Below are 56,519 nucleotides of genomic sequence, written 5' to 3'. Positions count from 1 at the left end.
CATGGCCACCCAGGAGATGCTGTTGAACTCCGGCGGCTCGTTATCCTTGCCCAGGCGAATGTGCCCGAACTTACTGAACGCAATGAACAGAATGAACCCGACAAACACCGTGCCGGCGAGGACGTACAGCCAGCCCCAGTCACCTACGACATAGCTCAACGCCGTCGAGGCGAAGGCGGCGAAGCTATCGCCACCAAATACGCCCCACAGCACTACAGCCAGGATGAGGGCTGCCGCACAGCCCGTGACTACCCAGTCGATGGACTGTTCCTGATCAGCCTCAGTCGGTGCTACTTCTTCTCTTGATACAGTCATTCCTCAATATTGGGGGGTGTTGTGGGGGCTTTTCAACCGCACCGGTTCCCCAACCACGCCTGGACGGCGCCTTTAGCCCCGGCTTCGATCTCCGCTAAACCCCTATTCACCTGCCCTTATCCCCACACAGGCCACCCGCCTCTCAGCCCAGCTAAAAACTTTTAAAAACCCTAGTTTTCCTCGCGTCCGCGCAGCACAGCTTCATAAAGCTCACGTTTGCTCACACCCTTGGCCTTTGCCACGTCCCCAGCCGCCGCCTTCAGACGCTCCCCCTCCGCCACTTTCTGCTCCACCAACTCGACCAACGATTCCACGTCCGGCTCCGCCTGCTCGTCCGCGGCATCCACCACCACGCAGATCTCCCCCTTCACACCGCTCTCCGCCCACTCGGCCAGCTCGCGTAGTCCGCCGACCTTCACCTCTTCGAAGGTTTTCGTCAGCTCACGGCACACCGCCGCCTGTCGGTGATCCCCCAGCTCTTCGGCTGCCGCTTGCAGAGTCTTGGCCAGCCTGTGCGGGGATTCAAAGAAGCAGACGGCGTAGGGGGCGTCACTAAAGGAACCAAAAAACGAACGCCGAGCGCCGTCCTTGCGTGGTGCGAAGCCCAGGAACGCGAAGTGCCCCACCCCCAGGCCGGACAGTGCCAGAGCGGTCGGCACCGCAGAAGGCCCCGGCAGGCATGTCACCGGCACTCCAGCACGACGGGCAGCGACGACCAGCGGGAACCCGGGATCGGAAACGGAGGGCATGCCGGCGTCTGTCACCACTAGCACGCGTCGGCCCTGCTCTGCCTGCTCGACGAAGAACTCCGCCCGCTCGGCCTCATTGTGGTCGAAGTTGGAGTAGATTCGACCGGAAATCTCCACTCCCAGCGTGTCCGCGAGCGCCCGGGTGCGGCGAGTGTCTTCTGCGGCCACGATGTCTGCGCTGGCCAGAGCGTCGATCAGCCGCACCGAAGCATCCAGCGGATTGCCCAGCGGCGTGGCCGCCAAGATGATTCCCCCCTGCGGCAGAGGTCGATTCTCGGCGGCGCGGGCAAGTAGCGCAGCGACTGCGTCTGCGGGGAGATTCTTGGCTTCTACGGGTTCACTCATACCCGCCAGTATGCCCGCCAGTGCGCCCGATTGTCCGGAGCTTCTACTACAGTTGGCTTTCGTGCCGACCACACCGACTCCCCCGCTAGCGGACAGCCATGAAGTGTCCGCGGACCAGCGCGACACGACCGACGTGACCCGTCGCGTGCCTACCGCTGCGTCCGGCCGGCGCACGTTCGCCTTCACCCGGTGGAAGGGGATCCTGATTGTCCTCGGCCTCTTTGGCACGCTCAGCCGCCTGCTCATGCTGCAGCGCCCCACCGACGCGGGCACCCCGGTGTTCGACGAAAAGCACTATGTGCCGCAGGCCTGGCAGATTCTGCAGAGCTGGTCGAACCCACTAATCGGCGGCATTGAGGACAATCCAGGCTACGGTCTGGTCGTCCACCCGCCCCTGGGCAAGCAACTCGAGGCGCTGGGCATGGCGGTGTTTGGCTATACGCCATGGGGTTGGCGAATCATGTCCGCCCTGCTGGCTGTGGTGACGATCCTGCTTATTGCCACGATTGCGCGCCGAGTGTCAAAGTCCGACCTCATCGGCTTGTTCGCCGGCATTATTGCCCTGTGCGACGGGATCCTATTCGTCACGGGGCGCTCGGCCATGTTGGACCACTTCCAAGTATTCCTGGTGTGCCTGGCGACTTATTTCGCGGTGCGAGATGCCGAGCAGATGGAGGCTCGCTTCCAGCGCGTCTGGGCCACTGGACGCATCCACGATTTCGCCCTCGGCCCGCGCATGGGCTATCGCTGGTGGCGCTTCGCCGCGGGCGTGGCGCTGGGCTTGTCCCTCTCGGTGAAGTGGAATGGCCTGTACTACATGGCCTTTTTCGGGGTGACGATTGTTGCGGTTGATTATTTTCGACGCCGCCGTTTCGGCGTGCGCCGTCCCCTTTTAGGAACCACGTTCTTCGACGCTCTGCCTTCCTTCTTCTCCGTGGTGATTGTCCCCGCGATCCTGTACCTGGTCAGCTGGCGGGCGTGGTTCGCCTCCGAAACTGGCGTGTTCCGCCACGCCGTGGAGTCCGAGCAGTACACCAACACCACCGGGGATTGGTTCTGGTCCTTCCTGCCAGATACTCTTCAGAACTTCATCTACTATCACGTGTCCGTCATGCGCTTTCACACGGAGCTGACGAACTCTAATGGCCACCACCACAACTGGGAGTCCAAGCCGTGGTCCTGGCTGGTCTCCAGCCGTTCGCTGATGTACTACAACCCATCCAGCGACGAGGGCATCCACAAGGTGATCCTGCTGGTTGGTACGCCCGTCATCTGGTGGTTCTGCGTCCCCGCCATGCTGTGGGGGCTATGGTGCCTGATCGTGCACAAAGATCGCCGCTGGGTGGTGCCCGTCATCGGCTTCGCCGCTGGCTTCCTGCCTTGGCTAGTCAACCTGGATCGCCAGATGTATCTGTTCTACGCGGCTAATTTGGCTCCGTTCCTGGCGATTGCGCTGGCCATGGCTCTGGGGCAACTGCTGCGCTGGCAGCGCCCGGACGTTGCCGCCCAGCCGCACTCCTCCCCCAAAGCCTTTGTGAAAGCTCGCCCTGGCCAGCTGCTGGTAGTAATCTACCTGATGCTGGTGGTCTGGAACTTCCTTTATTTCCTGCCGATCTACACGGCGACTCCGCTGTCCGATTTCGCCTTCGACATGCGGATGTGGCTGCCTTCCTGGCGCTAAACTCCCGGCGCTAGTCCCAGTCCCGCGGGCGCGGCTGACCAAGCTCAAAGGTGGAGTTACGTCGGGCATCGCTGGGGCTGAAGTGCACCGGCTGGGCCATCAGCGCGCGGAAAGACTGCTGCAACGGCATGAACACGTTTTGCCTACCGGCCCACACCACGACCAGAGCCACGACCGCTGCAAGATGCACCAGCAGAAGCCATAGGGTAGTCAGGCTGCCTTCTTCCCCGACCATGCTCAGCACGATCTCCCGGGTTGCGAACCCTAATCCGAAACCCCATAGCCCCAGATAGATAGGCAAAACCGCCGAGGCCGCCTTCGGGCGCCAAGCCGCCCACAGAAGGCCACCGGCCAGTGCAAAGCGCATCGTTGCCGCGTCGGAGACCAGGCGGAGTTGGGACGAGTCGGAGTCCTCCCCAAGGGGCGAGCCAAACAACATCGACAGACCCCACACAACATAGACCAGCGCCACGATTACAAGGGCGGAGCGCCCAAAGAGCAAAGGCAGCTGACGGCGGCGCAGACCCCCGCTGAACTGTGGGTTGTGATCGGCCTGCTCAAGAACCTGCGCGAGGAGCGCAGCCTTCTGCTCGTCGCCCGGCTCCGTCGCAGGCTCACCTTCGGTCGGGGTGGCGGAGACGTTCATCCGGCGGCCCAGCGCGGTGACGGTGGAATACCAGCGCTGGCAGTCTTCACAGGCGACCAGGTGCGCATCGACCAGATCGTCGGGCAGCTCTGCAGTTTCGCCGTCGAGCCGGGCGGACATCGAGGTCCTGACCGCTTGACAGTCCATGCTCTTAATCCCGCCTCTTACGTGCTTGACTTAACTTCAGCCGAAGCGCGACAGTGCCCTATCCAGGCTCGCGCGTCCCGCGCCGAAAACAACAATCATCATAAGCGAGACGACCAGGAGCATCACAAACTCCATGCCCCCATCGGCGACGAAGAAACCGTTAGACCAGTGCACGAAGTACAACACCAGTGCGCTGTAAATGGCGAATAGTCCGGCGACTGCCGTGGTCAGCAAACCAACGATGAGCATTGCGCCGCCGAGCATCTCGAAGCTGGCGGCCGCCCAGGCGCTGACTTTCGGCTGCGGAATGTGCAGACGGTCGAAGGTGGCGATGGTGCCGGTTACTCCGCTCATGCCGTCGATAAAGACCTTCTTCCAGCCGTGGGCAATGAAGATCACGCCGGTGACAAGGCGCAGTAGCAGCAAACCCGCGTCACGCGCTGCAGGGTGGTTCAGCATGCGGAAGGTTTACCCCTAGACCGCGCGGATGCCGGAGCGCGGATCGATGTATTCCTCGTCCGAGCCGGAAGCGGATGGTCCGTTTGTGTCTGTACCCCCACCCGGAAGGTCGAAGAAGTCGCTGCCGTCGGCATACTCCAGGTTGCTGAAGGCCGGGTCGTCTTCGTCGGTCTCCAGGATCACGGCGCCCGGGCGGATCAGGCGATCCGGCACGCCCAGCTCGTCATCCTCCGTGTTGCGAACACCCAGGCGGGCGCGGCGCATACGCACCAGCCGGCGGTGGCGCAGCTCGCGCTCCTCGATGGCCTGGCGGCGGAGCATCACCAGGTAGAAAGCAGTGAAGGCAACCATGGCCACGAAGGTCAGCCACACGCCGCTGCCCAGAGCCAGGCTGGCGCCGAAGGTCAGGGCGCACAGTGCCAGCAGCACCAGCAGCACCTTCTTGCGGCGGTTCTGGCGCTCGCGGGCCAGGCGCGCGGAGGCCACTGGGTCGTACACGCCGCGGCCGCGACGGGCGGCCAGGTACTTCAGATCGGCCTCGCTCAGCTCGTCGGACTCCTCGAGGATGTCCAGGCTCTTGTCCGCCGGAGGTGCGTCGATGTGGTCTACCAAATCTGGTGACGCCTTCACATCCCCACCGCGCACGTACTCAGTCGGGACTGCGGCGTATGCGGCTTGGCGGGCGCTTTGCTTTTCGTTCTGCTCTGCGCGCTCCGTGGATTCCTCGGAATCAGAAGACTCAGAAGACTCAGTGGCCTCAGCACTCATCTCCGCCTTCTTGATCGGGGAGAACTCGCCGGTATCCATCTCATCCTGAGCGGTGTAGCGCACTGCACTGCTCGTCGATGCTGCTGCCACGACCTTCTCGGAGCCCTCATCGGCTGCGTCAGCGTCGTCAGTGGTCGCGGCCGCCTGCTCGGTCGCTTCAGTGGACGTTGCCTCAGAGATCTTCGCCTCGGCGTCTGCCGCTTCGGCGTCCACTACCTCGCCGTCTACCACCTCAGCGTCCTCGCTCCGCTCGCTGCCCTTCGTGGTCATCAGCGCCCGCAGTCCACGCGGCTTATCCGACGTCGCGCCGGCTGTGGAATCTTCGTCTTCTAGCAGGACATACTCCGGCTCTGCGTCGACCAGCTCCAGCTCCTCGTCATCGGAGGACATGTAGAGCCCTTCGGCCGGCTTGAGCTTGCGTTTCGCCTTCAGCGTGCTGCCTCCTCGGTGCAACACGCGGGTTTCGCTCAGCGCCTGGGCAGTCCGTCGCACGGGTTTCTGGTTGCGCAGCAGAAGCGGCGCGAGCAGCACCAACCAGACGGCGGCAATGAGCAAAAGGGAGCCGGACACGTGTATCAGTTCTCCTCGAAGTTTGGGAAGTTTATGCGGGCAGCGTGAGTGGTCAAGTGCTTGCCACGCTACCCGCGCAACCCCTATCTATGCGCTCGCCACGCCGAGGCTAGTTTCGGTTCACAGCCAGCCCCAAGATTCCGCGGTTTACCAGCCTGCGCACCACCCCGTCCGGCGCCGTTTCTTCCTGCGTTTGCCCCACCAGTAGATGGTCCCGCCATTCGCCATTGATATGCAGGTTTCGCTGTAGCTGCCCTTCGATACGGAAGCCAGTTTTCTCTAGCACTTTTCTGGACGCCACGTTCTCCGGCATGACCGTAGCCTCTATCCTATGCAGCCCCACTACCTGCATCCCCAAGTCCACACCCAGCGCTACCGCCGCAGTAGCCACGCCGCGGCCTTGGAACCGCGAGTGAACCCAGTACCCGATCCAGGCACTGGAGACTGTTCCGTATTGGATATTGCCTAGCGTCAGTTGGCCCGCGAACTTCCCATCGATGTCGATGACCATCGGCACCAACAGGCGGTCGGCGGACAGGACCTGCAAGTTGTGGAAGGTCTGCCGCCAGGCCTGCGGGCTGTGCGCTGCAGCCCAGTCTCCCGGCACCGTCGGTTCGAAGGGTTGCAGTAGCTTCTGGTCTTCGATCCGCGCGGCGCTCCACTGCGCCCCGTCGGTGGCGCGCACGGGACGCAAACTTACCGGCAAGGCGGCCGCGGAGGCGTCATTAAGTTTTCCGTACATATGCCCACGGCTCAGAACGGTCCGGGTGTGCTCTTCGGGCACCGCAGCAGGGGCGAAGGCGGCGCGCAGTCGGTGAAGCACGAGCGGGCTAATCCTTGTTGTTGAGGAACAACACGTCCACTTCCTGCCCCGGCGCCACGTCCGTCACGTCCGACGGGACCACGATCAGGCAGTTGGCCTGTCCGTGGCTGCCCAGCAGGTGAGTCGGCTCGCCACCATTCACCGCTCCGAGGGGATCCACCAGGAACTCGCGGGTCTCCCGGTCGCGCATCAACTGGCCGCGGATAAAGCCTCGGCGGCCAGGAGCCGAGGCGATGCCGGCGATCGTGCGGGCAGGAACCACACGGCGGGTGGCCTGACGGCGGCCACGGATCAGCTGCACCAGCGGGCGCACCATGACTTCAAAGGACACAAGGGCGGCAGAGGGGTTGGCGGGAAGTAGGAAGGTCGGTACTTTGTCCTGCCCCAGCGTGCCAAAGCCCATGACTGAACCCGGGTGCATGGCGATGCGCTGGATGTCCATCTCCCCCATCTCGGAGAGGATTTCCCGCAGCTCGTCGCTGGCCGCGCCACCCACCGCGCCGGAGATCACCACGACCTCGGAGCGCAACAGCTGGCTTTCCAGCACTTCGCGCATCTTGCGTGGCTCGCCGCTGAGGATGCCCACGCGGTGCACGTCCGCGCCGGCCTCGCGGGCGGCAGCGGCCAGGGCGTAGGAGTTCACGTCGTACACCTGCCCCACCGCCGGATCGCGGTCGATGTCTAGCAATTCGCGGCCGAAAGACAGCACAGACAGGCGCGGGCGCGGATAAACCAGAACCTTGGAACGCCCCACGGCAGCCAGCAGACCCACCTGAGCTGCGCCAATAACGGCGCCTTCTTCCACAACCACGTCGCCGGGCTGCACGTCGGAGCCCTTCCGGTGCACAAACTCGCCGGAGGCGATGGCCTCCAGTGGGCGGATCTTGCGGCCTTCTTTTTCCACCCAGTCCAGCGGGAGTACTGAATCCGCCAAGGTGGGCAGCGGTGCGCCCATTTCCACCCGCACTGCCTGGCGCGGCTGCAAACGAATCGGGCGCAGGGAGCCGGCGGTTACGTCGCCGACGATCGGCAGGGTTTCCTTCACACCGCCGGTGTTCTCCGCGGCCGCGGCATCCTCCGGACCTCGGTCGGGGTCACCGCCCCGGGTGGCCGCCAGAGCTTGGCGGATATCCACGCTGCGTACGGCATAGCCATCGATGGCGGCCTGGTCGAATCCGGGCAACGGTTCGGCGCCCTCGACCCTTTCGGCGCAGCGCAGCCCCAGGGTCTCGGTGATGGCGATGCGCACTGGCTCGGGGGTCACCGCCGCAGAGGTGATGATTGCCAGTTGTTCTTCGACCGATCGCATGTTTGTTGCCCCTAGTTTTCCTGGTTCAGGCGCTCCCGCAGCCAGGTCTTCAGGCTGGGGCCATATGTCTCATTCTGAAGCGCGAAATCGACACAAGCTCGAATGTACCCACCCGGGTTGCCTAGGTCATGGCGCAGGCCGTGGTGGACGATGATGTGCACAGGGTGGCCCTCGGTAATCATCAGCTCAATGGCGTCGGTGATCTGGATTTCCCCGCCCTTGCCCGGCTTCGTGTGGCGCAGAGCATCGAATACCTGTCGATCCAGCAGGTAGCGCCCGGTGGCCACAAAATTGGACGGAGCATCTTCGACGGCCGGCTTTTCCACCATGCCCTTCACGATCTTCACGTCGGCGTGGTCCGCCTCGTCGATCTCGAAGACTCCGTAGTTGCTTGTCTCCTCGCGTGGCACTTCGAAGGCACACAATACGGATCCACCGTACTGCTTGCGCACGGCCAGCATCTTCTCCATCACGCCCATCGGCAACACCAGGTCATCTGGCAGCATGACGGCAAAGCAATCCTCGTCGTCATCCAGCGCATCTTCGGCCAGACCGATGGCGTGCCCCAGTCCGAGTGGCTTTTCTTGCTCGACAGCCACTACGTCGATCAGCCCATCGGTGGCGCGCACCTTGTTCAGCTGGTCGGTCTTGTTGCGCTGCTCTAGCGTGCGCTCCAGTTCTTCGTCGGTATCAAAGTGGCCGAGCACCCCGCCTTTTTTCGGAGCCGTCACGATCGCCATGCGGTTCGCTCCCGCATCGGCGGCTTCCTTTGCAATCAGTTCGATCCCGGGAGTGTCCACGACGGGCAGCAGTTCCTTGGGAACGGTTTTGGTGGCGGGCAGAAAGCGGGTTCCAAGCCCGGCAGCCGGAACCACGACGGTACGCAGTGCGGCTTGCTCGGACGTGGAGATCGTAGGGCTAGAAGTCATGCCGGAATAGTAGCGCTTTAAGCTCCGGGTTTCGTGCTCTACACACCACTTAACGAGAGTTTTCTTCTGCAGTATGCTTTTAGGCGATGACCACCCCCGCTGACTTGAAGAAGCGAGCCCGCTCCCGAGTGCGAGCTGCCCGCGCCGGCCGCGTCGACGAGCGTTCTTTACGCGACCGAAGCATTCAGACTCACCTATTGGACGCTCTCGCAGAACTCCCCAGCACGCCTTCCACCATCGGCGCCTATGTCCCCCTCTCCAATGAGCCGGGTGGTGCTGATCTTCCTGATGTCCTGGCGCGTACCGGAGCGCGGGTGGTGCTCCCTCGCGTTGTTCGTGGTGACGCCCCTAGTCTTGAATGGATCGAATATCAGCCGGACAACCCAAACCTCGTCGCGGGCACGTGGGGAATCCTCGAACCGGTGGGGGAACCATTAATTGAGTCGAATAGTTCGGATAGTAATGCAACTCACACTTTCCCAGCGTGCGCAGATGTAATAGTGACACCTGCACTATCGATTGATTATCATGGGACACGGCTCGGACAGGGCGGTGGCTTCTATGATCGAACTCTTGCCAATCGCCCATCGCATGTGAAGGTATGGGCAGTGGTAGACCACGAAGAATTCACCCGCGAGGTTCCCTGCCAAGACCACGATCTGGTCGTAGACGCTGTGATCAACGATCTCGGATACTTCCCCATTCTTTAGTCGCTTTGCAAAGTCTGCGCTAGGTCGCGGACAAGAAAGGTCTTTTGCACAATGCTTGAAGGTTTTAAGAAGTTCATCATGCGCGGCAACGTCATGGAACTTGCCGTAGCCGTCATCATCGGCGGTGCCTTCACCGCCATCGTCACCGCTTTCACCAGCGGCATCGTCGAGCCCCTCCTGGCCGCAGTGGGTGGCTCCCCCGAGTTCGGCCTGGGCTTCCACCTCCGCGAGGGTAACGACGCTACGTTCGTTGACATCGGAGCTGTCCTGACCGCCGCCGTCAACTTCCTGATCATCGCTGCCGTCATCTACTTCATCATGATCATGCCGATGAACAAGCTGGCTGAGATGAACGCTCGCCGCAAGGGCATCGAGCCAGAAGAGGCCGCAGCTACTGAGACCGAGCTGCTGGCCGAGATCCGCGACCTGCTGATGGAGCAGCGTGGCGGCGAGGCAGAACCGACCGGCAAGCACGCAGAAAACTAACGTGCCCCAGCCCCGCTAGCCCCAGTGCGGCGGGCGCTGTTCCTCTAGGAAGCGGCGCTCCTGCTCTGCGGAAGGGCGATCGTCACCCCACTCATCCCGTGAAGGGCTTGAGTGGGGTTTTGTTTTGTCGGAGACGATGGCGTCAATAAAAGAAGAACCCGAACCCCCAGCCTGGCCGGCTTTGCCTACCTTGCCGTAGAACCGGCGACGGCGGCGGTCCGGCTGGCCCTTACGCGGGTGGCCGGCACTCATGCTAAGCCCGGTTATTCATATCGCCGACAACGTGACGAACCAGAGGTCCAAGAGTGGCCATGCCATCACGGATCGCACCACGGGACCCGGCAATGTTGACCACCACAGTCGAACCGGAGATACCGGCTACGCCGCGAGACAGGCCCGCGTCCAGGGAATTAGCCGCCAAGCCGGAGGCGCGCAGGGCTTCAGCGATGCCCGGGACCTTGCGATCCAGCTCAGCGCGAGTAGCCTCTGGGGTTTTATCGCGCGGGCCGGTGCCAGTGCCACCGATCGTGACTACGAGATCGGCACCACCGACCACAGCGGTCTGGATCACTTTGCGGATTGCGGACTTGCGGGACTCGACGTTGAGCACGGCATCGACGAGGAAGCCTTCCTCTGCCAGCAGCTCTGCAACCAGTTCACCGTTCTTGGCCTTTTCCTCCGGGAAGTCGGTGACCAGCACAACCATGGCGTGCAGTGGCGGCTCGTTGCTGAGCTGTTCGCGGCTACGCTCCTGGGCATCCAGAGAGTGGAACAGTGCGTCGTCCGGCTCCGGGATTTCCTCTGCCAGACGGTCCACCTGCGCGTGATCGACGGAGCTCATGGCCATAACTTCGCTGATGTCCGCGTTGATGTCCGCAGACCCTTCTTTAGCCTTCCGAGCTGGCACGGCGTTCCTCCTGAATCGATAAAAGGATGTATCTAATAAAATATCCCGTTCACCCTCGGCTGTACAGGCGAACGGGATAGGGATTTACTCGGCGGTGGTGAGCGTCAGCTCGACCTCACGTTCCTCGCCTTCGGGGCCATCCTTGACCTTTAGCTTGACCTTGTCGCCTACAGCGTGTGAACGGATGGCTGCGATCAGCCCCACGCCCGAATCGACGCGTCGATCATCCACGTGAGTAACAAGATCGCCTCTCTTCAGCCCTGCCTTGTCCGCGGGGCTGTCCTTGTTCACATCCGCGATAACTGCGCCATTCTCGTTAGAGCGTGTATCGACCTTCGCACCGATGATCGGGTGCTCGGCCTTGCCGTTATCGATCAGCTGCTTGGAAATGCGCTCTGCCTGGTTGATCGGGATGGCAAAGCCCAGGCCGATGGAACCGGCCACTTCCCTACCACCGGTCGAGGCGATGACGGAGGGAATGCCGACGAGCTTGCCCTCCATGTCCACCAAGGCACCACCGGAGTTACCGGGATTAATGGAGGCGTCAGTCTGGATTGCATCGATGAGGGAGGCCTCTCCGCCGTCCTCGCCAGAAGCCTGGACGGGGCGGTTTTTCGCTGAAACAATGCCGGTAGTGACCGTGGCTGACAGCCCCAGGGGGGAACCGATCGCCATCACGTCCTCGCCGACATTCACCATGTCCGAGTCTCCAAACTCGATGGGTTGCAGGTCCGTGACGTTCTTTGCCTTGATAACTGCAATATCCGTGGGCTTATCGGCGGCAACCAGATCTGCCTCGAGGGTACGGCCGTCGTTGAGAGTAACTTCCATCTTCGCGCGACCGTCCTCGGCACCCGCGACGACGTGGTTGTTCGTGAGGATCAAGCCGTCGGAGGAAATAATTGAGCCAGAGCCTTCTTCCCCGCCCCGAGATGTCATAACTCGGATTGAAACCACAGAGGGCAGGACCTTGTTGGCAATGTCGGTCGTGCTGCCCGGCTTTACCGGGTTGGAAGCCTTCCTATCCTGCGAGGCCTTGCCAGAATTGTTGGAGTTGTCGAAGGAAGATGTGGCGTTGTTGCTGGCCTGGTTGCCGTTGATCGAGTCCATGCCCACATATGTGACGGCGGAAGCAACAACAGCGCCCGCCAGTAGCAGCGCCGCAACGGCCGGGGTGGACCAGCGCTTCTTTTCCTGCGGCTGGCTGCTCAGCTGAGGCTGGTACGGGTCCGTGAAAGGCTCCTGTCCCGACCCCGGCGGCGGGGTCAGCCCCTGCGGCGGCTCTGGGTGCTGTGGACTTAGTTGCTGCGGGAATGGCTGTGAGCTCGGAGGTGTCGCCTGCTGTGCCGGCGGTGCAGGTTGCTGAGGCTGCACCGCCGGGCCTACCTGTGTAACCGGCTCCTGCGTCTGCCGCTGCTGAGCGTCCCAGGGCATGTGGTCTCGGCGAACTCCACCCAGCGGCTCGCCGCCCCCTCGCACCGGCTTCTGGCCACGGTTAGAAAAGTCCGGTTCGCCGGGCATCCGCTGACCGTCCCCCGAGTTGTTCTCACCCATATTGTGTTCCCTTTCGTCCATAGCGACCAGTATGTCCGTTATGTATGTAATTCAGCACTACGAATGCTGTAGTTTTTCTGCCAGTTTAAGGAAAATTTTTAGAGAAAAGTTCCCGAGCCCCGCCTGGATCCAGCTAACTCGGCTCCCCCCGGCAGCACCGCGCGCATCAGGGCGCCGCCGTCGTCCGACTCGTCGGCCACGATCACTCCGTGGTGCCTCTCGATGACCTGCTTGACGATCGCCAACCCCAGGCCGGAGCCAGGCATTGAACGCGCCTGGATCGAACGGTAGAAGCGGTCGAAGACATTCTCACGGTCCTCCTTTGGAATGCCAGGGCCGGAATCCGCCACTCGGATCTCCACTTCCTGGTGTGCTGGAACGTCGGTATCGAAGCCTGCGGCGTCACCTTCCTCAACAACAATCGGCTGCATCCACACGCGCACCACACCGCCCTCTGGCGACCACTTTGCGGCGTTGTCCAGCAGATTCAGCAGCGCGCGCGACAGGGCGAAGGCATCTCCCCGCAGGTGCCACTCAATCAGGTGCGTATCGAAGGTCACGTCCGGACGGCGCCGCTGCACGCGCTCGATGCCCAGGGTGATGAGTTCGGAGATCTCGACGGTGCTCAAAACCTCCGGGTTGGAGTCCTCGCGGGCAAGGTCCACCAGGTCGCCGATCAGCCCACTCATCTCGTCGATCTGCGCGATCACGTCGCGCTCTAGGTCCTTGAGGTCTTCCTCACTGATGCCGGGGCCTTCGCCGTCTTTTCTTTGTGACGCCAACATCAGCAGCTCCACGTTTGTGCGTAGCGAAGTCAACGGTGTCTTGAGCTCATGCGAGGCATCCGCTACGAGGTTCTTCTGCTTCGTCTGCGCCTCCTGGAGGGCGTTCATCATGTTGTTGAAAGAGTCCGTGAGGGATCCGAGCTCGTCTTGGGAATAGACGGGGATCTGGCGCAGCTCACCGGTACGGGAAACCTCGTCGGCAGCTCGACGGAGGCGAGTAATCGGCTGAATGCCAGAGTTCGCGACAGCGATGCCCGCGATGATGGAGGCGATGAAGCCGGTCACCGATATCAGAATCAGAACCAACCAGAGGGATTCCAGAGTCTGGTTCGTAAAGGCGATGTCCAGGCGCAACACAATCACGCGCCCGTCGAGGGCGCCGATGGCGAAGCTTCGCTTATCTCCTTCCGATTCAAAGGTGTACGGGTCGTCGCCAACAAGGACGGAGATCTCGTTGGGGCTGAGAATGCCCTCGAACTTGTGCACATCTGCTTGCCGCCCCGCCTGGTCGGCGGGCACGACGAGGACACTCAGGTTGTTATCGGCGTCGAAAAAGCGGGGACGGTAGTCATCGCCCTCTCCGGTCTCGCTGACTGGGAACTCAAAGCCCGAGTCGATATAGGCCTGCGCCTGCGTCTGCAGCGTCTTATCCATCTCCTGCGACAGCACCTGCTTCACTGTGGCGTAGGAGGAGATGGTGATGATAGCGATACAAAGCATCACCACCATGGCGGTGAGGGCGGCCAGTCGGGTGCGCAGAGATAATCCACGCACTGAAAAACGGAGGGACTGGATCAGCCGGTCCCTCCTGCTCTCTCCTCGAGTATCCGCGCCCCTGTTCTCGGCAGAGGCGTGCTCGGGCTCTACCGCGAGGTAACCCTCCGGGAGCCTACGCAGGATCACGGTGCGGTCTCACGCAGCGCGTAGCCCACCCCACGAACAGTGTGAATCAAACGAGTCTCGTTGTTGGCCTCCGTCTTACGGCGCAGGTAGCCGATGTAGACTTCCAGCGCGTTTCCGGAGGTTGGGAAGTCATAACCCCAGACCTCTTCCAGGATGGTATTGCGGGAAAGCACCTTGCGCGGGTTGTTCATCAGCAGCTCCAGCAGGGCGAACTCCGTGCGGGTCAAGCTGATCTGTCGGTCGCCGCGGAAAACGTCCCGCGTCTCCGGGTTCAGGGTCAGATCCTCGAACCTCAGTGGCTCGTGCGCCTCCCCTTCCTGGATCGCGGGGCGCGCCGCGCGGCGGAATAGCGAACGGGTGCGAGCCAGCAGCTCCTCCAGAGCAAAAGGCTTGGGCAGGTAGTCATCTGCACCGGCATCCAGGCCGGCGACTCGCTCCTCTACGGAATCACGGGCGGTCAGCAGCAGGATCGGCAGGTCATCGCCGTGGCTACGCAGCTCGCGGCATACGTCCAGGCCGTCCTTCTTAGGCATCATCACATCGAGGATGGCCAGATCCGGTCGTTCGTCAGCGATGAGCTTAAGGGCCTCCTCGCCGTCCGTTGCCAGGACGACGGTGTAGCCGTTGAAGATCAGGGAACGGCGCAGGGATTCGCGCACGGCCTGATCATCATCTACAACAAGAATCTTCATGCACTCCATTGTGCCTATGATTCTGAAATCACGCCTGCGCGCAACAACATTTTTAAGGAAAGCACAGGATTTCTTAGGCCTAGTTTGCATACGCAAAACCCCGCCACACGGGCATGTGTGACGGGGGTCGCTCTACTGGGCTCGCATTAATCCAGGTCGATGAGACCCAGCTGAGCTGCCTTCACCAGGCGGCGAGGAATCTGAACATCCTGGCCCTGAACCTTAACGTGCTGCAGAGCAACGTTGTCGGCCTTCCACTGGGAACGGCGGGAGTGCGTGTTTGCACGGGACATACGGCGCTTTGGAACTGCCATTGTCTTCTACCTCCTAATTAAAGGTATTGAGAGTGTGAAATAGGTTTCTTGTGATCTTCGTGGTGTGAAGAGGTCTTACTTCTTCTTGCGGCGGGTCATGTTGCCGTAGCGGCGCTGGAACTTCTCCACGCGGCCGGCGGTATCCATAACGCGCTGAGCGCCGGTCCAGAAGGGGTGGGACTCGCTGGTCACGTCAACGACGATGAGCGGGTACTCGTTGCCGTCTTCCCATTCAACGGTGCGGTCGGAGGTAGCAGTGGAGCGAGTGATGAACTGGTGGCCAGTGCTCGCATCCTTGAAGACTACGGGGTGGTAGTCGGGGTGGATATCCTTCTTCATGGTTTCCTCTTATTCCCTTAGGTACGTGTACATCAGGTCGGTCCCGTGCGTTACTTGCGCGGGTCGTGCCTGAGTCGGGTCATAAAAAGCAGCGCGCCTTCTTTTTACTGACGCCCTTTAGGCCAGCCCGCTAAGCAGGTGGATTTTGGGCGTGACAAAGTCGGTCGCACAACGAGGAATTATCATAGCGAAAGAGAAGGCCATAAAGAAAATCGCGTTTCCCGAGCTGGGATGGGGCCAACTGGGGCGTAGGGGCGTCAAGAACAGCGATTAGGTTATGGCGCAGCGGTGCTGTAAAGTTAGCTCCCGCTGTTGTCTATGTAAACGTCATCGCCGGACAGATTTTAGGCTAGATACGCTAGATGCGGCGCCCCACCACCTAAACCCCTTGGCCCGTCTAACCATGGGTTTTGTTAAGTGCGCGGCGCAGGCACCTGAGATCTCCGGCGGAAGGAGAAAACCCATGTCGGCATATTGCCAGGTCACGGGACGCAAGCCGAGCTTCGGCAAGTCTGTGTCCCACTCGCACCGCCGCACGAACCGTCGCTGGAACCCGAACATCCAGCGCCGTACGTTCTACTTGCCCTCTGAGGGCCGTTCCATCACGCTGAACGTGTCCACCAAGGGCCTGAAGACCATTGACCGTGACGGCATCGAGTCTGTCGTTGCCAAGATCCGCGCCCGTGGGGAGAAGATCTAACTATGGCACGTAACGATATCCGCCCAATCATCAAGCTGAAGTCTACGGCTGGCACCGGTTACACCTACGTCACCCGTAAGAACAAGCGCAACAACCCGGATCGCATCACTCTGAAGAAGTTCGATCCGATTGCCCGCAAGCACGTCGAATTCCGCGAGGAGCGATAGTTTATGGCTAAGAAGTCCATGATCGCGAAGAACGAGCAGCGCAAGGAAATCGTCGCCCGCTACGCGGAGCGTCGCGCTGAGCTCAAGAAGATCATCAAGAACCCGAACAGCACCGACGAGGAGCGCCTGGATGCACAGTGGGAGCTGAACCGTCAGCCCCGCGACGCTTCCCCAGTTCGCGTCCGTAACCGCGATGCAGCTGATGGCCGCCCGCGCGGCTACCTGCGTAAGTTCGGCCTGTCCCGTGTACGTGTCCGCAACATGGCTCACCGTGGTGAGCTGCCGGGCGTACGCAAGTCCAGCTGGTAAGGGGGAGCTTTCACAATGAAGCGCACCAACATGAAGAAGGCGCGGATGGAACAGTCCCGCCGCCCGAAGAAGAACCCGCTCAAGGCCGAGGGCATTGAGACGGTTGACTACAAGAACTACGACCTGCTGCGTAAGTTCATCTCCGAGCGTGGCAAGATTCGCTCTCGCCGCGTGACGGGCCTGACCCCGCAGCAGCAGCGTCAGGTTGCCACCGCCGTGAAGAACGCGCGCGAGATGGCACTGCTGCCCTTCCACAGCCGCTAAGCCGCTGTGCCCTTTCGGGCTAGCAGCGAAAGGCTGCGGCCTGGAGACGTTTAACAGACACGATCAAGACCCACCGCCCCGTGCGAAAGCGCGAGCTAGGCGGCGGGTCTTTTTCGTACCTTTAAGCCACCCGCCCGGCGGCCTGGCGGCTTTCTTCGCTAAGCTTGCACAGTAAAACTCTTAAGCGCTCCCCGACGCCTATCGGGATTAGAGGGGCGCAGACACATTCGGACGCAAGCCGAACAACAGTTAGGAAGCCCGCAGTTGAGTAATAACAACAACTATCCCAATGGAGACTTCGGTTCCAATGACTTGCCGGATTACAACGCCTACTCCGGCGGTAACTCCGGCGGCTCCAACCCCTACGAGCAAACCGGTTATGGCGCGGAACAGAACAGCTACGGCGCCGGCGATCCCAATGCCTATGGTGCACCTGCATTCCCGAATGCTGCGGCTAACAACGGTGCCATGTTCGGCAATGACCGCCCGGGCGCCTGGAAGCGCCTGCTGGCGCTCATCATCGATAGCCTCTTGGTTCAGGTGGTTATCGGCGGCATTGTGATGTTCGCTATCGCTGGTCAGGATCTCATGGACTGGTTCCAAGCCACTGTCAATGCAGAATCTCCGGATGCCGTGGATGTCCCCTACCCGACCACCAAGGTGATGATCTCCAGCATCGTCATGCTGATCGTCTGGTTGGCCTACCGTGTTTTCATGGAGTCCAAGAAGGGAGCTACCCTCGGCAAGATGGCTATCGGCGCCCGTGTGATGTCCGCCGACGGGCAGAACATCCAGCCGGTCGAGTCGCTGAAGCGCAACGGTTGGTACATCATCGGAGCGATCCTGGGTATGATCCCGACCGTGGGTGCTTTTGCGCAGGTGGCTATCTATATTGCCGTGGGCGTGACCATTGGCCAGAACCCGGAGAAGCAGTCCTTCACCGATAAGTTCGCCAACGCCTACGTGGTGGACAAGTCCGCGTACTACGGGGTTAACTAAGGTCGCGACTACTGCGCTTAAGGCGCAAACACTTAACATAGCCTCATGTTGAACGTCCTCTCCGGCTTCGCCGTCGTCATCGTCGTCATAGCGATCGGCTTCGGAGTAGGGCGTTTTCGGCTTTTAGGCCCCAATGCGGTCTATACCCTGAACATGTTCGTGTTCTGGATCGCGCTACCCTGCACGCTGATCACGTTCATGTCAAAGACGGACATCGCCCAGCTATTCGGCCCAAACCTGCTGGTCGTGGCGCTGTCCACGCTCACCACGGGCTTCTTGGCATTCCTCGGCTATCGCTGGATTACGCGACGGTCCACCGAGGATTCCATCATCGCGACGCTGGCCTGCACCTACTGCAACGGCTCCAACCTGGGCATCCCACTAGCCGCCCATTTGATGGATGACCCCACGCTTACCCTCCCAGTGATCCTCTTCCAGGTCGGCTTCTACGGCCCGCTGAGCGTGCTGGCCCTAGATATGCGCACCGGCAAGCAGACCACGAACTTTGTGCGCTCTACCCTGCTGACGATCCTGAAGAACCCTCTGATCATCGGCGCCACCATCGGCATCGTCATCTCTCTTCTGCAGCACAACACGAGCTTTATCCTGCCGACGATTGTCGCGGATCCGCTGGGGATTATCGCGGACGCCACCGTCGGCTGCGCACTGATCGCCTTCGGCATGTCCATGGCGGAGGTACGTGTGCTCCAGCCCGGCCTATCACCCCGCCGCTCCGTGTGGGCGGCGTCGCTGGTCAAAACTGTTGTGCACCCCGCCATCGCCGCGTTCTACGGTGTCTTTCTTTGTGACGCCTCGTCCCAGTTGCTTTTGGCCATGGTTCTTCTGGCAGCTCTTCCGACCGGGCAGAACGTCTTCACGTACGCCCAGCGTTTCGGGGTGAATAAAGTTTTAGCGCGAGACACCGCGGTGGTCTCCACGGGACTCGCGCTACCGGTGATGGCGCTGATTATGGTGTTTCTAAGTTTCTGATAGTTCGCTTAGGCTCATGCCCAAGATTCCAACGAAGAAAACAAAGTAAAGCACAATGAAAGACACACTGATGATTGCAGAAGCCAGGGCCAGATTCTTTGCCTTGTTAGAAGCATCTTGTGAGCCCTGGTAGTCGCCTCGGTACCAACGACTTTCCACCTGAGAGGAGTAGTAAATACCAATGGCTCCCAAAGGCAGGCAGCACAGGAGGGTTGCCAGAATCGTGGCCCACATCCAGTTGTCCGGTGGGGTGTTGCCCACGCCCGGCTGGTAGCTCTGCCCCAGCTGCGCGCCGTAACCTGCGGACTGATTCGGGTAACTGTTGTTCTGATAGCTGCCGTAACTCGGGGGCTGGTTCTGGCTCGGGTTCTGGTTGTACCCGCTGTTGTATGGGTATCCCTGGTTTCCCTGCTGGCCGAAAGGGTCCTCGTTGGAAGGGTTCTGATCGTATGGGTTGGTCACTAGCTTCCTCGGCTGACTTCTTGGAGTTGGTTGGTAAATGAAATACGTCATTAAAATACCAAAGCAGCGCAGAATGTTCCCGGACCGAAAGAATTTATACGCGCAATTCTAGAAACGGCGAGAACGGCAGGATGCGCGCGATGAACCATAGTCCGATCACTATTCCCACAGCCATGGGTGCGTGCCGGAAATGCTCCCAGTTGGGAATGCGTTTGCCCCACGACCGAGCGACCCAGACTACCCAACTCCAGATCAGCAAAATCACGGCGAGGATTCCGACCGCGTTGTAATGCATAGCCGCCCCGACATCGCCCTGCACCAACGCCTGGATCATGCGCATGGAGCCGCAACCCGGACAGTTGAACCCGAATAGTGCTTTCGTGGGGCATTCTGGGATCACCCCTCCCGGGGTCTGCGGATTGGCTGCGGCTATGGCGCAGCACGCACACACCGCTGCCGCGCCGACTGCCAGCGGCAGCAGCTTTGCAAAAGCCCCTGTGCGGAGACTTAACGCCACAGCAGCAACGCGTCGCCCTGACCGCCGCCGCCACACAGGGAAACGGCAGCCTTGCCGGAGCCGCGGCGCTTCAGCTCGTGCGCCGCGTGAACCACCAGACGGGCACCGGAGGCGCCGATCGGGTGGCCCAGGGAGATGCCGCCGCCGTGGATGTTGGTCTTCTCCAGCGGGTAGTCCAGGTCCTTGATGGACTGTGCGACAACGGAGGCAAACGCCTCGTTGATCTCCAGGAAGTCCAGGTCGCTGACCTCCCAGCCGGCCTTCTTCAGTGCCGCGGCGGTGGCCTGCGACGGCTGGGAGTGCAGCTTGGTGTCCGGGCCGGCAGTCTGGCCGTACTCGCCCAGGGTGGCTAGGATCTCCAGCCCCTTGGCCTCAGCGTTCTCGCGGGTGGTCAGCACCACGGCTGCCGCACCATCGGAAATCTGGGAGGCAGAGGCGGCGGTGATGGTGCCGTCCTTCACGAAAGCCGGACGCAGCTTCGCGAGCCCCTCAGCGGTAGTACCAGGCCGGATGCCCTCGTCGGTGGAGACAGTCACGGTCTCCTTGCGGCCCTTGACCTCGATGGAGACAATCTCGTCATTGAAGACGCCTTCGTTGGCCGCGGCCTCGGCCAGCTGGTGGGAGCGGGCTGCGATCTCGTCCTGCTCCTCGCGGGTGATGCCGCGCTCGGCGTTGCCCTCGTCGGTCTCCAAGCCCATGGCGGTGCCCTCGTTCGGGTCGGATAGGCCGTCGCGCTCCAGGGAGTCCTGCAGCGCCAGGGAGCCGTAGCCCTTGCCCGCGCGCACGCCCGCGGCGACGTGCGGGGCGTTCGTCATGGACTCCTGGCCACCGGCGACGACGATGCTGGCGTCACCCAGGCGAATCAGGCGGGTGGCGTTAATCACGGCATCCAGGCCGGAAAGGCACACCTTGTTCACCGTCATAGCGGGGACGTTCATCGGGATGCCAGCGGCCACCGCGGACTGCTTAGCGGGGTTCTGTCCGGAGCCCGCCTGCACAACCTGGCCCATCAGTACGTAATCCACGGCATCCGCGGCCACACCGGAGCGCTCCAGTACAGCCTTGATGGTCTCTGCGCCCAGATCGACCGCGCTCTTCTTCGCCAGCGCGCCGAGCATGCGCCCCTGCGGGGTGCGTGCTGCGCCTACAACGACAATGTCCTTCGGGTCTTCCTGCAAAGTCATCTGATAAATCCTAACTTTCGAAACTAGTGGCGTCATCGCTTAAAAAAGCCTGCGTCGTGCCCTCAAGTATGGCACGAACGATGGCCCAGCGAAGCCGATTGGGGGTCTACCCCAGCGCCGTCCTAAACGGCACTGCGGTCTTTTCTTCTACCTCTTCTGTGGTGACGCCAGGTGCCAGCTCCACCAAGGTCAGCCCACCTTCGTCGCGATCGAAAACCGCAAGGTCAGTGATGATCCGATCGACCACGCCGAGGCCGGTAGTGGGCAGCGTGAGCTCCTCGATGAGCTTCGGCTCCCCGGTCTTGGTGGTGTGATCCATCAGGACGATCACCCGGCGCGCGCCGACGACCAGATCCATGGCGCCACCCATTCCCTTGACCATCTTGCCGGGCACCATCCAGTTGGCGATGTCGCCGCGGGCGTTGACCTCCATGGCGCCGAGGATGGCGACGTCGATCTTGCCGGCGCGGATCATGCCGAAGCTTAAGGCGGAATCGAAGTAGCTGGTGCCGGGTAGCGCCGTCACCGTCTCTTTGCCCGCGTTGATGAGGTCCGGGTCGGCGTGGCCCGCCTCCGGGTAGGGGCCGATGCCCAGCATGCCGTTTTCCGATTGCAGGGAAACGGTCACGCCCTCCGGCACATAGTTCGGCACCAGGGTGGGCATGCCGATGCCCAGGTTTACGTACTGGCCATCCTCGAGCTCCTGGGCGGCACGGGCGGCCATTTCTTGCCTGGTCCAGCCGGTCATCGCACGGTCTCCTTTTCAATCATCTTGTCGGCTGCCTGTTCCGGGGTAAGTTCCACGATTCGGTGGACGAACACGCCGGGCAGGTGAATGTCATCCGGGTCGAGTTCGCCGACCTCCACAACCTTTTCGGCCTCCACGATGCAGATCTTGCCGCTCATAGCAGCCAGGGGGTTGAAATTGCGGGCAGTTTTAGCGAAGCGCAGGTTGCCGTCCTTGTCGGCAACGGAGGCGCGGACCAGGCCGAAGTCGGCGCGGATGGCGGTTTCCAGCACATAGTCCTCGCCGTCGATGGTGCGGGTTTCCTTGGCCGGGGAGGCCACCTCCACCTTGGTCTTGTCCGCCTGGTCGTACTTCCACGGCATGCCGCCTTCGGCGACGAGCGTGCCCACGCCGGTGCGGGTGAAGAAGGCGCCGATGCCGGAACCGCCGGCGCGCAGCCGCTCCGCCAGGGTGCCCTGCGGGGTGAGCTCTACCTCGAGCTCGCCGTCTAGGTATTGACGGGCGAACTCCTTGTTCTCGCCGACGTAGCTGGCCACGATGCGGCGTAGCTGGTGGTTCGCCAGCAGCAGCCCCAGGCCGCGGCCATCCAGGCCGGCGTTGTTGCTAACCGCTTCCAGGTCTTTGACCTGCGTGCGGCTGAGTTCCTCGAGCAGGACCTGCGGGATGCCGCACACCCCGAATCCGCCGACGGCCAGGGTGGCGCCGTCTGTAATGTCAGCGATTGCCTCCGCGGCAGTGCGCAGTTTTGAATGATGTGGCGCTGTGGTGCTCACGGTTGCTTCCTTTCTGTTTGGGTCAGTATGAGCAGTTTGTGCTGTTGCTTACTTCTGGTAGATCCCGAGCAGCTCCACCGCGTGCTCGCGCAGCTCGACCTTGCGGACCTTGCCCGAAAGCGTCATCGGGAAGGAGTCCACGCACTCGACGTACTTCGGGATCTTGTGGCGGGTCAGTTCGCCAGCGCAGAACTCACGAACTGCTGCCTGATCCAACGGTTCGGCGTCCTCGCGCATGATGATGAAGGCCATCAGTTCCTCGCCGTACTTCTCGTCCGGTACGCCTACGACCTGCACGTCGGAGATGTCCGGGTGCGCCATGAGAAACTCTTCGATTTCCCGGGGGTAAAGGTTCTCGCCACCGCGGATCACCATGTCCTTCGCTCGTCCCGTGATGCGTGCGTAGCCTTCCTCGTCCATCGTTCCCAGGTCGCCGGAGTGCATCCAACCGTCCTCGTCGATAGCATCCGCCGTCTTGCCGGGCATGTCCCAGTAGCCCTGCATCACCAGGAAGCCACGGATCAGGATTTCGCCCTGCTCGCCACGCTTCACGGTCTCGCCCGTCTCGGGGTCCACGATCTTCACTTCGATGTGTGGGTTGGGGCGGCCGACGGTACCCACGCGCTTCTCGATCGGATCGTCCACCAGCGTCTGGTGGTTCACCGGCGAGGTTTCCGTCATGCCGTAGGCAATGGTGATCTCACTGATGTTCATGATGTCCATCACCTGCCGCATCGTGCGGGTGGGGCAGGCGGTGCCGGACATGATGCCGGTGCGCAGGCTGGAAAGGTCATAGGTCTTGTCCTTAGCCTTGGCGTGCTCGATCTCGTCGAGCTCCGCCATGAACATCGTCGGCACGCCGAACAGGCTGGTGGCTTTGCCATGCTCGACGGCCTCCAGTACCGACTGCGGGTTGAACACCGGGCCGGCGATGATCGTCGTTGCACCGTGGGTGATGGCACCCAGGTTGCCCATCACCATGCCGAAGCAGTGGAAGAAAGGAACGGGGATGACGACCTTATCCTGGTCGGAGTACTGCAGGGTCTCCCCCACCAGGTAGCCGTTGTTCAGAATGTTGCGGTGGGTCAGGGTGGCGCCCTTGGCCATGCCGGTGGTGCCGGAGGTGTACTGGATGTTGATGGGATCGTCCGGGTGCAGCTGCTCGCGCACCGGGTTCAAATCCAGGATCGCGTGGTTGGCCAGCTCGTCCCAACGCTCGGAGCCGAAGAAGATCGTCTCCTTGTAGTTGTGGCGGCTGAACTGGCTTTCCGCCGCGTCGATCATCGCGCGGTAGTTCGAGTCCTTGAAGCGGCCCGCGGAGAACAAGCCCTTCACACCGGACTGGCCCATGGCGTAAACCAGCTCCTTATGACGGTAGGACGGGTTGATGCAGACCAGGATCGCGCCGATCTCAGCGGTGGCGAACTGTACCAACGTCCATTCCCAGCGGTTGGGCGCCCAGATGCCGATACGGTCGCCCTTGCGGTAACCGGCAGCGTGTAGGCCGGAGGCCAGGCGCTGCACCTTGCGGTAGAACTCCGTATACGTCAGGTGTACGTCGCCGTAGAAGTCGATGATCGCGTCGTGGTCCGGGTACTCGGCCACGATGCGGGCGAGGCACTGGCCGATGGTCTCGTCCAGCAGGTCTACGTCGGTACGTCCAACCTGGTGCGACAGGGTGGGGTCCAGGTCCGCCGGGTCGGAAATAACAATCGGGCGGTCGTTGCGAGTAGGGGTAGTCATGGTTATCAACCTTTTCGTGGGAAAGGGATCTTGCGTTGAAGCAAAGTCGGGTGGGCGGGTGGAATGGGCGGGGTGAATAAACGGGGCAGCAATAGGGGGAACTAGCGAATCCTGGCGGCGATCACTTCGGCCTGGCGCAGCAGGGGCGCATCGATCATCTGGCCGTCCAGTGCGAAAGCTCCGGAGTTCTCGGCAGCCCCTTCGATGACCCGGCGCGCCCAGGTGGCTTGCTCCTCGGTGGGCGCGTAGGCCTCGCGGATGACGGGCACCAGGCCGGGGTGGATCGAAACGGTGGCAACGAAACCACTGGCAGCTGCGTCGATGGCCTCGGCGCTAGCACCTTCCGTATCCTTCGTATCGGCGTGGATGGAATCCAGCGCCACGATGCCCGCCGCAGCCGCGTGCAGCAGCACCATTGCACGGGTCAGGCGCGGGACCTCGCGGTAGCCCCCCGGGTGGCCGGACGGCCCGCCGCCGGGGGTGGGATCCTCGTCAGCACCGTAACGAGAGCTCGTCCCGCCCAGTGCCGCAGTGAGGTCCTCGGCACCCCAGAACAGAGCCACCACCTGCGGGTCCGCGGCGATCTCCGCGAGGTTCACCACGCCCCTGGGGGTTTCGATCAGGGCGATTGCGCGAAAGTCTTCGGGAAGCACACGTCGGTTGGAATCGGCGTCACCAAGAACAAGAGCGCTTTCCACCTTCGGCACCATCACGGTCCTAAACGGCGAGTCCGTGACGGCGGCGAGGTCCGCGGCGAAATCGGGCGAATCGATGGGGTTAATGCGCACGATGGTGCGCTCCGGGTCCAGGTCCGCGTGGATCACGTTCTGCCTGGCCTCGGCGCGGTTCTCGGCGCGGCAGCCGTCCGCGAGGTCGAGGATGACCATGTCGGAACGGTCGGCGGCCTTAGCGAAGCGCTCGGGGCGGTCGGCCGGGGCGAACAGCAGCGCGGGCCCCTGTGGTAGCCATGCAGTGTTAGACATCGTCACCCGCCCCTTCCGGTGCGCACTGCATCAGCGTCTTGCGGGTGGCCTTGCACACGATGGTGCCGTCCTGGTTGCGCCCGATGTGCTCCAGCTCCACGATGCCCTGCCCGGGGCGCGACTTCGACAGTCGCTTACCCACGCAGCGCGTTTCGGCGTACAGGGTATCGCCGTGGAACATGGGCGCGGGGAAGGAAATCTCGCTGAACCCCAGGTTGGCCACGATGGTGCCCAGGGAAAGCTGGCTGACGGACAAGCCCACCACCGTGGACAGGGTGAACATGGAGTTCACCAGCCGCTCGCCACGGAAGCCATCCTGCGTGGCGGCCCATGCCGCGTCGATGTGCAGCGGCTGGGTGTTCATGGTCATGGTGGTGAACAGGGTGTTATCCGCCTCGGTGACGGTACGCCCGGGTTGGTGCCGGTAGACCACGCCCTCGGTGAACTCCTCGAACCACAGGCCGCGCTGCACAACCTCTTTTTCTGCGCTCATTGTCGCTGGTCTCCTATACTTTTCGCTTGCTTGCTGGTGCTTTTTATTGACGCCTTCTCGTCCCCGCGCCGCGTCGGGGGTGGCTTATACGCCCAGGGCTCGGGCGATGAGCATTTGCTGCACCTCGGTGGTGCCCTCACCGATCTCGAGAATCTTGGAGTCGCGGTAGTGGCGGGCAACGCGGTATTCGTTCATGAATCCGTAGCCGCCGTGGATCTGCGTGGCATCGCGGGCGTTATCCATCGCCGCCTCGGAGGCGACCATCTTGGCGATGGAGGCTTCCTTGCTGAAGTTCTCCCCCGCAGCCATCTTCGCCGCGGCTGCGTACCAGGCCTGACGGGCGGTCCAGGCGCGGGCCTCCATGCGGGCGATCTTGAAGCTGATGGCCTGGTATTCGGAGATCGGCTTGCCGAAGCTCGTGCGCTCCTTGGCGTAGCGCACGCACTCGTCCACGCAGCCCTGGGCGGCACCCGTGGCCAGCGCGGCGATGGCGATGCGTCCTTCCTCGAGGATGGACAGGAAGTAGGCGAAGCCGCGGCCGCGCTCGCCGACGAGGTTCTCCTCCGGCACGCGGACGTTGTCGAAGGTCAGCGGGTGGGTGTCGGAGGCGTTCCAGCCCACCTTGTTGTAGGAGGGCTCAGCAGTGAAACCAGGAGTGCCGCTGGGCACGATGATGGCGGAGATCTCCTTCTTCCCGTTCTCCCGCTGGCCGGTGACGGCGGTGGCGGTGACCAGGGAGGTGATGTCCGTGCCGGAGTTGGTGATGAACTGCTTGGAGCCGTTGATGACCCACTCGCCGCCGTCGAGCTTGGCGGTGGTCTTGGTGCCGCCAGCATCCGATCCGGCCTCGGGCTCGGTCAGGCCGAAGCCCGCCAGGTTCTTGCCCGCCACCAGGTTGGGCAGGTAGGTCTGCTTCTGCTCGTCGCTGCCGAAGCGGTAGATCGGCATGATTCCCAGGGAGACTCCGGCCTCGAGGGTGATGGCGACCGACTGGTCCACGCGGGCGAGCTCCTCCAGGGCCACGCCGAGGGCCATGTAGTCGCCACCCATGCCGCCGTATTCCTCGGAGATCGGCAGGCCGAACAGCCCCATTTCTCCCATCTGGCGGACAACATCGTAGGGGAAGGTGTGGTCACGGTCGTGCTGGGCGGCGACGGGGTCGACCACGCGGTTGGCGAAGTCCTCCACCGCGTCGCGCAGCTCGTGCAGCTCATCGGAGAGGTAGGGGTTACGGTTCTTGGTGCTCTGGCTCATGGTTTGGGTCCTCTTTCTGGGTTGGGTGTCTGGGTTGGGTGTCTGGGTTAGGGAGATACGTGTGAAGTGAGGTTTCTAGCTGTCGGCGGTATCGGCGCTGTCGGCGGCGATGACCTCCGCCAGGACTTCTCCGGTGCCGACCTTCTGGCCGACGGCAGCGTGGATCTTGACCCGCCCGTCGCAGGTGGCCTCGAGGGTGTGCTCCATCTTCATGGCCTCGATGACGATCACGGGCTGGCCCTCGGTGACCTCGTCGCCATCGGCGACTTCCACGGCGATGACCGTGCCAGGCATGGGGCTCAGAATGTCCGGCGACTCCTCCGAGCTGGCTTCCGCGTCGTGCGCAGTGCCGGAGAACACCTCCACCACGTGCGTGCCGTGCGGGCCGGTGATGCTGCCGCTGGCAGTGGCGCTCCACTTTTCGGCCGGGCCGCCGTCGAAGGAGAGCCGGCATTCGGTGGCGCCGCCCTGCGGGTTGGCGACCACTTGGATGCGCCTGGTCTCGGTCTGCACCGGCGCATCCTCGTCGTCACCGCTGGTCAGCGGCGTGAGCTGTACCTCCCAGATGCCGTCGCGGTACTCCGCGCGGGCTTCCACCGGCGCTGTGACGCCACTCGGATCCGCCAGCACCAGCCGCAGCGGTGCGCGGTGCCCAGCGCCGCGCCAACCGTCACGCGCGGTCCATACACTGCCCAGCGGGGATGCGGTTGGCTTTGTTTCGGACGCCCCCTCGGCCCCACCGGCCAGCGCCCCAGCCAGGTGCAGCAGTGCAACGGCGAAGGTATCCGCGGGAACCTCGCGGGGCTCGAAGTCCTCCACAATGGAGTCCAGCAGGCCTGTGTGCAGGTCTCCCGCAATGACCTCCGGGCGGGTGACTAGGAAGCGGTTGAAGTCAATGTTGGTGGTGAGTCCCTCGATGCGAGTGTGGGACAGCGCCTGGTCCAGGCGCTCGAGAGCCTTTTCGCGCGTGTCGGCGTGGGTGATGATCTTCGCCAGCATCGGGTCGTAATCGGAACTGACCTCTTGGCCCTCCACCACGCCGGCGTCCACACGAACCCCTTCCCCGCGCGGCCAGGAAAGACCCGTGATTAAACCACCGGTGGGCAGGAAGCCGGCGGCGGCGTCTTCGGCATAGACGCGGGCCTCCACCGAGTGGCCGTTGAGCTGCACGTCGTCCTGTGTGATCGGCAGGGCCTCACCGCGAGCCACGCGGATCTGCCATTCCACCAGGTCGCGGCCGGTGACCATCTCGGTAACTGGGTGCTCGACCTGCAGGCGGGTGTTCATCTCCATAAAGAAGAAGCGCTCGGGCTGCTTGGCGGAGACGATGAACTCCACGGTGCCCGCGCCGCAGTAGCCGCAGGCGCGAGCCGCGTCGCAGGCAGCCTCGCCGATCTCCTGCCGGGTCTTCTCATCCAGCAGCGCCGACGGCGCCTCCTCGATGACCTTCTGGTGGCGGCGCTGCAGCGAACACTCGCGCTCGCCCAGGTGGATAACGTTGCCGTGGGAATCGGCGACGATCTGCACCTCGATGTGCCGGGGCGTGTCCACGAAGTGCTCCAGGAACAGCGTGTCGTCGCCGAAGGAGCTAGCAGCCTCGCGCCGGGCAGAAACCAGCGCACTGGCCAGTTTCTCAGGTTCTTCGACCAGGTGCATTCCCTTGCCGCCACCGCCGGCGGATGGCTTGATCAACACCGGGAACCCCACCGAGTCGGCAGCGTCGATGATCTCCTGGTCCGTCAGATTCGGGCGAGAAATGCCGGGCACGGTGGGCACGTCGCGAGATTCCACGGTTGCGCGGGCGGTGATCTTGTCGCCCATCTTGTCTATGGCGCCAGCGGGCGGACCGATGAAGATAATCCCCTCGTCCTCACAACGCTTGGCGAAGGTCGCATTCTCGGAGAGGAAGCCGTAGCCGGGGTGGATGGCGCCGGCTCCGGTCGCCTTGGCGGCGTCAATAACCTTATCGATGTTGAGGTAGGACTCCGCAGCGGCGGCAGGGCCCAAACACACGGCCTTGTCGGCGGCGTGCACGTGCGGGGCGGCACAATCCGCCTCGGAATAAACGGCCACGGCCTTCAGCCCCATGCGATGCACGGTGCGGATCACACGCAGGGCGATTTCGCCGCGGTTGGCGACCAGCACCGTATCGAACGGGCCGGTGAGAGCATGTGTGTCACTCACGTCAGTATCTCTTTCTTGTGGTGGGTACGTAGGTAGCTTGAACAGGAGTTACATGCGGAATACGCCGAAACCGGTTTCCTCGCGCGGAGCCTGGGCGCAGATGTCGAGGGCCATGGCGAGGGTGCGGCGGGTGTCCGCGGGGTCGATTACCCCGTCGTCCCACAGGCGCGCGGTGGAGTACCAGCAGGTGGATTTCTCGTCGAACATCTCGCGGATGGGAGCCTCGAAAGCCTCTTGCTCCTCGGCCGACCATTCCTCGCCCCGGCGCTCGATCTGCGCGCGGCGGACGGTGGAGAGGGTCATGGCCGCCTGGGGGCCACCCATCACGGCGATGCGCGCGTTCGGCCACATCCACAAAAAGCGCGGCGAGTAGGCCCGCCCGCACATCGAGTAGTTGCCCGCGCCGAAGGCAGCGCCGGTGACGACGGTGAGCTTGGGTACCGATGCTGTGGCCACGGCGTTCACCATCTTCGCCCCGTGCTTCGCGATGCCGCCCTCTTCGTATTGACGCCCCACCATGAAGCCGGTGGTGTTCTGCAGGAAGATGATGGGGATGTTCCGCTGCTCGCAGAGCTCGATGAAGTGTGCGCCCTTCATGGCGGCTTCGGAGAAGATGATGCCGTTGTTGGCGATCACTCCAACCTGGTGGCCTTCCAGCCGGGCGAAGGTCGTGATGATGCTGTTGCCGTATTCGCTCTTGAACTCCGACAGGCTGCCCTCGTCGCACAGGGTCTCGATAACCTCGTGCGCATCGTAGGGAATCTTCGGGTCGGTGGGCACGATGTCGTAGAGATCCTCCTGCGGGCGCGGGGCCGGCACGGGGGTACTGCGCTTCCAGGGGGTCGGCTTGGATTCCGGCAGGGTCTCGACGATGTTGCGCATGATCCGCAGCGCGTCCTCGTCGTCGGCTGCCAGGTGATCCGTCACGCCAGAGATGCGGGAGTGCATCGCGCCGCCGCCGAGCTCCTCCGGGGTGACGTCCTCGCCGGTGGCGGCCTTTACCAGCGGCGGGCCAGCCAGGAAGATGGTGCCCTGGTTCTCCACGATGATGGTTTCATCGCTCATGGCGGGAACGTAGGCGCCACCGGCAGTGCAGGAGCCCATCACGGCGGACAACTGCGGGATGCCCTTGGCCGACAGGTTGGCTTGGTTGAAGAAGATGCGGCCGAAGTGGTTGCGGTCCGGGAATACATCATCCTGCTGCAGCAGCATTGCGCCGCCGGAGTCCACCAGGTAGATGCACGGCAGGTGGTTCTGCTCGGCGATCTCCTGAGCACGGAGGTGCTTCTTCACGGTCATCGGGTAGTAGGTACCGCCGGAGACGGTGGCGTCATTAGCGGCGATCAGGCACAGGCGACCGCTCACGAGCCCGACTCCGGCGACGATACCCGCCGCCGGCGCCTTGCCGTCGTACATGTCCTCTGCGGCCAGCGGCGCGATCTCCAGGAACGGGCTGCCGGGGTCCAGCAGCAAGCGGATACGGTCGCGCGGCAACAGCTTGCCGCGGTCGGTGTGGCGCTTGCGGGCCTTCTCCCCTCCTCCGGCCTGAGCACGGGTGAGGCGCTGGCGAAGCTCTTCGACGAGCTCGCGGTGGCTCGGGATTTCGCGAGCGGCGCCGCGGGGGTTGGCCGAATCTGTCGCTTGGGTGGTTGCAGTATCCACGTATGCAGCTCCTAGGAAGGTGACGGAAGGTGGCAGAAGGCGAGCGCTAGAGGGCATCAGAGCGTCCCGCACTTCAGTTTCAGTTACAAGCGATTAACTAACTTGTTGCCGTCACCTTAAGTGACCTAGACCACTTTTGCTAGTGAATCTAAAAAGTTTCCCCTCTTTAACTACCCCCGAAAGCAGTACCCTCCCCTTAAGCCAGACCCACCGCAGCACGCGCCGCAGCCGCAGTCTGCCGCCGCACCAGCGCAGTAGATGCCCAGCCATGCGTCAGCTCTGAGGAGTTGATCAACCCCATCACCAGCTGCGCAGTAATGCGCCCCGACTCCCCCTGGTAGCGCGCGTCCATCTCCCCCAACGCCTCCGCAAACATCTTCAAATAGCTTCCCTGGGCGGAACGCACGCGCCCGCGCCCCTCCTCCCCCATGCGGAAGAGTTCGCGGTTATGCAGGCGAATTAGCTCCGGCTGAGACAGCGCAAAGTCAACCTGGAAGTCGATCAGCACCGCCAGACGCTCACGCGGATCTTCCAGGCCGTCGACAATTTTGCGCGCTTCGGAAAGCAGGTGCTCCGAGATGCCCGTCATCAGTTCCGTCAGGATCTCTTCCTTACCGGAAAAGTGTCGATACACCGCCGGCCCGGAGACCCCCACGGCGTGCCCAACCTCTTCCAAGCGCGTTCCATGGAACCCCTTGTTAGCCATGATCGTGGCGGCCGCGCGCAGCAGCTCCACTCGTCGCTGCTCTTTTGCCGCGGCGCGCGCAGACAGGCCTTCTGTGGCAGGCTCGGCTAGATAATGAGAACGCATAACCAACACCCTACTGGTTAAGCGTCACTAACTGAATATCTTCCCCGCGATTAGCAGGCCGCCTCCGGCAGGCTGTCCACCTTCGACTGCAGGAACTCCGCCGCCGCCGTCAGCTCCGCCTGCCCTGCCTCGTAACTGCCATCCGGGCTTTCCACGGCGATGGCAACGGCCACATAGCCCGAGCCCGCGCCATCGGACTTCGGGATCAGCCCGAACTGCCGCAGCCCATACGCGCCCGCGGTGTTCGGCCCCCAGCCACCCTTGAAGATCGCTCCTGGGATCGTCCCCAGCCCATAGCCACCTCCATTGCCGATGTTGCCCATGGCGGAAACTACTGGCTCCGCTCCCTGAATGCATCGCAGGTGGGAGGCGAAATCGGCCTGCGCGCTCAGCGACCAGTCGCTCTGTCCAAAGGAGCTAAACCCCGGCCGCACCACCTGGGATTCCACTCGTGCGCTACTGCTGCCCTCGCGGATCACCGCTCCGGTCGCCTCCGCTGCCTGCTCCGGGGAACCCAGCGAGCCCCACAGCGTTTCCGCGGCTGCATTGTCGGAGTTCTGGATCGCCTGCGTCATCGCCCCCTGCAGGCTCGGATCATTCCGCAGCGCAGCAATCGCGATTGGCACCTTCGCGGTCGACCACGGAGCCACGGACGTATCCCCCGCGCTACTCATCCCAGCCACTGCGATGGTCGCGGCACCGTCGTAGCCGAGCTCCCCGCGCTGCTCTTCCTGCGGTTTTTCTGGTGTGGACGCCCCAGTGGTCGGCTGCGGACCGCGGGACTTCGGCTTCCCGTCCTGTTGGGCTGGGCGGGACTGGTTTGACTGGTCGGAGACGGTGGCGTCATCTCTTTCCACATCCCCAATCGTGCAACCCGCAACGGCAACGCTCGCAGCGCAGAGCACGGCGGCGGCCAGACCGCGACGAAGCGAGCTGGGCTTAGGAGATGTAGACAATGGCATTATTGCCTCCCGTGCAGGTCACGTAATCACCGTTATCCCTGCACTTCATGGAGTAGGTCTGCCCCGTGACGGACGAATACGCGGAAACGGTGCCGTTCGTCCTGTCGGTATCCAGGTAGTGGGACACAAAAGCATCGCGTACGGCTACCGCGAAAGGCTTCGAAGTTAGGTCGCTGCCGGTGTAGACGTTGTTGAAGTCGCCCGCAGGCTTACCTTCTTCAGCTGCGCTGTTGGCCGGCACTGCGCCGGAGGGCAGTTTCGGATGAGCCGGGCGGGACTCTTCCTCGTCCTCGCTAGCCTCGTCGTCAGCGTCCTCTTCGTCGGTTACGGCATCTTCGCCTTCTGCAGCGGCATCCTCGTCGTCAGCGCCTTCGCCTTCTTCGCCCTGCGACTGGGAGGAGCTGCTCGCAGCCTTGCTGTCGTTGCCGTCCGTGCCGTCCTTGTCCCCAATCCAGCCCATGTAATATGCCGCGCCCGCGACCAGGGCAAGGGCAAGGAGCACGGCCAGAACGACACCTAAGATCGGCAGGAACTTGCTTTCCTTCTCCGGCTCCTGCGCGTAGGCGTACTGCTGGGCTTGCTGGTCGGGCTGGTATTGGGGTTGCGGGGGCTGCTGATACTGCTGCCCCTGCCAGTTCTGCTGCTGGTTCTGGGGCGGCTGCGAAGCCTCCCACTGCTGCCAACGCTGCTGGCTCTGATCCCCCTGCGTCCCCTGCGCACCCGGGCTACCGCCCTGTTGCGACGGCACCTGCCACTGATTCTTCCCCGCGCCCTGCTCGTTGTGGCGGTACTGCGGCGGCTCCGGCTGATCTGGGTTGTTCTTCCCGACTCCGGGATCAGTGGGGTGCTCGTTAGACATAACCGGGGAACTCCTGCATTGAAACGTCTTGGAATCATTAAAACTAATTCAACTTTAGGTGCTCCCCCGGACTCGCGGGTAGCGAACCGTTAAGCCCGATCCACCGCGAGTGCGCACTTTAGTGCGCGAAGTGGCGCTCACCGGTGAGGTACATGGTGACGCCCGCCTTCTCCGCCGCCTCGATGACCTCCGCGTCGCGGACCGAGCCACCCGGCTGCACCACTGCACGGACGCCAGCGGCAGCCAGCACCTCAAAGCCGTCGGCGAAGGGGAAGAAAGCATCCGATGCCGCAACCGCACCTTCGGCGCGCTTCTCGTCACCGGCCAGGGAGTTTGCACGCTCCACGGCCAGCTTGGCGGCGTCCACGCGGTTGACCTGGCCCATGCCCACGCCCACGGTGGCGTCATCCTTGGCCAGCAGGATGGCGTTCGACTTCACCGCGCGCACGGTGCGCCATGCGAACTCCAGCTCGCGCAGGGTGGCATCGTCGGCAGCCTCACCGGCGGCCAGGGTCCAGTTGCTCGGGTCGTCGCCCTTCGCATCGATGGCGTCCACCTGCTGCACCAGCAGGCCGCCGGAGATCTCACGGCCCTGCAGTTCCGGCTCCTCACTCGGAGCATCTGCCTGCAGGATGCGGATGTTCTTCTTCTGGGACAGGACCTCTACCGCGCCCTCCTCGTAGCCCGGCGCGATGATGACCTCGGTGAACACCTCGGCTACCTGGTTGGCCATTTCCACGCTGACCTCGCGGTTCACTGCGATCACGCCGCCGAATGCGGACATCGGGTCGCAGGCGTGTGCCTTCTTGTGGGCATCGGCAATGGACTCGTCGGAGACCGCGATTCCGCACGGGTTGGCGTGCTTGATGATGGCCACAGTCGGGCGCTTGTGATCCCACGCGGCGCGCCAAGCGGCATCCGCGTCGGTGTAGTTGTTGTAGCTCATCTCCTTGCCGTGGAACTGCTTGGCGCCGGCCAGGCCGGTGCCGTCGGAGTACAGCGCCGCGGCCTGGTGCGGATTCTCGCCGTAGCGCAGCACGTTGGCACGCTCGTAGGAGGCGCCGATCCACTCGGGGAATTGCACGCCTGCATCCGACTCTGCGCCTGCCTCGGACTGTGCTGCGGTCTGCTCACCCATCCAGGTCGCAACGGCCACGTCGTAAGCGGCGGTGTGACGGAACGCATCCACAGCCAGGTCGGTGCGCTCGGCGCGGGTGAAGCCCCCGGCATTGGCAGCGGCCACGACGTCCTCGTAGCGGTTGGGGTCCACCACAACGGCTACGGACGGGTGGTTCTTCGCGGCGGCGCGCACCATGGACGGGCCGCCGATGTCGATCTGCTCCACGCAGGCATCGAAATCAGCGCCAGAAGCCACCGTCTCGGTGAACGGGTACAGGTTCACCACGACCAGCTGGAAGGCCTCGATGCCCAGATCCTCCAGCTGCTTCAGGTGGTCTTCCTTACGGGTGTCGGCCAGGATGCCCGCGTGCACGCGCGGGTGCAGGGTCTTCACGCGGCCTTCCAGCACCTCCGGGAATCCGGTCAGCGCTTCCACCTCGGTCACGGGCACTCCGGCTTCCGCGATCTTCTTGGCGGTGGAACCGGTGGAGACGATGTCCACGCCCGCGGAGTGCAGCCCCTTGGCCAGCTCCTCCAGGCCGGTCTTGTCGTACACGCTGATCAGTGCGCGACGGATTTCCTTCTTGTCTGCGCCGTTGGTTGCTGTGGTGCCATCACTCATGGTTTTGGATCCTGGCCTTTCGTTCCTAGAAGGTTCCCTGTTCTTGAAAATCGTGCAGCACCTCTACCAAGAGTGTGCGCTCCACCTTCTTGATTCTCTCATGCAAGGTGTCGACCGTGTCGTCCCGCGCGACCTCCACCGCCTTTTGGGCGATGATCGGCCCCGTGTCCACGCCACTATCTACAACATGAACTGTAGACCCGGTTACGCGAACACCGTAATTTAGTGCGTCTTCGACGGCGTGTGCCCCGGGGAATGCGGGCAGCAGAGCCGGGTGGGTGTTGATAATCTTCCCCTCGAAACGTGCGACCACATTCGGGCCAATGATGCGCATGAAGCCGGCGCTCACCACCAGGTCGGGCTCGTAGCTGGCGAGTTTGTCTGCCAGCTCTTCGTTCCACTTGTCCCGGTCGGTCTGCTTCGGCACGTATTCGACCAGGAAGCTCTCGATGCCCGCACGCTCGGCACGCTCCAGCGCCTCGCACTGTCGGTCGCTACCCACGGCGAGGATCTCCACCCGCGAGCGGTCGACGTTATCAATCACGCTCTGGAGCAGAGTCCCCGTCCCGCTCGCCAGAATCACTATCTTCATCGTCTGCTTCTTCCTCTGTTTCTGTGTCTGTTTCTGTATCTTCTGTGGCTTCTCGTTCTTTCTTAGTGACGCCCCCATCTTCCCCCTCTTCCGGTTCCTCCGTAGGGGCGTCATCTTCAGAAGAGTCAGTATCCGTGCTTTCCGTACTTTCCATACTTTCTGCACCGTCCGCTACGTCGTCAGCCGCATCGGCACCTGCCTCGGCATCATGCTCAGTCTCAGACTGAGCATGATGGGACTCACCCGGCTCCACGACCTCGGCTTCCGGGATGTCCTCAACCACGGACTCGCCACGCCGGGCGGTGAAGAACATCATCACGACCGCGGGCACCAGCAGCCAGGCGGCGAGCTCCACGGCGAAGATCCACTCGACCGCACCCGCACGCCCGTACACACCCAGTTCTCCGCCAGCCAACCAGGAGACGCAGAAACCGATCAGACCGGCGCATGCACCAGCCCCCACACCTTGCAGCAGCGGCGCCTCCACATAAGTGCGGCCACGCAGGAAGGTGTAAACGCACGCCACCGCCACACAAGCGGGGACGGCCAGCAGCACTGCACCGAAAGGAATCTGATCGTTGGGGATCGCGGCCAGGACCGGCAGCGGCGGCAGATTCACGTTGTTCGCGGTAAAGAGGCTGACCGCGCCGTTACCCACGTGGAACTCACCGCCGAGCAGCACCGCCATCGCCGCAACCACCACATTTGGCACGTACAGCAAAGCTACGAAGGTCAACCCCAGCAGCCCCATCGTGGAGGAGGTGATTTCGTATGCTTTGCCGACTGCCTCCAAGTTCGTCAATAGATATACGGCGGCGGCGAGGGCGCCGACTGCGGCCATCCATTTGAGGAAGCGCCCGGCCAGCAGCATCGACTCCACCGGCCAGGTGGACCAACCACGGCGCAGCAACAATGCGCGCCACACGCGAGCCCGCATGCCGATGACGATCGCAGCTCCATTAACTAGCACCGTGGAGATCAGGGCCACCAACAGGTTCGGCGGGGTGATGTCGTACACCCTGGAGGCATCCCACAGCATCACCCACGCGATGCACGTCAACAACATAGGGATCAACAGGCTTAATGTGGTGAACACCCGCAGGCCACGCACGCTGATGGAGTTGCCCAGCACCGTGGTCGCCCGCTTCGCATGCCCCCACACCAGCGCCAGGGCGGGCAGCAAAGGCACGAACCCCAGCTTCGCCCCCGCCATCTCGACGGGAGCCAGGTTGAACACCATCCACATAGAGGCGATGCTGGCGGGAACTACACTAAAGCCCGCGCCGATGCCGATAAGGACGGCGATGATAACGATGACGCCCAGAGTTACAGCGTGATTAATCATCAGCTGGGGGCCAAAGCGCTTGACATGGGGCTTCCACTTCGACCACCAGTTCACAATCGCAGTCTTCGCGCCGCCAGCCGACGCATCTGCGGCGGCCTTGGGCTTGGCCTTTGGAGTAGCCTTAGCGTTCGTGGCGCCGGTGGGCTTCGCCGCTACAAAGCGCTCGTTGCCAGTACCTTCGGTGGTGTTGACATCAGCGCCTTTAATACCCGTGCCTTTAATTCTGTCTGCACTACTGGCAGGCGACGTCCGCCTGGTGCGGCTGGAGCCGGGGCGTCTTGAAGACGCAGATCGTCGGGATCCGGGTCGTTGGGCAGCAGAATCTTTACTCACCCGTCCTATTGTGCCTAACAGTGGCAGCCACCTGGCGGACTGACCCACCTTCTAGCCCCTCTTCTGCGTCCGGTTATTGCCGAGTCGACTCCCGTTCGACGCCTGCTCTGTGCCCGTTCAGCACCCTCGAACACGGACATGCTTAAGGTTCTACTTGAGGGTTTGTGGGTAGCGTAACGAAGATCACTAGCGGGGCTGAATCGCTACGAAAACGGCGAAAAAACGTCTGGAGCAGGAGAAATGCATTCTTAGGCTCAGATAAGGTTAGCTTCACTACCCCCGCAATGTAACCAAAGCGTTATTTTTAGCCGATTTAGTTGCCGCAATGTTGCCAAACCGATAGTGTTACGTTCCGTTGATAACAAAGTGGTTACAAATTGCTTGCGTAACAGACTCGAGATCCGACGATAAGGCTCGAGGAAGAGCGAAAGCGATAGTGCGAAATCACATGTGACAGTTGTTAAGAAACATCGATTAGGTCAAAGGGTTACTAGGACAGTGCGAAACACTACTGAAGCGAGCCGTACCGGCATCCACCGCAAGCAGGAGCACACCGCGAAGCGCCGCTTCGCGCTCGTGGCCGTCGCCACCACCGCTGTGACTACTGCTGGCGCTGCCGGCGCTACCGCTGGTGCATCCCAGAACTCCAAGGACGATATCGCCCTGGCTTCCGAGAACACCACCATCCTCGCCCAGGGCGAGGGTGCGGGCGCCCAGGGTTCTGTAGCTCCGGCGGACGCTCAGGCGACCGCCAACGAGGCTCCGCAGATCCTCGAGGTTCCGCAGGCTAAGCCGGTTTCCGATCTGTCTCAGCAGCTCGACTCCGCCCTGCGCTTCGCCAAGGAGCGCACCGAGGCTGATCTGGCTGCTCGCATGCCCGAGTACGTCAAGCCCGCCGAGGGCTCCTTCACTTCCGGCTTCGGTTCGCGTTGGGGCACCGTCCACAAGGGCATCGACATCGCCAACGCTGTGGGCACCGCCATCCGCGCCGTACACGACGGCACCGTCATTGACTCCGGCCCGGCTTCCGGCTTCGGCAACTGGATTCGCATCAAGCACGACGACGGCACCATCACCGTCTACGGCCACATGGCCACCCTGGACGTTAAGGTTGGCGACCGTGTAACCGCCGGCCAGAAGATCGCCGGCATGGGCTCCGAGGGCTTCTCCACCGGCTCCCACCTACACTTCGAGGTTTACCCGAACGGCGGCGAGGCTATCGACCCGAAGGCGTGGCTGGCAGAGCGCGGCATTCAGCTCTAAGCTTTAGCGCTACGCCCGAGCTTTGAGCCTCTGGCCGTTTCTGGCCACAAAGAAGACCTCCCGACTGCCTCTGTAAAGACGGTCGGGAGGTTTTTCGTCTGCCTCCTATGAGGCTTTGGCTTTCGAGGTGGGGGTTCCCACCCCGGCAGCCGAAGCTTGCCAAATTTACTTCAGAGCAGCGCCGATCTGCTTGGCCGCATTGGTCACACCGTCGTGGGACATGTGCAGGGTCAGGTTGTAGTGCGGAGTCTGAGTATCGATGACTCCGGCAACCCAAGCCTTACCGCCCGGCTGGCAGGTATCGTGCCCGCGGGTGGAGCGGTGCAGGTCGACGAAAACGCCACCGTGGCGCTTGGCGGCATCGTTAGCCTGTCGCCACAGCTGACGCTCGGCTTCCTTCACGATCGGGAACGGAGCCTGAATCGGCGGCAGACCATTCAGACGGATCAGGCACAGGCCAGCGCGATCGTTCGTGAGGTGCGGGTAGCTTACGAACTGGATACGAGCGTTCGGAGCAGCGCGCTTGATCTTGTTAGCGAGACGATCATAGGATCGAGCCGCTGCACGGTTGTTGATCGGATCCAGGGTGCGGTAGGTGTCGTTAGCACCGACCATGATCGGCACGTTGCGCGTGTGGCGGTTCAGCTTGCCATCGCGGATAGCCTGATCCAGGCGAGCCTCCAGCGGCTCGCGGCCCAGGTACAGCTCCTTGCCGTTGCAGGAGTAATCATCCACGCGAGCGCCCGTCAGGCGCTGCAGCTCAGTGGCTACGCGGAACTTGCCCTTGATGCAACCACGTGCGCCACCGCGCTTGGCGTCGATAATCTGGTTGAGCGTTGTATTAGCGAAGTAGGAATCACCAAGCAGCACGGTGTTTCCCGGGGCAGCCTGGGCAGCAGGCGCCAGACCCATGACAGATCCCGCCACGGCTACCGCCGCAGTCAGAATGCGTGCAATTTTCTTCATCAGTTTCTCCCGTATGTGTTTTTATGCCGTACTAAGGCTATCGATCGAGAAGCGAAAATGTTAGCTGTTCGGAAGCTTTGCCGGCATGACCTTACCAGTTGCGTTTCGCGGAAGCTTATCCAGGAACGTAACCTCACGCGGAACGGAGTGCTCCGCCAGGTTGTCCCTAACCCATTCCTGGACAGACTCCTTGGTCAGCGCCTCGCCCTCCGGGTTGTCTTCACGCACGATCCACACCGCCATGCGCTTAAAGCTCTCTTCATCGTCCACGCCCTTTGCGTAGAGGTCTCGAATGCCAGGCATTGGTGCCAGCACCTCTTCCACGCTGCGCGGGTACACGTTCTCGCCGCCGACGATGATCATGTCGTCCGCCCGGCCGAGCACGAACAGGCGACCGTCCTCATCGAGGTATCCGCGGTCGCCGATCTCCAGCAGCCCGTGCTTGATCTTCATCTGATCGCGCGTGTGGGCATAGCGGCGCATGGTCATGGTGCCCCGGGCATAGATGCGGCCCGGGGTGTTCGGCGGCAGCACGTTGCCGTCGTCGTCCAAGATCTTGACACGTACGCCACGAACCGGACGCCCAGCCAGCGCCGGATTCTCAACGAGTTCCTCCTTCTTAGCAATAGCGACCACGCTGTTTTCGGTGGATCCGTAGAAGTTGCAGACCACGGGACCGAATTGCTTGTGGAGGCCGCGGAGCAGATCTTCGTGCATGGCATTGCCGGAGGACACGATGAACTCAATCGACGACGCGTCGTAGTCGCCGTTCTGCGCGACCTTGAGCTGCTCCTTAATGAAGATGGGCGAGGTGATGATGCCGTTGACCTTGTAACGCTCGACGTCCTCCATCGCCTGCACTGGGTCGAAGTCACGGCGGAACACCACAGTCGCACGGTGGGCGAAGATCAGATTGAGGTTCGCCCAGCCCCACGAGTGGAACATAGAGGCCGTCTGTTGGATCATCATCTCCGCCCGCCACGGGATCCAGGTGACAAGATCCGCCAGCGGAGTCGGGATGGGCGGCTCCCGGTGCACTACGGCCTTCGGGGTGCCAGAGGTGCCGGAGCTCAAGATGGTGATGAAGCCGCGCTTCGGGATCTTAGGCAGCTTCTCCTCCGCTTCGGAGGGCGCGTGGTCGATGACCTGCTGGAAGGTTTCCCATTCCGGGTTCGGAGCCTGCGGGTTCTCCAGGTCCTCCGCGTAGCCGATGATCACATTGGCGCGCGAATAGTCCGCGGGCAGCCTGTCCGCGAACTCCTCGTCGATGATGATGGTGTGAACATCCAGCTCCTCCATACTCTTCTGCAGCTGGACTGGACTGGAAGCCGGGTTGAGCAGGCTAATGTCCGCCCCGATGAATCCCTTGGCGACCAGCGCGTAGACGACCACGCGGGAATTGCGGGCCATGACCGCAATGTTCTTGCCCGGCCCCAAGCCCATGCGCTGCAGTGCGCGAGCGAAGGCCAGCGAATCGCTGCGAACCTCCGCATACGTGCGCTCGCCGATGTCATCAATGATGGCCGTGCGGTTCGGCGCTACTTCTGCTGCGTACCACGCCTGACGACCAGCGGTGAAGCCGTAGCGAGCGATGCTCTCGACCAGCTTGGCTTTCCCCTTAACGCCGCCACCCCTGACGACTACGCCCGATTTCAGCGCAGTCCCCAGGCCGGTGGCAATAGCGTGGGTCTCTGCCCAGGCGGCCTCGCCCAAGTGCTTAAGGTCTTGCAATTTGGAAGTCACTTGTTGATTGTTCTGCATTAATACCCTTCTAGTTACGCCTAACCCATCGAAAGAGGATGCTGTTACGTTACATTAAGAAAACATTTTCTGCGCAACATTGGCCACAATCGTCACTTCCGCAACACGCCGGCTCGGGCGCGCCCCAGAGCCCCAGGGGCTAGAGCTTCTCCATCGGCACGCCGCCGAACAGCATCAGACGCACCGTGCCCTGGCTGCCGAAGTCGATCATGCAGGTCGTGTGCGATCCGCTACCGTCCACGCTCTTCACCGTGCCCAGGCCGTACTTGTCGTGGTTGACCTTGTCCCCCACCGCCAAGTCGAGATCCTGGTTCTTCTTCGCCCCGGCTCCGAAGGCAGGCTTCGCCTTCTTCGCTGGCTTCCGGTAGGACTGGCCGCCCCAGCCGCTGGACCCCGTGCCCCAGCCACCCGAGCCGCCTGAGCCGCCGAAGCTGGTGCCATCGGCGTAGCCACCGCCACCCCAGGCGGAATCCACACCGCTGCCGAAGCGGGCAGGCTCCTCGCGGATCCACTCCATCAGATCCTCCGGAACCTCGGATAGGAAGCGCGACGGCGGATTGTTCACCGGCGCTCCCCAACCGCTGCGCGTAATCGCACGGGTAAGGAACAGCCGCTGCTTTGCGCGGGTAATGCCCACATAGGCCAGGCGCCGCTCCTCGGCCAGCTCCGTCGGGTCACCCAGCGCGCGCATGTGCGGAAACTGGCCGTCCTCCCAGCCGGTCAGGAACACCACGGGGAACTCCAACCCCTTGGCGGTGTGCAATGTCATGAGCGTCACCATGTCCTGCTCGTCCGCGGGGATCTGGTCCGCGTCCGCTACCAGGCTCACGCGCTCTAGGAAGGCCTGCAGGCTACCCAGCGGCGCTTCCCCTTCGGTGAGCATGGCGTCGGCGGTGTCTCCGGCGCTGCCATCGCTGCTACCAGCGCTACCGGCGCTGCCACCCGGCATCTCCTCGTACGCCTTCAGGTTCGCCGACTCCTGCGAGAACTCATGTCCCACGCTCACCAGCTCGTTCAAGTTGTCCAGGCGCGCCCCATCCTGCGGGTCGTTGGATTTCTCCAGCAGCTCCTTGTAGCCGGTCATGTCCAGCACCGCAGAGATCACCCGCCCCAGGTCGGGCAATCCCAGTCCGGACCCGTCCGATGCCGTCATCTCCATAGACTCCGTCTCTGCCCGCAGCGCGTCCATCATTTCCAGGAACTTGCCAATGGAATTGCGGCCGCGTGCGGAAAGGCCGGCGACCTTCCCCGCGGCGGCGTCACCAAGAGCAGCCGAAAAACCAATCCCCTGGCCTTCCGCGTGCACAGTGACCTGCGCGATGGCCTTCTCCCCGATTCCGCGGCGCGGGGTGTTGATGATGCGCCGCAGCGCCACCGTGTCGTCCGCGTTGTCCAACACCTTGAGATAAGCCACAATGTCGCGGATCTCGCGGCGCTCGTAGAAGCGCGTGCCACCGACGACCTTGTACGGCATACCGGAGCGCACCAGCACGTCCTCAATCGCGCGGGAGGCGTTGTTGGTGCGGTACATGATCGAAATGTCGCCGTAGGAGTAGCCGTCGTTATCCACCAGGTCGTCGATCTGCTCGACGATGAAGTTCGCCTCGTCGTGCTCGTTATCCGCAACGTAACCGCCGATCAGCTCGCCATCGCCCAGATCCGTCCACAGCTTCTTCGGGCGGCGCCCCTGGTTCCGGTCGATCACCGCGTTGGCTGCGGACAGGATCTTCTGGGTGGAGCGGTAGTTCTGCTCCAGCAGGATCGTGTGCGCATCCGGGTAGTCGCGCTCGAACTCCTCGATGTTGCGGATCGTCGCGCCACGGAAAGCGTAGATCGACTGGTCGGCATCGCCCACCACGCACAACTCGCACTCGGCCTTGCCCTTGCCCGCGAGAGCCGCCACCAGCTCGTATTGTGCGTGGTTGGTGTCCTGGTACTCGTCGACCATGATGTGGCGGAAGCGGCGCCGGTAGTGCTCGCGAACGTCCGGATTATTGTTCAGGATCGCCACGACCTCACCGATCAGATCGTCGAAGTCCACCGCGTTCGCCGCCCGCAAACGGTTCTGATACGCCTTGTACAGCGTGGCGATCTGGGCCGTGTGGGGGTTGGAGTCGCGCTGCGCTTCCTCCAGCGCCCCGGCCGGGCCGACCAGTTCGTTCTTCCAATTGGAGATCACATTCAGCACCCCACGCGGCGAGAACTCCTTCAAGTCCAGCGAGGCATCCTTGATGATCATCGTCATCAGGCGCTTGGAATCGTCCGAGTCGTAGATGCTGAAGTTCGTGTTCAGGCCCGGCGCGAGGTGCGCATTGGCACGTAGCACGCGCACACAGAAGGAGTGGAAAGTGGAGACCCACATGCGCTCCGCCTGCGGCCCGACCATGTCCACCACGCGCTCGCGCATTTCCGCCGCCGCCTTGTTGGTGAAGGTGATCGCCAGGATCTGCCACGGCGCCACCCCGTTTGCCAGCAAATATGCAATGCGGCGCGTCAGCACACTCGTCTTGCCGGAGCCCGCGCCCGCCACGATCAGCAGCGGGCTGCCCATGTGCTCGACTGCCTGCCGCTGCTGCGGGTTGAGGCCTTCGAGGAGCTTTTCTTTATGACGCCCCGTCTCCCCCGCTGCCGTCCCAGCATTCCTGTGCGGTAGTGCCTGGGTGTGGTGTGCCTGTGGCGGCTCCGACGTACCCTGCGAGCTATCGGAGTGCATGTTCGCCAGCACGCTTTCGTACCCCTCCGGCGGCAGTTCGTCGGCCGGCGGCGGAACCTCGTCGTCGAAAAGCGTTGGTTCTTCAGGCAGCGGCAGGTCGGCAAACGGATCGTGCTGGTTGTTCATGTCTCCCTTTGTGCTCCCTCAAAAAATTTCCCGAAAACCGCTGGCACATGCGCCCCGGGGATCTTCCGGATCTCGGCTTGCTGACTAGCGGTAGAATACAACGCATGAGCGACAACGATTCTGCGGCTTCGTCGAAGCCCAACGAGTTCACCGTCCGCATGCCCTCGGGCACGGACGATCCCTTGTCGGATTCAGAAATTCAATCCTACCGCGAGGAGATCAACCGCCTCGACCGCGTCATCATCGACGCAATCCACCGTCGCAGCGAGGTATCGAAGGCGATCGGTAAAACGCGCTTGGGCTCCGGCGGAACGAAGCTGGTCTACACCCGCGAGGTCGCCATCATTAACCAATTCCGCGCAGAGTTTGGCCCCGAGGGCGTAGAAATAGCAAAGGCCCTGCTGCAACTGGGCAGAGGGCGCTTGGGCTAAGTAAGACTAGGCCAGACGGAATCCGGCTCCCACCCCGCCGGCCGCATTAAGATCCGCGGCGATCACGTTCCACGCTGCACCCGCCGTCGGCGCGTGCAGCGGCCCCTGTAGCGGGGTGGTGCAGGAAGGCAGGTTGGCCACGCCACCGTTGACGATGCCGACCAACCGGTTGCCGACGTAAATCGGGGCTCCCGAATCTCCCATAGAGCCGCACAGGTGGGAAACCAGGAACGGCCCGGAGATCGCCAGCATGGGGCCGCAGGAAACTCCGGTGGCCACACCGGTCTTGCACATCTGCTGCAGGCTCGCCGGGGTGGAGCCGCCGAGGGCGTTGAGGTGAACGTTGTTGTAGCCGCGGGTCAGGCGCACCTTGTTGTTGAATTTGATCACGGCGTAGTCCGGGTACCCGTTGCGGACGACGGTGCCGATTTGGCCGGCTCCCTCGGCGTCCATAGAAACGACCGGAGCACCGGGCCCACCGCAGTGGCCTGCGGTGATACCCACCTTGTTTCCGGCCTTGTCGTAGCCAACCACACCCAGGGTGCAGATGTTGTTGCCCACGTAGATCGGCATGGAAGGCCCAGCCAGAACGCTGGGCGCCGCGGCACGCTGAGCCTTCGGAATGCCCGGAGAGGTGAAGTAGTGACCCGGAACGCGGTGCGGTCCGGGCTGGCCGGTGGCCTGCAAGAATGCATCTGCGGAACCAGCGGGCGCGGCTGCGGCCTCTGGCGCGGTGAAGGCCGAGCCGAAAACGGCGGAGGTGGCCAGTGCCACGCCTGCCATCAGGGCTCCGAGGCGACGACGGATGGCGCTACGAAAGGAGCGCCCAGCTGGGGGTTGAGTGGATACAGATGCGGCTTCCATAAACCTAACCCTAGCGCAGAAGCGGGGATTCACATGCGTCACAGAGGTAACAATTTGGACAAGGTTACCCCTGCTTCCCCGCCTCCCTTTTTGCGCTGCCGACTAGCCGACGATTAGCCGCCAGCTATCCGCCAATTAGCGAAGAACGGTGACGCTGCCGTCGCCGTTGACCTTGACCTTTGCGGCGAATGCGGCGGCCATGTTCAGGCGCTGCCAGGAACCACGCGGGCCCTGATCGTCCAGCGGGGAACCGGACGGGATGGCGGTCTGGCGCAAGATGGAGGCGCGCTGCTTGTAGCTCAGCTTCGGGAACTTCGGCAGCAGCAGATCCGGCGCAGCCTGCGGCACGATCATCGGCGCATCCTTGCGGTAGATTTTCGGGAAGCCGTAGGTCATGCGGTCGGTGTACTCGCGCACAGCCTGGTCGGTGGAGCGGTAAGCCTTGTCGCTCTTCACAACCTCGGCGATCGGGCGACCTGCGCGCCACTCCAGCTCCGCGCGCAGCTCCTTGCCCGCCTGCTGGATTGCGTCGCGCATCTTCGGATCGTTCCAGCGGTCGGCAGCAGCAGCGGTGCCGGACATGCGGCCACCCATGACGTCCAGCGGGTAGTGCACGCCCATGACAATGCGGTTGTTGCCAGCCTCGGAACCTCGAGCCAGGATCTGCGGAGCCAGCTCCGGCAGGGTAAGAGCCAGCAGAGTGGTGGACCACACGGCCTGGTTGGTGTGACCAGATGGGTAGGACTTGGAGGTGCCGTAGTACTTGTTCTGGCCATCCTCGTACTTCTTGATGCGCTCCGGAGCGACCACGAACGGACGGTCGTAACCAAACACCATCTTCTCCACGAAGGTGGAGGATGCAACTCCGCCTGCGCGTGCCAGGTAGCCGTTGCCCAGCAGGAACTGGGTCTTCGGCAGGCGGTTCTCGCGCAGGGCAGCACGGAAGTGGCGGCCAAGCTCGTCGCCCAGCGAGTCGGAGAACGCATCCAGCACGCCAGCCTTGTCCGCGCGAGCGTCCTTCTGTGCGCGCTGGATAGCAGACGGATTGCCCTGCGCAGCGTTGTTGATCTCCACAACCTTGTCCAGGTTCTGCTTCATGATCGCCGGGTGGTTGGCGCGCACGTCGTTGAAGCCATCGACAACATCCAGGTAGATGCCGTAGCCGTGAGAGCTGATGTCAGAGATGTAGCCACCCAGGTACTCCGGACCGAAAGGCTGCGGGGTCGGGGCACCCTTGTGCTGCACCGGGTGCGGGTAGCTCGGCAGGCCCTCGGAGCCTGCAACTGCCGGCACGCTCGGTGCAGCCTCCACCGGCGCGACGTTCACTGCGGAAAGGGACATGGTTGTAGCCATCATGGCTGCTGCCGTGATCTTTAGGCTCTTGGTTTTGGTCACTTTTCTCTCACCCTTGAAGTCTCGTCCTGCGATTCTTTTTGACGCCAAGCCTCCTGGCTCGCCCGGCGCCTATTGCGATAGTTTTATAAACTCCTTCGGACACTAACCCAGGTTTCTGAACGGCAGGTTAATTTGAGGTTAGGTGCGAATGACAGTGAGGGCGTCACAAAGAAAAACGCTAAACAATAAAGCCTTGCCAACGCGCAGCTTGCAGCGAGTCATCATTGCTGTCCCGGGTGAAGGGGAAGTTCTTCAAGACCTGATTGGTGAAGCTATCCACGCGCTGGTTGGCGTTGCGCAGGTCGTAGTAGGTTGTCATCTCCGCATCGTATTCCGCCAGGTCGACAGCAAGATTCTCGCTGGTCTGGTAGCCGTTTTCCATCACGCGGAACCTGCGCGGCATGCGAGGCTTCAGCTGCGGATCCTGGTTCGGCCAGCCCAGGGTAAGCCCCACCACCGGGAAGGTGTAGCGCGGTAGCTCGAGCAGTTCGATAACACCGGCAGTGTCGTTGTGGATATTGCCCAGGAAGTTGGCGCCCAGGCCGAAGGACTCCGCGGCGTTCACCACGTTCTGCGCCATCAGGCAGGCATCGGTGAATGCCTCCACAAAAGCCTTCGTGCGGCCAGCCGCTCGCGGGTCGCCCCCGTTTTCCTGCAAGATCTGCGCATTCCGCGCCGTATCCGCCAGGAACAACAGGTACACGGGCGCGCGGCGGACGTACTCCTGGTTACCGATCTCCGCCAGGCGTTCCCGCAGCTGCGTATCCGTCACGCGAATGATGCTGGCCTGCTGCATCCCGCGGGAAGATGCCGTGCGCATGGCTACGTCATAAATGGTTTCCAGGGTCTGGTCGTCCACCGGCTGATCCGTGAACTCCCTGATCGTGCGGTGGGAAAGCTGGCGTTCGACCATAGAGTTTGTGTTTTTAGGCATGGCCCCAACCCTAGCTAGAGATTTTTCCAAGTTTTCCGGCCTGCGCCGGGAACAAACGTTAGCGATAATACATTCCAACACTGTTAGCCTGTGTGGGTCACTACCGAACCGCCACGCGCCGAGAATTTCTAGATAGGTACGTTCAAGAGTTTCCAGGGAAGTTTTTCTTACATGATCATCGCAGTTATCATCCTCGCCATCCTCGTAGTCCTCGCCATCATCTGGTTCGCCATGTACAACGGCCTCGTCAAGAAGCGAAACACCGTTAACGAGGCGTACGCCCAGATCGATACCCAGCTGCAGCGCCGCGGCGACCTGATCCCAAACCTGGTGGCCACCGTCAAGGGCTATGCCAGCCACGAAGCCAAGGTTTTCCACGACATCGCCGAGCTGCGCACGGCCACCGAACGCGCCCAAGCGACCGGCAGCGTGCAGGATGCCTCCCAGGCAGACGCTGTATTCGGTCGCACCATGGCTACCCTGCGTGCCACCGCCGAGGCGTACCCGGAGCTGCAGGCTTCCCGCAACTTCCAGCAGCTGCAGGAGGAGCTCGCCTCCACCGAAAACAAGGTGGGCTTCGCCCGCCAGTACTACAACGCCTCCACGAACACCTACAACACTGCTATCCAGTCCGTGCCGACCAATATCGTCGCTTCCGTGCACGGCTTCCAGCCCTTCGCGTTCTTCCAGGTGGAAGAGTCCAAGCGCCAGGCTCCGGACGTTTCTTTCTAGCCTTCTTGCCCTGCCCCGCCCCCTCTCAAGGCCACTTCCGCTTCTTAAGCATCGTACCTAGCGGGCAGGACTCGTGAGCACTGAGAGGCTGAAAGGACGGATAACGGACAATGGCCAACCAGCCGAGAACCTTTGATGAATCGCTTTCGCAGCTACGCAAAGGCATCGCTGTCGCGTGGATTGCGAATGTATTTGTGCTGCAGCTTTCCATCGTGGCGTGTGCCTGTGCGGCCTACGTGGGTATCCAGGGAAGCGATATTGACTACAACACCCTGGGCAAGGTCATCCTGATCTCCGCCGGGGTCGCCATCCCGGTGGCCGCGCTGATCCTGCTGTACTCGTATTTCTTTTCCACCAAGACCGTGATTTCCGCCATCGGTGGCGAGAAGCGCAAGGTTGAAAAAGGCATGGTCTACAACATCGTGGAGGAGATGTCGATCGCCGCGGGCATGCCCTCCCCGCCGAAGGTTTATGTGCTCATCGGCACCGGAGTGCCCAATGCCTACGCTCTAGGCGGCAAGCGCAACAAGCCTCACACCGGCACCATCGTCGTCACCGAAGAGCTAGGCTACCTGCTGAACCGCGAGCAGATGCAGGCGGTCATCGCCCACGAAATGAGCCACTTAACCGCCGACGACAATCGCGTGATGACGCAGCTGGTGGCCATCGCGTCCGTCATTTCCATCCTGCAGTCGGTGTTTATCTACGGCAGTTTCAGCAACAACAACCGAGGCCGCTCTAGCTCTAACTCGAATGGCGGCGGCAATGCCGTAGCTGCCATCGTGATCTTGCTGATCTCCTTCTGCGTTATCCTCGCCGCCCCGGCGTTGGCCAACATCGCCAGGGCCTACATGTCTCGCCACCGCGAGCAACAGGCCGATAGCCATGGAGTCTCCCTGTGCCGTAACCCCACCGCACTAGCGCAAGCGCTGATCACTATCCGCGCGTTCCACCAGGCGAACCCTTCTACGGTGCAGAACTCCATGTACGGCACACCCGGCTCCCTGGCTTTGTACGCACCGGAGCAAGACATCATCCAGGGCTTCCACAATTCCGACGCAGGTAAGAAGGGGTCCGTCTTCAAGCGCACCATGACGAAGAAGCGGGATTTCTCCGCCACCCACCCGCCGATCTGGGAAAGGGTCAACGCCCTGGTTGCCATGGGTGCCTACGTGCAAGATTTCGTCCCCTATGTGCCGGAACACCAGCAGATCGCCGGGCACCTCAAGTAGCCTGGGGGTTTCTATGACTCCCCTCTCCTACACCTCGACCGACGGCTTCCCGGAGCTGCACATGTCGCGGATCATCAACGCAGATTTCGAGACTGCCGCCGCCAAGCTCTTCCGCTGGGGTGTGCAGCGCAGTGGCCTCTTTCGCGTGCGCCCCACCCACGAGGTCGTGGAGACTGGCGCCGAGGTCGCACTGGGCTTCGGGCCGTGGACGTTCCACTGCAGGATAGTCGATACTTTCTCCACGCCCGGCCGCTGCGGCTTTACCTATGGCACCCTCCCCGGCCACGCCGAGCGGGGCGAGGAAACCTTCACCCTGGAGCGGTTGCAGGATGGAAGGGTTCTTTTTCTTATTGACGCCAAGTCCCAGCCCGCCCGTTTTCCCGTCCTACGCCCAGTCATCGACCTGCCGCGGCGTGTTCTGATCCGCCGTTTTTACCTGCGCGCCTTGGACGATGAATCACCGATAACTGGCCGATGACTAGCGAGGAAACTTTGGGTTTCCCCGTTCCGTGCTTTCTGTCGAACAGGGAATTTTTCATTACGATGGTTTCAGAGAGCTCACAAAGTCGCCTCCAAAGTGAGGTAAGTCATAAGTGGGCTCGTCGCATATTCTGACCTTTCCCACCTACAGACCGTATGGAGAATCTAAGTGGATCTATACGAGTACCAAGCTCGAGATCTTTTCGAAAACTACGACGTACCTGTCCTGCAAGGCATCGTCGCTACTTCATCTGCGGAAGCTGAACGGGCTGCTGAGAAGCTAGGCGGCACCGTAATCGTGAAAGCCCAGGTGAAGGTTGGCGGCCGTGGCAAGGCCGGAGGTGTAAAACTGGCCCACTCGCCGGCCGAAGCAGCCGCGGCGGCGAAGGACATTCTGGGGCTGGACATTAAGGGCCACACCGTGCGCAAGGTCATGGTTGCCGAGGGGGCGGATATCGCCGAGGAGTACTACTTCTCCATCATGCTGGACCGCACGCAGCGCCAGTACCTTGCCATGCTGTCGCGCGAGGGCGGCATGGACATCGAAAAACTGGCAAAGGAGCGGCCGGAGGCGCTTGTCCGGCGCAACTTCTCCCCGCTGGAGGGGCTGACGGACTCCATTGCCCGCGAAATTGCAGAAAATGCCGGTTTCCCCGCAGACGATGTGGAGAAGCTGGTGCCTGTGCTGAAGAAGCTCTACGAAACCTACGTTGGCGAAGATGCCACGCTGGTCGAGGTCAATCCGCTGGTCAAGACCAATTCCGGGGAGCTGCTGGCGATTGACGGCAAGATGACCTTGGACGACAATGCAAGCTTCCGCCACCCGGAGCATTCCGAGTTAGCAGATCACAACACCACCGATCCGCTGGAGTTGAAGGCCCAGACGATGGGCTTGAACTACGTGAAGTTGGACGGCTCGGTCGGTGTGATCGGCAACGGTGCCGGCCTAGTGATGTCCACCCTGGATGTGGTCGCCTACGCCGGCGAGGAATTTCCCGGTTCCCCGAAGCCCGCCAACTTCCTGGACATCGGTGGTGGTGCCGATGCCGAGATCATGGCCAATGGCTTGGAGGTCATCCTGGCGGATGAGCAAGTCCAGTCGATCTTGGTCAACGTTTTTGGCGGAATCACCGCATGCGATGAGGTTGCCAACGGAATCATTCAGGCTTACAAGATCCTCCACACCCAAGGAATCGAGCCAAAGCCCCTCGTTGTCCGACTGGATGGCAACAATGCAGAAGAGGGCCGGAAGCTCTTGGACGATGCCAATCTGCCGAATCTGCAGCGAGAAGACACGATGGACGGCGCCGCGCGCAAAGCCGCGGAGCTGGCTTCCCTGGCTGATCAGAACAAATAAGCATCACGGATTCCAACAAATAGAGGACTGAAAATTATGGCTATTTTTCTAGATCGCGATTCCAAGATCATCGTCCAGGGCATGACTGGCTCGGAGGGAATGAAGCACTCCCAGCGCATGCTGGACTCCGGATCAAACATTGTCGGCGGCGTTAACCCCTCCAAGGGCGGACAGACCGTCACCTTTGAAGGCGGCAAGCAGGTTCCTGTTTTCGCCTCCGTTGCTGAGGCAATGGAAGAGACTGGCGCCAATGTCTCGGTTATCTTCGTCCCGGCGAAGTTCACCAAGGCTGCGGCAGAAGAGGCAATCAAGGCGGAAATACCGCTGGTTGTGGTCATTACCGAAGGCGTGCCAGTCAACGACACGGCGAGCTTCTTCTCCCTGGCGAAGAACTCCAAGACACGCATCATCGGGCCGAACTGCCCTGGCATCATTTCCCCCGGCCAGTCCAACGCGGGCATTATCCCATCTGATTCCGCCGGTGAGGCCGGCAAGATCGGGCTGGTATCCAAGTCCGGCACACTGACGTACCAGGTGATGCATGAGCTCTCCGATGTGGGATTCACCAGCTGCATTGGCATCGGTGGCGATCCGATTATCGGCACTACCCACATCGATGCGATCGAGGCCTTCCAAAATGATCCTGAGACCAAGGCGATCATTATGATCGGCGAAATTGGTGGCGATGCTGAGGAGCGCGCCGCCGAGTACATCGCTAAGAACGTCACCAAGCCTGTGGTGGGCTACGTCGCAGGTTTCACGGCCCCGGAGGGCAAGACCATGGGGCATGCCGGAGCTATCGTCAGCGGTTCTTCGGGCACGGCTGAGGCGAAGAAGGTCGCGCTGGAGGAAGCTGGTGTGCGAGTGGGTAAGACTCCCACCCAGGCGGCGGAACTAATGCGGGAAGTGCTCGCAGAGATCGGCGAAGCCTAAATCTAGCTAGGGCAAACAACAGAGAGGACAGGCATGGCCACAGAAGCTCAGAAGGAATCACAGAAGGACTGGGCCGGCGATGCCCAAAATGCCTCGAAAGACGGCGAATTCAAGCGGGATACCAACTACATCGGCGACCGCATCGTCGCTTCCGTCACCAGCGAGGAACCGCAGCCTGCCGGTGGCGACGCGCTGCACTGGCCGGTGCAGCCGAACCGCTACCGCCTGATAGCCGCACGCGCCTGCCCGTGGGCGCACCGCGCGGTCATCGTACGGCGCCTGCTGGGGCTGGAAGATGTGATCTCCCTGGGGTTGGCAGGCCCTACACACGACAAGCGCTCCTGGACCTTCGATCTGGATCCGGGTGGCGTCGACCCCGTGCTGCAGATCCCCCGCCTACAGGATGCGTACTTTAAGCGTTTCCCGGGCTACCCGCGGGGCATAACAGTGCCGGCGTTGGTGGAAGAAGCCAGCGGCAAGGTCGTGACCAACGATTTCAATTCGAGCGTCCGCGACTTCCAAACTGAATGGACCGAGTACCAGCGGGCCGGCGCTCCCAACCTACTTCCACCGACAGAGCAGTGGGAGGAGATGGAGGAGATCAACGACTTCATCTTCCGAAAGTTCAATAACGGCGTGTACAGGGCTGGGTTTTCGGCGTCACAAGAAGCTTATGAGCAAGCCTATGAGGATGTATTCGAGGTCCTCGACTGGCTGGAGGAGCGCCTGGCAAACCAGCGGTTCATCATGGGCGAGCACATCACGGAGACCGACATCCGGGCATATGCCACCCTGATCCGCTTCGATGCTGTCTACCACGGGCACTTCAAGACGAACCGGAACAAGACCAGCGAGATGCCGAACGTCTACGGCTACCTGCGCGAGCTGTTCCAGACCCCTGGGTTCGGCGATACCACCGATTTCAAAGAGATCAAGCAGCACTATTACATCGTCCACCGCGAAGTAAATCCCACGCAGATCGTCCCGGCCGGACCGGACCTCTCGGGCTTGGCGCAGCCCCATGGCCGCGACCACCTGTCGGGTGCGCCGTTTGCTGAGGGTACCACCCTGCCAGGTAAGTTGCCGGACGCCGAGCGGCTGAAGAACCCCCTGCCCTTCCAGCGGGAGCTATTCGATTTGGACTAGGCCTTTCGCAACCAGAAGATCCCCTCGCCGGTGTTTCAACCAGCGAGGGGATTAATTGGTAGCGGGGGCAGGATTCGAACCTACGACCTCTGGGTCTGTAGCCGGAATCAACCAAGCCCCCGCACACAAAGAATCGGACACTCTCATTCGTCGGGCTTGAAGGCGAAGGTCTACCCCGTGCAAACTCAGAGATCCGCAGACGGAAAGACGTCTCGTGTGGGCAAGCTGAATGATGGTGCTGCCATCCCTCACGCTGTAGCTCCTAAGGGTGTGACCTACTACGAAGTGGATGGTCAGTTTTTCACTCAACCCTATGCCCGCATCCTCATTCGTCACCGCAACCTCGCTGCTAGGGAGGTCTAAAGCATGGAAGCAAAACTCAACCCACGTAAGATCCGCGACATTGTCGACGGGTTTCACTACAACGAGCTTGAGGGGAAGGGTCTCTACGGCCTGGCCGGTGACCTGACTATCCAGCCTGAGTACCAGCGCAACTACATCTACAACGACGGCAAAAAGGACGTTGCTGTCATCGACTCTCTGCTCAAGCAGTATCCGCTGGGCTTGATTTACTTCAACCAGCCGAAAGCTGACGAAGCAAAGTTCGAGATTCTCGACGGCCAGCAGCGCGTCACGTCCATTGGACGCTTCTGCAAGGACCTGTTTGTGGTGAAAGTCCCAGACGGCAACGAGCAGTACTTCTCGTCGCTCAGCGAGCACCAGCAGAACCTCATCCTCGACACCGAGCTACTCATCTACGACTGCTCGGGCACCGAAGATGAGATCAAACAATGGTTCAAGACGATCAACATCGTCGGAGTTCCGCTCACGCCGCAGGAGCTTCGGAATGCCGTGTACTCAGGCCCGTTCGTCAATGCCGCGAAGAAGGTCTTTTCCAACTCAGGTACGGCTGTGATGTCTAAGTGGTCGAACTTTGTGCGTGGCGGGCCTGCGCGCCAGGAGGTGCTGGAAGTCGCCTTGAGTTGGATTGCCCAGCGCGATGGCGTCAGCATCGATACCTACATGGCCAAGCATCGTGAGGACGTGGACTGCAACGCACTCGAGACGTACTTTACCTCTGTCATCGATTGGGCCGCGAGTGTGTTCAAGATGACAGACAACTCCATGCGCGGTATCGCCTGGAACGAACTGTATGAGAAGTACAGCTCCCAGGGTTACAACGCCACGGAAATGACGGCCGAGGCTCAGGAGCTGTTGTCAGACTCGCAGATACAGTCGAAGAAGGGTGTTTACGAGTACCTGCTAGGCGGTAAGACGGATACGAAGTTGCTCAACGTCCGGGTGTTCACCGAGGCCGTCAAGAAGCGCGTTTACAAGAAGCAGACCGACAAGGCTAAGGCCAAAGGGGTCTCGAACTGAAGCGTCCTGGGTTTGGTTCCGCTTCTTTTACGGCCCTGTGTTGATGGGCTCGGTGAGATAGTACTCGGTTTCTACTTCTTGTGGGGTGGCGTAGTCCAACGCCTCGTGAAGACGTTTGGTGTTCCACCAGTGCACCCACCGCAGGGTGGCTAGCTCGACTTCTCCTACTGATGTCCACGGGCCTTGAGGATGGATAAGTTCAGCCTTGTAGAGACCGTTAACAGTCTCGGCCAGCGCGTTGTCATAGGAATCTCCGACTGTGCCGACACTTGGCCGGATCTCGGCTTCGGCCAAAGCAGTGGAGTACTTCAGTGACACGTACTGACTTCCCCGGTCACTGTGGTGTATCAGCTGGTCGCCGTGGATTCGACCAGCAGTCGTTAATGCATGTTCCAGTGCCTCCATCGGCAGCGCATCAGTGCGCATCGTAGATCGGGTGGCAACACCGACTATTTTGCGGCTGTAGACGTCAATGACAAACGCGGTGTACGCGAATCCTGACAGGGTGCGAACATAGGTAATGTCGGCAACCCAAAGCCTGCCTGGTGCCTGCGCACGAAAGTTTCGGCGCACAAGATCCGGACGATGATCCGGCATTTTAGGGCTGATCGTGGTCACCGGGGTGCGTCCACGTCGTCGACCAGACACACCTGCAAGTTTCATCAGGCGTGCGGTCTTGTCGCGGCCGATATGAAAGCCCTCACGGTTCATGGCGTGCCACATCTTGCGGATGCCGTAGACCGAAAAGTTTTCCGCATGGACGCGCTGAATCTCTGGGATAAGCAGGCTATCGCTTAAGGCCCTCGCACTCGGGGCGCGGGTGGTGGCTTTACGGTAGCCGCGGGAGGTGATGAATCCACGGTCTGCTTGTCGAAGGACACGGCAGATGGCCTCGACCCCAAATTGCTCCTTGTACTCGTCGATGTAGGAGATCATCTGGTCGTGGGTCGGTCGAGTTCCGCCGCGAAAAAAGCCGAGGCAGTCTTGAGGATTCTGTTGGCTCGTTTCAGCTCGCGGTTTTCCCGGCGTAGCCGTTTGAGCTCTTCTTCCATGGTTTCGCCACCTGTTGGTGCCGTCTGCTCATGGGCGACGCTGTCACGGTACCAGGCGCGTAACGTGTGGTGGGACACGCCAAGAAGCTCCCCGACTTCCTCGTACGCGCGTTGCCGTGAGCAGGACTCCAGACGGACCATCTCTAGGGCTTGATGGACCGCCTTCTCCTTGAATTCGGCGGAATACTTTCTGGGCATAGTGCCAATCCTTCCTTAGCAGAGGTAGGAACTAAACCCAGGACGCTTCA

The 56,519-nt window shown here is 62.0% G+C and carries 57 protein-coding genes (1 of these 57 running past the window's edge); 18 read left to right on the top strand and 39 right to left on the bottom strand.

Annotated features, from left to right (window positions below):
- Positions 1-315, bottom strand: the 5' portion of a protein-coding gene (locus tag JQ46_RS10600) for a BCCT family transporter (RefSeq protein WP_034988174.1). It extends 1,371 nt beyond the left edge of the window; only the first 315 of its 1,686 coding nucleotides appear in the window; the start codon lies at positions 313-315; its stop codon lies off the left edge, out of view.
- Between the two features lie 170 nt (positions 316-485).
- On the bottom strand, positions 486-1,409 hold the full coding sequence (gene rsmI, locus JQ46_RS10595) for a 16S rRNA (cytidine(1402)-2'-O)-methyltransferase (RefSeq protein WP_034988170.1): 924 nt from the start codon (positions 1,407-1,409) through the stop codon (positions 486-488).
- Between the two features lie 10 nt (positions 1,410-1,419).
- Here rsmI and JQ46_RS10590 point away from each other — a divergent pair, with 10 nt between their 5' ends.
- Complete coding sequence (locus JQ46_RS10590) at positions 1,420-3,090, top strand: glycosyltransferase family 39 protein (protein ID WP_080719544.1); 1,671 nt, start codon at positions 1,420-1,422, stop codon at positions 3,088-3,090.
- A gap of 10 nt (positions 3,091-3,100) precedes the next feature.
- Here the strand turns inward: JQ46_RS10590 and JQ46_RS10585 are convergent, their stop codons facing one another.
- The 6 genes from JQ46_RS10585 to JQ46_RS10560 all read right to left on the bottom strand — a co-directional run bounded on the left by JQ46_RS10585 (position 3,101) and on the right by JQ46_RS10560 (position 8,741).
- The gene (locus JQ46_RS10585; RefSeq protein WP_034988166.1) at positions 3,101-3,883 is read right to left on the bottom strand and encodes a zf-HC2 domain-containing protein; all 783 of its coding nucleotides are present in this window, start codon (positions 3,881-3,883) and stop codon (positions 3,101-3,103) included.
- A 36-nt stretch (positions 3,884-3,919) separates the two neighbouring features.
- Positions 3,920-4,342 carry a DoxX family protein gene (locus tag JQ46_RS10580; protein ID WP_080719543.1) on the bottom strand — a complete coding sequence of 141 codons (423 nt, stop codon included), beginning with the start codon at positions 4,340-4,342 and terminating at the stop codon, positions 3,920-3,922.
- Between the two features lie 15 nt (positions 4,343-4,357).
- A complete protein-coding gene (gene glpR, locus JQ46_RS10575; RefSeq protein WP_034988162.1) occupies positions 4,358-5,680 on the bottom strand; it encodes a gephyrin-like molybdotransferase receptor GlpR in 1,323 nt (440 codons plus the stop codon).
- A 109-nt stretch (positions 5,681-5,789) separates the two neighbouring features.
- Positions 5,790-6,503, bottom strand: coding sequence for a GNAT family N-acetyltransferase (locus JQ46_RS10570; protein WP_192817272.1), 714 nt, complete (start codon positions 6,501-6,503; stop codon positions 5,790-5,792).
- A gap of 7 nt (positions 6,504-6,510) precedes the next feature.
- Complete coding sequence (glp, locus tag JQ46_RS10565) at positions 6,511-7,812, bottom strand: gephyrin-like molybdotransferase Glp (RefSeq protein WP_034988158.1); 1,302 nt, start codon at positions 7,810-7,812, stop codon at positions 6,511-6,513.
- Between the two features lie 11 nt (positions 7,813-7,823).
- Positions 7,824-8,741 carry a UTP--glucose-1-phosphate uridylyltransferase gene (locus JQ46_RS10560; protein WP_192817271.1) on the bottom strand — a complete coding sequence of 306 codons (918 nt, stop codon included), beginning with the start codon at positions 8,739-8,741 and terminating at the stop codon, positions 7,824-7,826.
- Positions 8,742-8,827: 86 nt separating this feature from the next.
- On the opposite strand from JQ46_RS10560, the gene JQ46_RS11145 reads away from it, so the two are divergent.
- Positions 8,828-9,451 carry a 5-formyltetrahydrofolate cyclo-ligase gene (locus JQ46_RS11145; protein WP_080719542.1) on the top strand — a complete coding sequence of 208 codons (624 nt, stop codon included), beginning with the start codon at positions 8,828-8,830 and terminating at the stop codon, positions 9,449-9,451.
- A 51-nt stretch (positions 9,452-9,502) separates the two neighbouring features.
- Complete coding sequence (gene mscL, locus JQ46_RS10555) at positions 9,503-9,937, top strand: large conductance mechanosensitive channel protein MscL (RefSeq protein WP_034988152.1); 435 nt, start codon at positions 9,503-9,505, stop codon at positions 9,935-9,937.
- A gap of 15 nt (positions 9,938-9,952) precedes the next feature.
- Here mscL and JQ46_RS10550 read toward each other — a convergent pair whose 3' ends face one another.
- The 7 genes from JQ46_RS10550 to JQ46_RS10520 form a co-directional block, all read right to left on the bottom strand.
- Entirely contained in the window at positions 9,953-10,189 is a 237-nt protein-coding gene (locus JQ46_RS10550) for a hypothetical protein (protein WP_034988148.1), read from the bottom strand.
- A 1-nt stretch (position 10,190) separates the two neighbouring features.
- Positions 10,191-10,844 carry a MogA/MoaB family molybdenum cofactor biosynthesis protein gene (locus JQ46_RS10545; RefSeq protein WP_034988144.1) on the bottom strand — a complete coding sequence of 218 codons (654 nt, stop codon included), beginning with the start codon at positions 10,842-10,844 and terminating at the stop codon, positions 10,191-10,193.
- An 84-nt stretch (positions 10,845-10,928) separates the two neighbouring features.
- Positions 10,929-12,398, bottom strand: coding sequence for a S1C family serine protease (locus JQ46_RS10540; RefSeq protein ID WP_237744813.1), 1,470 nt, complete (start codon positions 12,396-12,398; stop codon positions 10,929-10,931).
- 98 nt (positions 12,399-12,496) lie between these two features.
- On the bottom strand, positions 12,497-13,957 hold the full coding sequence (locus tag JQ46_RS10535) for a HAMP domain-containing sensor histidine kinase (protein ID WP_237744812.1): 1,461 nt from the start codon (positions 13,955-13,957) through the stop codon (positions 12,497-12,499).
- A 125-nt stretch (positions 13,958-14,082) separates the two neighbouring features.
- Positions 14,083-14,778 carry a response regulator transcription factor gene (locus tag JQ46_RS10530; protein WP_034988140.1) on the bottom strand — a complete coding sequence of 232 codons (696 nt, stop codon included), beginning with the start codon at positions 14,776-14,778 and terminating at the stop codon, positions 14,083-14,085.
- A gap of 146 nt (positions 14,779-14,924) precedes the next feature.
- On the bottom strand, positions 14,925-15,092 hold the full coding sequence (rpmF, locus tag JQ46_RS10525) for a 50S ribosomal protein L32 (protein WP_011273951.1): 168 nt from the start codon (positions 15,090-15,092) through the stop codon (positions 14,925-14,927).
- Between the two features lie 75 nt (positions 15,093-15,167).
- A complete protein-coding gene (locus JQ46_RS10520; RefSeq protein WP_005293662.1) occupies positions 15,168-15,431 on the bottom strand; it encodes a type B 50S ribosomal protein L31 in 264 nt (87 codons plus the stop codon).
- 463 nt (positions 15,432-15,894) lie between these two features.
- Between JQ46_RS10520 and rpmB the strand changes: the two genes are divergently transcribed.
- The 6 genes from rpmB (at position 15,895) to JQ46_RS10490 (ending at position 18,860) form a co-directional block, all read left to right on the top strand.
- On the top strand, positions 15,895-16,131 hold the full coding sequence (gene rpmB, locus JQ46_RS10515; RefSeq protein ID WP_005293665.1) for a 50S ribosomal protein L28: 237 nt from the start codon (positions 15,895-15,897) through the stop codon (positions 16,129-16,131).
- A 2-nt stretch (positions 16,132-16,133) separates the two neighbouring features.
- On the top strand, positions 16,134-16,298 hold the full coding sequence (gene rpmG, locus JQ46_RS10510) for a 50S ribosomal protein L33 (protein ID WP_005279910.1): 165 nt from the start codon (positions 16,134-16,136) through the stop codon (positions 16,296-16,298).
- Positions 16,299-16,301: 3 nt separating this feature from the next.
- Positions 16,302-16,607 carry a 30S ribosomal protein S14 gene (gene rpsN, locus JQ46_RS10505; RefSeq protein WP_005293669.1) on the top strand — a complete coding sequence of 102 codons (306 nt, stop codon included), beginning with the start codon at positions 16,302-16,304 and terminating at the stop codon, positions 16,605-16,607.
- A 15-nt stretch (positions 16,608-16,622) separates the two neighbouring features.
- Positions 16,623-16,871: a 30S ribosomal protein S18 gene (gene rpsR, locus JQ46_RS10500; protein WP_005293672.1), complete on the top strand. Its 249-nt coding sequence runs from the start codon at positions 16,623-16,625 to the stop codon at positions 16,869-16,871.
- Positions 16,872-17,135: 264 nt separating this feature from the next.
- Positions 17,136-17,870 (top strand): RDD family protein, encoded by a 735-nt coding sequence (locus JQ46_RS10495; RefSeq protein ID WP_034988138.1) that lies wholly within the window; start codon positions 17,136-17,138, stop codon positions 17,868-17,870.
- 45 nt (positions 17,871-17,915) lie between these two features.
- On the top strand, positions 17,916-18,860 hold the full coding sequence (locus JQ46_RS10490) for an AEC family transporter (protein WP_034988137.1): 945 nt from the start codon (positions 17,916-17,918) through the stop codon (positions 18,858-18,860).
- On the opposite strand, the gene JQ46_RS10485 is transcribed toward JQ46_RS10490, so the two are convergent.
- From JQ46_RS10485 to JQ46_RS10405, 17 genes are all read right to left on the bottom strand, one after another.
- Positions 18,849-19,322 (bottom strand): CD225/dispanin family protein, encoded by a 474-nt coding sequence (locus JQ46_RS10485; protein WP_237744811.1) that lies wholly within the window; start codon positions 19,320-19,322, stop codon positions 18,849-18,851. The genes JQ46_RS10490 and JQ46_RS10485 overlap by 12 nt on opposite strands.
- A gap of 94 nt (positions 19,323-19,416) precedes the next feature.
- Positions 19,417-19,722 carry a DUF2752 domain-containing protein gene (locus JQ46_RS11540; protein ID WP_424648009.1) on the bottom strand — a complete coding sequence of 102 codons (306 nt, stop codon included), beginning with the start codon at positions 19,720-19,722 and terminating at the stop codon, positions 19,417-19,419.
- Positions 19,723-19,829: 107 nt separating this feature from the next.
- Positions 19,830-21,023 (bottom strand): acetyl-CoA C-acetyltransferase, encoded by a 1,194-nt coding sequence (locus tag JQ46_RS10475; RefSeq protein WP_034988129.1) that lies wholly within the window; start codon positions 21,021-21,023, stop codon positions 19,830-19,832.
- A gap of 106 nt (positions 21,024-21,129) precedes the next feature.
- Positions 21,130-21,771, bottom strand: a complete 642-nt coding sequence (locus JQ46_RS10470; protein ID WP_034988126.1) for a CoA transferase subunit B — start codon at positions 21,769-21,771, stop codon at positions 21,130-21,132.
- Positions 21,768-22,544 (bottom strand): CoA transferase subunit A, encoded by a 777-nt coding sequence (locus JQ46_RS10465; RefSeq protein WP_034988122.1) that lies wholly within the window; start codon positions 22,542-22,544, stop codon positions 21,768-21,770. The genes JQ46_RS10470 and JQ46_RS10465 overlap by 4 nt, the downstream gene beginning before the upstream one ends.
- A 48-nt stretch (positions 22,545-22,592) precedes the next feature.
- Positions 22,593-24,287, bottom strand: a complete 1,695-nt coding sequence (locus JQ46_RS10460; RefSeq protein WP_034988119.1) for an AMP-binding protein — start codon at positions 24,285-24,287, stop codon at positions 22,593-22,595.
- Between the two features lie 101 nt (positions 24,288-24,388).
- Positions 24,389-25,270 (bottom strand): HpcH/HpaI aldolase/citrate lyase family protein, encoded by an 882-nt coding sequence (locus tag JQ46_RS10455; RefSeq protein WP_034988117.1) that lies wholly within the window; start codon positions 25,268-25,270, stop codon positions 24,389-24,391.
- A complete protein-coding gene (locus tag JQ46_RS10450) occupies positions 25,263-25,763 on the bottom strand; it encodes a MaoC family dehydratase (RefSeq protein WP_034988116.1) in 501 nt (166 codons plus the stop codon). Before JQ46_RS10450 ends, JQ46_RS10455 begins: the two co-directional genes overlap by 8 nt.
- Before the next feature lie 84 nt (positions 25,764-25,847).
- Positions 25,848-27,017: an acyl-CoA dehydrogenase family protein gene (locus tag JQ46_RS10445; RefSeq protein ID WP_005293707.1), complete on the bottom strand. Its 1,170-nt coding sequence runs from the start codon at positions 27,015-27,017 to the stop codon at positions 25,848-25,850.
- Positions 27,018-27,092: 75 nt separating this feature from the next.
- Positions 27,093-29,201: an acetyl/propionyl/methylcrotonyl-CoA carboxylase subunit alpha gene (locus tag JQ46_RS10440; RefSeq protein WP_034988114.1), complete on the bottom strand. Its 2,109-nt coding sequence runs from the start codon at positions 29,199-29,201 to the stop codon at positions 27,093-27,095.
- A gap of 48 nt (positions 29,202-29,249) precedes the next feature.
- The gene (locus JQ46_RS10435; RefSeq protein WP_192817270.1) at positions 29,250-30,863 is read right to left on the bottom strand and encodes an acyl-CoA carboxylase subunit beta; all 1,614 of its coding nucleotides are present in this window, start codon (positions 30,861-30,863) and stop codon (positions 29,250-29,252) included.
- 196 nt (positions 30,864-31,059) lie between these two features.
- Positions 31,060-31,674 carry a TetR/AcrR family transcriptional regulator gene (locus JQ46_RS10430; protein ID WP_051876336.1) on the bottom strand — a complete coding sequence of 205 codons (615 nt, stop codon included), beginning with the start codon at positions 31,672-31,674 and terminating at the stop codon, positions 31,060-31,062.
- A 50-nt stretch (positions 31,675-31,724) separates the two neighbouring features.
- Positions 31,725-32,636, bottom strand: coding sequence for a hypothetical protein (locus JQ46_RS10425; RefSeq protein WP_034988111.1), 912 nt, complete (start codon positions 32,634-32,636; stop codon positions 31,725-31,727).
- Positions 32,614-33,495 (bottom strand): hypothetical protein, encoded by an 882-nt coding sequence (locus JQ46_RS10420; RefSeq protein WP_034988109.1) that lies wholly within the window; start codon positions 33,493-33,495, stop codon positions 32,614-32,616. The genes JQ46_RS10425 and JQ46_RS10420 overlap by 23 nt, the downstream gene beginning before the upstream one ends.
- Positions 33,496-33,613: 118 nt before the next feature.
- Positions 33,614-35,236: a bifunctional phosphoribosylaminoimidazolecarboxamide formyltransferase/IMP cyclohydrolase gene (gene purH, locus JQ46_RS10415; protein WP_034988107.1), complete on the bottom strand. Its 1,623-nt coding sequence runs from the start codon at positions 35,234-35,236 to the stop codon at positions 33,614-33,616.
- Positions 35,237-35,261: 25 nt separating this feature from the next.
- Positions 35,262-35,828, bottom strand: a complete 567-nt coding sequence (purN, locus tag JQ46_RS10410; protein WP_034988105.1) for a phosphoribosylglycinamide formyltransferase — start codon at positions 35,826-35,828, stop codon at positions 35,262-35,264.
- Positions 35,773-37,506 carry a DUF6350 family protein gene (locus tag JQ46_RS10405; RefSeq protein ID WP_034988103.1) on the bottom strand — a complete coding sequence of 578 codons (1,734 nt, stop codon included), beginning with the start codon at positions 37,504-37,506 and terminating at the stop codon, positions 35,773-35,775. The genes purN and JQ46_RS10405 overlap by 56 nt, the downstream gene beginning before the upstream one ends.
- Before the next feature lie 498 nt (positions 37,507-38,004).
- Between JQ46_RS10405 and JQ46_RS10400 the strand changes: the two genes are divergently transcribed.
- Positions 38,005-38,769 carry a M23 family metallopeptidase gene (locus JQ46_RS10400; RefSeq protein ID WP_034988101.1) on the top strand — a complete coding sequence of 255 codons (765 nt, stop codon included), beginning with the start codon at positions 38,005-38,007 and terminating at the stop codon, positions 38,767-38,769.
- Between the two features lie 165 nt (positions 38,770-38,934).
- Here the strand turns inward: JQ46_RS10400 and JQ46_RS10395 are convergent, their stop codons facing one another.
- The 3 genes from JQ46_RS10395 to JQ46_RS10385 all read right to left on the bottom strand — a co-directional run bounded on the left by JQ46_RS10395 (position 38,935) and on the right by JQ46_RS10385 (position 44,335).
- Entirely contained in the window at positions 38,935-39,735 is an 801-nt protein-coding gene (locus JQ46_RS10395) for an SGNH/GDSL hydrolase family protein (protein ID WP_034988099.1), read from the bottom strand.
- Between the two features lie 60 nt (positions 39,736-39,795).
- Positions 39,796-41,478: an acyl-CoA synthetase gene (locus tag JQ46_RS10390; protein ID WP_237744809.1), complete on the bottom strand. Its 1,683-nt coding sequence runs from the start codon at positions 41,476-41,478 to the stop codon at positions 39,796-39,798.
- A 157-nt stretch (positions 41,479-41,635) separates the two neighbouring features.
- Entirely contained in the window at positions 41,636-44,335 is a 2,700-nt protein-coding gene (locus JQ46_RS10385; protein WP_237744808.1) for an ATP-dependent helicase, read from the bottom strand.
- A gap of 104 nt (positions 44,336-44,439) precedes the next feature.
- Between JQ46_RS10385 and JQ46_RS10380 the strand changes: the two genes are divergently transcribed.
- Positions 44,440-44,766: a chorismate mutase gene (locus tag JQ46_RS10380; RefSeq protein WP_034988095.1), complete on the top strand. Its 327-nt coding sequence runs from the start codon at positions 44,440-44,442 to the stop codon at positions 44,764-44,766.
- A gap of 6 nt (positions 44,767-44,772) precedes the next feature.
- On the opposite strand, the gene JQ46_RS10375 is transcribed toward JQ46_RS10380, so the two are convergent.
- The 3 genes from JQ46_RS10375 to JQ46_RS10365 form a co-directional block, all read right to left on the bottom strand.
- On the bottom strand, positions 44,773-45,630 hold the full coding sequence (locus JQ46_RS10375; protein WP_051876335.1) for a S1 family peptidase: 858 nt from the start codon (positions 45,628-45,630) through the stop codon (positions 44,773-44,775).
- A gap of 135 nt (positions 45,631-45,765) precedes the next feature.
- Complete coding sequence (locus tag JQ46_RS10370) at positions 45,766-47,025, bottom strand: acid phosphatase (RefSeq protein WP_034988094.1); 1,260 nt, start codon at positions 47,023-47,025, stop codon at positions 45,766-45,768.
- 178 nt (positions 47,026-47,203) lie between these two features.
- Entirely contained in the window at positions 47,204-47,959 is a 756-nt protein-coding gene (locus tag JQ46_RS10365; protein WP_034988092.1) for an NADPH-dependent oxidoreductase, read from the bottom strand.
- 171 nt (positions 47,960-48,130) lie between these two features.
- Here JQ46_RS10365 and JQ46_RS10360 point away from each other — a divergent pair, with 171 nt between their 5' ends.
- The 7 genes from JQ46_RS10360 (at position 48,131) to JQ46_RS10325 (ending at position 55,219) form a co-directional block, all read left to right on the top strand.
- Positions 48,131-48,691: a LemA family protein gene (locus JQ46_RS10360; protein WP_034988091.1), complete on the top strand. Its 561-nt coding sequence runs from the start codon at positions 48,131-48,133 to the stop codon at positions 48,689-48,691.
- Positions 48,692-48,801: 110 nt separating this feature from the next.
- On the top strand, positions 48,802-49,923 hold the full coding sequence (locus tag JQ46_RS10355) for a M48 family metalloprotease (protein ID WP_034988088.1): 1,122 nt from the start codon (positions 48,802-48,804) through the stop codon (positions 49,921-49,923).
- Positions 49,924-49,936: 13 nt separating this feature from the next.
- Positions 49,937-50,401: a DUF1990 family protein gene (locus JQ46_RS10350; protein WP_034988086.1), complete on the top strand. Its 465-nt coding sequence runs from the start codon at positions 49,937-49,939 to the stop codon at positions 50,399-50,401.
- 171 nt (positions 50,402-50,572) lie between these two features.
- Positions 50,573-51,760, top strand: a complete 1,188-nt coding sequence (sucC, locus tag JQ46_RS10345) for an ADP-forming succinate--CoA ligase subunit beta (protein WP_034988083.1) — start codon at positions 50,573-50,575, stop codon at positions 51,758-51,760.
- Positions 51,761-51,796: 36 nt separating this feature from the next.
- Positions 51,797-52,693: a succinate--CoA ligase subunit alpha gene (sucD, locus tag JQ46_RS10340; RefSeq protein ID WP_034988081.1), complete on the top strand. Its 897-nt coding sequence runs from the start codon at positions 51,797-51,799 to the stop codon at positions 52,691-52,693.
- Positions 52,694-52,726: 33 nt separating this feature from the next.
- Positions 52,727-53,839: a glutathione S-transferase C-terminal domain-containing protein gene (locus JQ46_RS10335; protein WP_034988079.1), complete on the top strand. Its 1,113-nt coding sequence runs from the start codon at positions 52,727-52,729 to the stop codon at positions 53,837-53,839.
- A gap of 366 nt (positions 53,840-54,205) precedes the next feature.
- Positions 54,206-55,219 carry a DUF262 domain-containing protein gene (locus tag JQ46_RS10325; RefSeq protein ID WP_034988196.1) on the top strand — a complete coding sequence of 338 codons (1,014 nt, stop codon included), beginning with the start codon at positions 54,206-54,208 and terminating at the stop codon, positions 55,217-55,219.
- 27 nt (positions 55,220-55,246) lie between these two features.
- Here the strand turns inward: JQ46_RS10325 and JQ46_RS10320 are convergent.
- Positions 55,247-56,469 (bottom strand): IS3-like element IS3501 family transposase gene (locus JQ46_RS10320; RefSeq protein WP_155271121.1). Its coding sequence is split into 2 segments (ribosomal slippage): positions 55,247-56,193 and positions 56,193-56,469, totalling 1,224 coding nucleotides; the frame shifts between segments, so codons are not numbered across the junction.
- Positions 56,470-56,519: the final 50 nt, after the last annotated feature.

Source organism: Corynebacterium jeikeium (assembly GCF_000738175.1).
Classification (GTDB): domain Bacteria; phylum Actinomycetota; class Actinomycetes; order Mycobacteriales; family Mycobacteriaceae; genus Corynebacterium; species Corynebacterium jeikeium_C.
Note: the sequence above shows the minus strand (reverse complement) of the source record. Positions and strands in the feature narration are given on the sequence as shown.

What these genes read in the sequence shown, in the direction of transcription:
- JQ46_RS10325 (WP_034988196.1), top strand. Translation starts at nt 54,206, where the DNA reads ATGGAAGCAAAACTCAACCCACGTAAGATCCGCGACATTGTCGACGGG.
- rpsR (WP_005293672.1), top strand. Translation starts at nt 16,623, where the DNA reads ATGAAGCGCACCAACATGAAGAAGGCGCGGATGGAACAGTCCCGCCGC.
- rpsN (WP_005293669.1), top strand. Translation starts at nt 16,302, where the DNA reads ATGGCTAAGAAGTCCATGATCGCGAAGAACGAGCAGCGCAAGGAAATC.
- sucD (WP_034988081.1), top strand. Translation starts at nt 51,797, where the DNA reads ATGGCTATTTTTCTAGATCGCGATTCCAAGATCATCGTCCAGGGCATG.
- JQ46_RS10470 (WP_034988126.1), bottom strand. Translation starts at nt 21,771, where the DNA reads ATGACCGGCTGGACCAGGCAAGAAATGGCCGCCCGTGCCGCCCAGGAG.
- JQ46_RS10445 (WP_005293707.1), bottom strand. Translation starts at nt 27,017, where the DNA reads ATGAGCCAGAGCACCAAGAACCGTAACCCCTACCTCTCCGATGAGCTG.
- JQ46_RS10590 (WP_080719544.1), top strand. Translation starts at nt 1,420, where the DNA reads ATGCCCGCCAGTGCGCCCGATTGTCCGGAGCTTCTACTACAGTTGGCT.
- JQ46_RS10375 (WP_051876335.1), bottom strand. Translation starts at nt 45,630, where the DNA reads ATGGAAGCCGCATCTGTATCCACTCAACCCCCAGCTGGGCGCTCCTTT.
- JQ46_RS10450 (WP_034988116.1), bottom strand. Translation starts at nt 25,763, where the DNA reads ATGAGCGCAGAAAAAGAGGTTGTGCAGCGCGGCCTGTGGTTCGAGGAG.
- purN (WP_034988105.1), bottom strand. Translation starts at nt 35,828, where the DNA reads ATGAAGATAGTGATTCTGGCGAGCGGGACGGGGACTCTGCTCCAGAGC.
- JQ46_RS10420 (WP_034988109.1), bottom strand. Translation starts at nt 33,495, where the DNA reads ATGTCTAACGAGCACCCCACTGATCCCGGAGTCGGGAAGAACAACCCA.
- JQ46_RS10395 (WP_034988099.1), bottom strand. Translation starts at nt 39,735, where the DNA reads ATGAAGAAAATTGCACGCATTCTGACTGCGGCGGTAGCCGTGGCGGGA.
- JQ46_RS10475 (WP_034988129.1), bottom strand. Translation starts at nt 21,023, where the DNA reads ATGACTTTGCAGGAAGACCCGAAGGACATTGTCGTTGTAGGCGCAGCA.
- JQ46_RS10365 (WP_034988092.1), bottom strand. Translation starts at nt 47,959, where the DNA reads ATGCCTAAAAACACAAACTCTATGGTCGAACGCCAGCTTTCCCACCGC.
- JQ46_RS10580 (WP_080719543.1), bottom strand. Translation starts at nt 4,342, where the DNA reads ATGCTGAACCACCCTGCAGCGCGTGACGCGGGTTTGCTGCTACTGCGC.
- JQ46_RS10490 (WP_034988137.1), top strand. Translation starts at nt 17,916, where the DNA reads ATGTTGAACGTCCTCTCCGGCTTCGCCGTCGTCATCGTCGTCATAGCG.
- JQ46_RS10380 (WP_034988095.1), top strand. Translation starts at nt 44,440, where the DNA reads ATGAGCGACAACGATTCTGCGGCTTCGTCGAAGCCCAACGAGTTCACC.
- rpmF (WP_011273951.1), bottom strand. Translation starts at nt 15,092, where the DNA reads ATGGCAGTTCCAAAGCGCCGTATGTCCCGTGCAAACACGCACTCCCGC.
- JQ46_RS10355 (WP_034988088.1), top strand. Translation starts at nt 48,802, where the DNA reads ATGGCCAACCAGCCGAGAACCTTTGATGAATCGCTTTCGCAGCTACGC.
- JQ46_RS10335 (WP_034988079.1), top strand. Translation starts at nt 52,727, where the DNA reads ATGGCCACAGAAGCTCAGAAGGAATCACAGAAGGACTGGGCCGGCGAT.
- JQ46_RS10430 (WP_051876336.1), bottom strand. Translation starts at nt 31,674, where the DNA reads ATGCGTTCTCATTATCTAGCCGAGCCTGCCACAGAAGGCCTGTCTGCG.
- purH (WP_034988107.1), bottom strand. Translation starts at nt 35,236, where the DNA reads ATGAGTGATGGCACCACAGCAACCAACGGCGCAGACAAGAAGGAAATC.
- JQ46_RS10585 (WP_034988166.1), bottom strand. Translation starts at nt 3,883, where the DNA reads ATGGACTGTCAAGCGGTCAGGACCTCGATGTCCGCCCGGCTCGACGGC.
- JQ46_RS10540 (WP_237744813.1), bottom strand. Translation starts at nt 12,398, where the DNA reads ATGGGTGAGAACAACTCGGGGGACGGTCAGCGGATGCCCGGCGAACCG.
- JQ46_RS10530 (WP_034988140.1), bottom strand. Translation starts at nt 14,778, where the DNA reads ATGAAGATTCTTGTTGTAGATGATGATCAGGCCGTGCGCGAATCCCTG.
- JQ46_RS10455 (WP_034988117.1), bottom strand. Translation starts at nt 25,270, where the DNA reads ATGTCTAACACTGCATGGCTACCACAGGGGCCCGCGCTGCTGTTCGCC.
- JQ46_RS10460 (WP_034988119.1), bottom strand. Translation starts at nt 24,287, where the DNA reads ATGACTACCCCTACTCGCAACGACCGCCCGATTGTTATTTCCGACCCG.
- JQ46_RS10425 (WP_034988111.1), bottom strand. Translation starts at nt 32,636, where the DNA reads ATGCCATTGTCTACATCTCCTAAGCCCAGCTCGCTTCGTCGCGGTCTG.
- JQ46_RS10560 (WP_192817271.1), bottom strand. Translation starts at nt 8,741, where the DNA reads ATGACTTCTAGCCCTACGATCTCCACGTCCGAGCAAGCCGCACTGCGT.
- JQ46_RS10550 (WP_034988148.1), bottom strand. Translation starts at nt 10,189, where the DNA reads ATGAGTGCCGGCCACCCGCGTAAGGGCCAGCCGGACCGCCGCCGTCGC.
- JQ46_RS10385 (WP_237744808.1), bottom strand. Translation starts at nt 44,335, where the DNA reads ATGAACAACCAGCACGATCCGTTTGCCGACCTGCCGCTGCCTGAAGAA.
- rpmB (WP_005293665.1), top strand. Translation starts at nt 15,895, where the DNA reads ATGTCGGCATATTGCCAGGTCACGGGACGCAAGCCGAGCTTCGGCAAG.
- rpmG (WP_005279910.1), top strand. Translation starts at nt 16,134, where the DNA reads ATGGCACGTAACGATATCCGCCCAATCATCAAGCTGAAGTCTACGGCT.
- glp (WP_034988158.1), bottom strand. Translation starts at nt 7,812, where the DNA reads ATGCGATCGGTCGAAGAACAACTGGCAATCATCACCTCTGCGGCGGTG.
- mscL (WP_034988152.1), top strand. Translation starts at nt 9,503, where the DNA reads ATGCTTGAAGGTTTTAAGAAGTTCATCATGCGCGGCAACGTCATGGAA.
- JQ46_RS10520 (WP_005293662.1), bottom strand. Translation starts at nt 15,431, where the DNA reads ATGAAGAAGGATATCCACCCCGACTACCACCCCGTAGTCTTCAAGGAT.
- JQ46_RS10360 (WP_034988091.1), top strand. Translation starts at nt 48,131, where the DNA reads ATGATCATCGCAGTTATCATCCTCGCCATCCTCGTAGTCCTCGCCATC.
- JQ46_RS10350 (WP_034988086.1), top strand. Translation starts at nt 49,937, where the DNA reads ATGACTCCCCTCTCCTACACCTCGACCGACGGCTTCCCGGAGCTGCAC.
- JQ46_RS11145 (WP_080719542.1), top strand. Translation starts at nt 8,828, where the DNA reads ATGACCACCCCCGCTGACTTGAAGAAGCGAGCCCGCTCCCGAGTGCGA.
- rsmI (WP_034988170.1), bottom strand. Translation starts at nt 1,409, where the DNA reads ATGAGTGAACCCGTAGAAGCCAAGAATCTCCCCGCAGACGCAGTCGCT.